We start from the raw sequence: 55,366 nt of genomic DNA, 5'->3' as shown, positions 1-55,366 counted from the left end.
GGGGCCGAACTCGTCGTGGAGTTCGAGCGCCGTGCGGCGGCGCTCGTCGTCCTGCGCGGTCAGAAGTTGGCGGTTGAGGCGGCCATTGGCAGCCCGCGCCTCGGCGAGCGCCCCGGCGACGCGGTTGAAGCGGCCGGCGATGACGGCGAGCTCCCGCGAGGCCGGCGGGTCGATATGCGCGGTGTAATCGTGGCGCTCCAGCCGGGTGAGGCCGGCGGCGAGCTGGTCGAGGGGCCGCAGGATGCGCCCCAGCGCCACGATCAAAGCGGCCAGAACCGCGAGGTTGAGGACGAGGCTCGCCAGAGCCAGCGAGAGGGCATAGCCCCACACTTCCTCGATCTCGTCGAGGGGCTCGGTGGTGATCGCGGCGGTGCCGATGCGCTCACCCCGGACCTGGATCGGCAGATCGTGCTGGCGCGGGGTCGGGGCGATCAGCCAGACGAACCATTCGGGCACGTCGTGCACGTCCCGCTCCCGGTCCGCCGGACTGAACACGACCCGCTCCCCCGCGGCATCGAGGACCGTGACACGGACGTGCCGCAGGGACTGGAAGCGCAGGTCGAGGGCGTGGAGCACGCTGTCGGGACTGGGGCTGCGCAGGGAGCGGATGGTGTCGGCCACGAGGGGCTCCACCGTGGCGAGGCTCGCCTCCATCTCCACCTGCACGGCATGGCGGGCGTTGAGGACGATGAGGCCGCAGGAGAACAGGGCCGCCAGCCCATCGATGGCCAGCACGGTGAGGATCAGGCGCGTGCGCGTCGACCAGCCGGCCCAGAACGGCGCGTTCCGGATCGCGGGCGAAGCCTCGGGGGCGGGCGCCTGGCTCGGGGACATTTCGGCAGAGGCGGGGGCAGCGGAAGCGGAAGCGGGGTTCGGCACGGGGCCTCGCGATCGGTCAGGCCGCCGCCCGGGACCAGACACCCGGGATCATTCGGCAAGTCCGCATCGGTTAAAGGTCTCGAATTCCTGCGGTTTCGGCACGATCGGCACCGTGGCCGATCGGTGGACGAAAGTCTATGCCGCCCGGCGCCACGGCCACGGCCGGCGCACTGATCTTTCTCTTAGGAAAGCGGGGAGGCGTCCCACGGCGCATCAACGGACGGAAGCACAGCGTGCACGCTCCGTTAAACCAGCGAATCGTAAAAGTCCTAGACCCGATCGCGTCGTCGGGCCGCCAAGTGGGACTCGGCGAGCGTCTTGACGCCCGACTTGTCAAGATCAGCAAAGTCACGATCGATCCGGTGTTCTGAGCAGATTCGCACTCCCATTCCCTGGGAGGGCGGCGGCGCGAACACTGGATCGGCACCACAGGACATCTTGCCGCCGCATTGTCGAGGCGAAGTTGTTGCAGGGTTACAACGTGCAAGAGGCCAGCCGCATGTCGGTGGCGATCCACCCATCCGAGACTCGTCCGAACCCGGTGCCGCTGCGCTCCGGGCGGGCGCGGTCACGCCTGTTCCTCGCCGCCGGCATCCTGCTCGGCGGCACCGCGCTCGCCGGCTTCACCGCCGGGGCGTTCTCGTTCTTCTCCGGCCTCGCCGACCCGCGGGCCCGCCCCGCCCAGGTCGCGCCGGTGGCCTCGCAATGGCCCGACCTGAAGGACGGCGTACCCGCGCTGGCCGAGGGTCCGGGCACCGAGCCGACCCGCCTCTCCCTGCCGCCCGCCGAGCCGCCGGCCGCCCGCGCGAACGCGGCCCCCGCCGCGCCGATGCCGGCGCGCATCGTGGCGAAGGCCGAGCCGATCCCGTCCGCCACCCCCCAACCGTCGAGAGGCGAGCCGGCCGGAGCCGCGATCGCCAAGGCCGAGACTGCCAAGCCCGAGATCGCCAAATCCGAGATGTCGCAGCCGCTGGCCGAGCCTGCCCGCAGCAGCGCGGCCTCCGGGCGCACGAACCTGCCGATCGAGCCCGTGCAGGCGCTCGCTGCCCCCGCCCGCGCGGCGGCCCCCGTCGCCCCGCCCCGGATCGCCGCGACGCTGGCGCCCGCCCGCAGCGAGACGGTGCGGGCCAAGGCCGAGCAGCCGGCCCGCTTCGTCTCCCTGCCGGCATCGAAGGCCGACAGTGCCAAGGCGACCCCGAAGCCCGAGCCGAAGGCCGAAGCCTCCCGCAAGCCCGTCGCCCCCGCCCGCACCCGCGTGACGTCGGCCGATGCGGCGAGTCCGGCGGCGCCCGCCGCCGCGCCCGCGCCCGCCCCTGCGGTGGACGACGAGCCGGAGTTGCTCGGGGTGAAGATCCCCGGCGGCCGTCAGATCCGCGACGGCTGGAAAGCCACCGTCGGCGGGCTGATCGGCGACCAGGGGAACGGGGAGTAGAGGCTCCGGCGCCCTTCACCGGATAACCCGCGCCGCGGCGCACCGTTTCCCCTACGGGGAGAAGCGCTTCCTCCCGCTCGCCACGCGCGGCAACCGGGAGGGCGCATCGTGCCGGAGATCGGATTCGGCCGATGCATCTCGATCGATGCGCGGCATCGGCTTTTTCCGAAAGCCGGTTCGCGCCGTGACTCCGGATCACCGCGACCGGGCCGTGGCGCCCGGTCCGTCGTGACGGCCTGAGCCGGTCGCGGACGCACCCGCCGCAGCGGCTCGACGCGAACGATGGCCGCCCGCTGTCGAGAAAAGCCCAAGGCCTGCCGACAATCGAGCCGCGTGACGCCTCGAAGGCGTCAGCGGCGCTGCACCTTGCCGACCTCGCGGCGGTGCTTGGTGGCGCGGGGGCTCTTGGGCGCCTTGCCGGGGGCGGGGGCCTCGCCCTGCATCCGCTCGACGCGCAGTTCGGCCGAGCCGCGACGGGCGAAGGATTCGGCGAAGGCATCCGCCGCGCTGCCGCGGATCTCGAAGGTGGTTTCCCGGTCGAAGATGCGGATCGCGCCGATATCGCCGCGGCCGATGCCGCCGCGGCGGGTCAGCATCGGCAATAGGCGGCGGGGCTCGGCCCGGTCGCGGCGTCCCAGATTGAGGCGGAACCAGATGCCGGGCTCGTCGTCGCCCACGCGCGGGGCGCCGACCGGCGCGCCGACGCGGGGATCGGACCGCCGCGGCGGCTCGAAGCCCGGATCGGTCACGTCCTCCGGCACGGGGATACGCGAGCGGTAGAGCCGTGCGAGCGAGGCCGCGAGGCGCTCCGGGGGGAAGCGCTCCAGCAGCGCCTCGGCCCATTCCTTCTCCCAGTCGCGATCCTCTTCCGTGTCGCCTTCGGCGAGCAGCGGATCGGCCATCATCCGCTCGCGGTCGAGTTCGCGGATCTCGTCCGCCGTCGGCGGGCCGCTCCACTCAACGTTGACCTTGGCGATGGCGAACATCTGCTCGGCGCGCCGCCGCCGGGCGGCGGGCACCAGCACCACGCTCGTGCCCTTTCGCCCGGCGCGACCGGTGCGGCCGGAGCGGTGCTGCATCACCTCGGCGTCGTGGGGAAGGTCGGCATGGATGACGAGGTCGAGGCCCGGCAGGTCGATGCCGCGGGCGGCCACGTCGGTGGCGACGCAGACGCGGGCGCGGCCGTCCCGCAGCGCCTGAAGGGCGGCGTTGCGCTCGCCCTGGCCGAGCTCGCCCGAGAGCGCCACGGCGGAGAAGCCGCGCTCGGTCAGCGAGGCCTGGAGGTGGCGCACCCCGTCGCGGGTGTTGCAGAACACGATCGACACCGGCGCATCGATGAAGCGCAGCACGTTGACGACGGCGTGCTCGACCTCCCGCGGCATCACCCGCACGGCGCGATAGGCGATGTCGGCGTGCCCCCGGGTCTCGCCGGCGACCGCGAGGCGCACCGCGTCGCGCTGGTAACGCTCGGCCAGGGCCACGATCGCCTTCGGCAGCGTGGCCGAGAACAGCAGCGTGCGCCGCGCCGCGGGGGTCGCCGCCAGGATGAATTCGAGATCCTCGCGGAAGCCCATGTCGAGCATCTCGTCGGCCTCGTCGAGGACGACGGCGCGGAGATTCTCGGTGACGAGCCGGCCGCGCTCCAGGTGGTCGCGCAGACGTCCCGGCGTGCCGACGACGATGTGGGTGCCGGCCTCCAGCGCGCGGGATTCCCGGCGCGGATCCATGCCGCCGACATTGGCGATCACCCGCGCGCCGGTCTCGGCATAGAGCCAGGTCAGCTCGCGCTGGACCTGGAGCGCGAGCTCGCGGGTCGGCGCGATGGCGAGGGCCAGCGGCGCGCCGGGGGCGGGCAGGGTCTCGGCCTCGTCGAGCAGCGAGCCCGCGATGGCGAGACCGAAGGCGACGGTCTTGCCCGAGCCGGTCTGGGCCGAGACGAGCAGGTCGCGCCCGCTCTCGGCATCGAGCACGGCCTGCTGGACGGGGGTCGGCTCGGCGTAGCTGCGCGCGTCGAGCGCCCGGGCGAGGGGAGTGGGTAGCGGCGGAAAGGGCAAGGGGTCGCCTTCACGGCCTAAAGGGCCGGATCGGGAATCGGTGGCCGCTTCTAGCGTCTCCAACGGCCGCCGACCACTACGCGGGCCGCGCGGCGGCCTTGCGCCCGGTCGGCGGCTCGACCCCTCAATCGTTATCGTCGTCCGCGTCGCGCTTTTGCTTGTCCGAGTCCTTCGACGTCTTCGCGGCTTTGGCGGTTTTCTCGGTGACGGCTCCGCTATGCGGATCCACCTTCACCTTGACGCTCCGGCCGTCCTTCACGGCCTTGCCCTCCCAGACGCCGTCATCGGCCTCGAGGCCGCGCACATCGGCGTAACCGGCCTGTTCGAGGGCGCGCACCGCCCCCTCGATCGGCATCCAATCGGCCCCCGGTCGGTCATCGGCGCGCGCCGGCGCGCTCAGCAGGCCGGCGGCGAGCAGGCCGCCGGCGAAGAGGCCTCCGAGGGTTCTGGTCATGGACAGTCGGGTCATCGAAAGCTCCTGAAGGGTCGGAACGACACCGCCTCGATAGGCCTGCGCGCCCCCCACGAGCCTGACGGCGGATGTCAGGCAAATGTCAGCGACGGACGGGCCGGCCCCGGCCTTCGCGCCCGGCCCACGATCGGCTACACCGCCCCGGTCTTGGGGCGGCCGATGAGGCCCCCAGCAAGGCCAGCGACGGAGGACCGATCGGATGAGCGCGGATCACGGCACGGCGGGGGGCGGCTTCACCGCGGTGGTGCTCGCCGCCGGGAAGGGCACGCGGATGCGCTCCGATCGGCCCAAGGTGCTGCACGCTCTGGCGAACCGCTCGATGCTGGGCCACGTGCTCGCCGCCGTGCAGGAGGCGGGCGCCGCCCGCCTCGCCGTGGTGGTCGAGCCCGGTCGCGCCGACGTGGCGGACGAGGTCGCCCGCATGGCGCCCGGCGCCAGCACCCATCCCCAGGCCGAGCGCCTCGGCACGGCCCATGCCGTGCTCGCCGCCCGCGACGCGCTGGAGGGTGAGGGGGCCCGCGAGAGAGCGGACGTGCTGGTGGCCTTCGGGGACACGCCGCTGATCACGGCCGAGACCTATGCCCGGCTGCGCGCGCCCCTGCGCGCGGGCGCGGCGGTGGCGGTGCTGGCCTTCGAGGCCGCCGACCCGACGGGCTACGGGCGGGTGCTGACCGAGAACGGCCGCGTCGTGGCGATCCGCGAGGAGAAGGATGCGAGCGAGGCCGAGCGGGCGGTGCGCCTGTCCAATGCCGGGCTGATGGCGCTGTCGGGCACGCACGCGCTGTCGCTGCTCGGGCGCATCGGCAACGACAACGCCAACCGCGAATACTACCTCACCGACGCCGTCGCGCTGGCTGTGGCCGACGGGCTCTCCGTCGCCGTGGTGAACGTGTCCGAGGACGAGGCGCTCGGCGTCAACGACCGGGTTCAGCTCTCCGTGGCCGAGGCCACGATCCAGGCCCGCCTGCGCCGCGCGGCCCAGCTCGGCGGCGCGACGCTCGTCGCCCCCGAGACGGTGTTCCTGAGTGCCGATACGGTGATCGGCCGCGACGTGACGGTGGAGCCGCATTGCGTGTTCGGCCCCGGCGTCGTCGTCGGCGACGGCTGCGTCATCCGCGCCTTCTCGCACCTGCACGACGCCCGGTTGATGGAGGGCGCCGATATCGGCCCCCATGTGCGCCTGCGCGGCGGCGCGGTGCTGGAGGCGGGCGTCCATCTCGGCAATTTCGTCGAGGTCAAGAACGCGACCCTGCGGGCGGGGGCCAAGGCCTCGCACCTGACCTATCTCGGCGATGCCGAGGTGGGGGCGGGCGCCAATATCGGCGCCGGCACCATCACCTGCAATTACGACGGCGTGTCGAAGCACCGGACGGTGATCGGCGCGGGCGCCTTCATCGGCTCGAACTCCGCCCTGGTCGCGCCCGTCACCATCGGCGACGGCGCGCTGGTCGGCGCCGGTTCGGTCATCACCCGCAGCGTGCCCGCCGAGGCCCTGGCCCTGGCCCGCGGCCGCCAGACCACCCGCGAGGGCGCGGCCCGCGTCCTGCGCGAGACATTGAAGGCGGCCAAGGCGTCCAAGGACGGGAAGCGGGGCTGAGCGCACGGGGTCAGCGCCCGGATCCGGCGGGGGCGCCGTAGGGCCGGGTCCGAAACGCGCCACGGACAGGGGACCCGCGGCACCGTCCGGGGCGTCTCGTCGAGGGACGGCCGGGCCGCGAGGCCCCCAGGGCGGGACACGACCGCCGACCGGAAAGCAAGCGCTGGCCTTGTGCCGCCGCGATCCGATACAAGCCCGGTCGCGCGCTGTTCCCCGGCCCGTCCTTTGCTCTGCGGCAAGGCGGATGGGGCGACATCCCGTTTCGGGACGTCGGGCGCATTTCCGGCCGGACGGCGTAAGGATCGGGTCATGTGCGGAATCGTCGGCATCATCGGGCGCGAGGCGGTCGCGGACGCGATGATCGAGGCGCTGCGGCGGCTTGAGTATCGCGGCTACGATTCCGCCGGCGTCGCCACGCTGGAGCATGGCCGGCTGGAGCGTCGCCGCGCCGAGGGCAAGCTCGCGAACCTGCAGATCAAGCTGTCCCAGGCACCGCTCACGGGGGCCATCGGCATCGGCCATACCCGCTGGGCGACGCATGGCCGCCCCAACGAGACCAACGCCCACCCGCACGCCACCGAGCGCCTGGCGGTGGTCCATAACGGCATCATCGAGAATTTTCGCGAGTTGAAGAGCGAGCTCGAAGCCACGGGCGCGCGCTTCGAGACCGAGACCGACACCGAGGTCGTCGCGCAGCTCGTCAACCACCTGATGGCGCAGGGTCTCGGGCCGGTGGAGGCCGTCGCCGAGGCCCTGCCGCGCCTGCGCGGCGCCTTCGCGCTGGGCTTCCTGTTCGCGGGGCAGGAGGATTTCCTCATCGGCGCCCGCCACGGCGCGCCGCTCGCCATCGGCTTCGGGCGGGGCGAGACCTATCTCGGCTCCGACGCGCTGGCGCTCGCCCCCTTCACCGACGAGATCACCTATCTCGAAGAGGGCGACTGGGCGATCCTGACCCGCGACGGCGCCGAGATCCGCGACATCGAAGGGCAGGTCGTGAAGCGCCCGCGCCAGCGCATCGCGACGCAGGCCTTCCTCGTCGACAAGGGCAATCACCGCCACTTCATGGCGAAGGAGATCCACGAGCAGCCGGAGGTCGTCGGGCGCACGCTCGCCCACTACGTCGACATGGCGGGAGGCCGCATCGCGCTGCCCGGCGCCTTGCCCTTCGACTTCGCCAAGCTCTCGCGCCTGTCGATCACCGCCTGCGGCACCGCCTTCTATGCCGGGCTGGTGGCCAAGTACTGGTTCGAGACCCTGGCGCGCCTGCCGGTCGAGATCGACGTCGCCTCCGAGACCCGCTACCGCGAGCCGCCGCTGGAGGCGGGCGGGCTGACGCTCGTCATCTCGCAATCGGGCGAGACCGCCGACACGCTGGCCTCGCTGCGCTACGCCAAGGCCCAGGGCCAGCACACCCTCAGCGTCGTCAACGTGCCGACCTCGACCATCGCGCGGGAATCCTCCGCCGTGATGCCGACGCTTGCCGGCCCCGAGATCGGCGTGGCGTCCACAAAAGCCTTCTCCTGCCAGCTCACCGTGCTGCTCTGCCTCGCCATCGCGGCGGGCCGCGCCCGGGGGACCATCGACGCCGCCCGCGAGCGCGCGCTCGTCGATGCCCTGATCACCGTGCCGGGGCTGATGGCGGAATCGGTCACGCTGGAGCCGCAGGTCGAGACCCTCGCCCGCGAGATCGCCAAGGCCCGCGACGTGCTCTATCTCGGCCGCGGCACCAGCTACCCGATGGCGCTGGAGGGCGCGCTGAAGCTGAAGGAAATCAGCTACATCCACGCCGAAGGTTACGCGGCGGGCGAGCTCAAGCACGGCCCCATCGCGCTGATCGACGAGAGCGTGCCGGTGATCGTCATCGCCCCCCACGACGCGATCTTCGAGAAGACGGTGTCGAACATGCAGGAGGTCGCCGCCCGCGGCGGCCGGATCATCCTGGTGGGCGATGCCCGCGGCGCGGCGGCGGCGGGCCTCGACACGCTGGCGACGCTGACCATGCCGGACATGGACCCGGTGGTGGCGCCGATCGTCTACGCGGTGCCGGTGCAGCTGATCGCCTATCACACCGCCGTTTTCATGGGGAAAGACGTCGACCAGCCGCGCAACCTCGCGAAGTCCGTGACGGTCGAGTAGGTCCCCGCACGACGGCGCCGGACAGGCGCCGTCGCTCGCCTTTCCGGCGATCACGTCCGCCAGGGGTGATCCGGCAGTTCCGTGTCGCCGATCACCTGCGCACCGGCCAGGGCCACGGCGTCGTCGTTCTCCACCGAGGAGCCGCTGACGCCGATGGCCCCGGACATCTCGCCGTCGGAATCGACGATCGGGATGCCGCCGGGGAAGGTGATGAGGCCTTCATTCGAGTGCTCGATGCCGTAGAGCGAGCCGCCCGGCTGCGACAGCTGGCCGATGGCACCGGTCTTCATGCCGAAGAACACGGCGGTCTTGGCCTTCTTCTGCGCGATGTCGATGGAGCCGACCCAGGCGCCGTCCATGCGGTGGAAGGCCTTGAGGTTGCCGCCGGAATCGACGACCGCGATGCACATCTGCGTACCGAGTTCCACCGCCTTGGCGCGGGCGGCCGCGATCGCCTTCTCGGCCTGCTCGATGGTGACGTGCATGGCATTTCCTCCGTTTACTCAGGCCTCTCGGGCCCACGGCCGAGTTATGCGCCGGTCGGCCCCGATCAAGTCGCCTCGCGCGCCATCAACTCTCCCGCGATGATTTACGCCGGGCGGGCGCCGCCTTGACCGGGGCGTTTCAGCCTTGAGCCGTTCGATCCCAACGGCTACGTCTCTGCCCCGAGGCGGCGGGGAAAGCCCGTCGGTCTCAGGCTCCGTCGCCCGAGGTGCATGCGTGGCGCCCACCCTGTCGCCGATCCCCGAGGCCCCGGACGGCGCTCCTTCCAAGAAGCGCGTCAGCGCCCGCGGGCGCCTGCGGACCTACTTCCTCACCGGCATCATCGTCGCGGGCCCCCTCGCGATCACGATCTACATCACGTGGTGGTTCATCGCCCTCATCGACGGCTGGGTGAAGCCGCTGGTGCCGGCCAGCTACCTGCCGGACCATTACCTGCCGTTCTCGATCCCCGGGCTCGGCCTCGTTATCGCCTTCGTCGCGGTGACGCTGCTGGGCTTCCTCACCGCCAACCTCGTCGGGCGCTCGGTGGTGGAGTTCGGCGAGGTGCTGCTCGCCCGCACGCCGGTGATCTCCGGGCTCTACCGGGGCCTGCGGCAGATCTTCGAGACCCTGTTCTCGGCCAACGGCACGTCGTTCCGCACCGTCGGCCTCGTCGAGTTCCCGGTGAAGGGCACGTGGTCGGTGGTGTTCCTCTCCGCCCCGGCGGCGACCGAGGTGCGGGACGCGCTCCACGCGAAGGAGGGCGGCGCGCACGATTATGTCGGCGTGTTCCTGCCCTGCGCGCCGAATCCGACTACAGGGTTCTTCTTCTACCTGCCGCGCTCCGAGATCGTGGAGGTCGCCATCAGCGTGGACGACGCGGCCAAGCTGGTGATGTCGGCGGGCGTGATCCAGCCCGAGGATCCTCAGGCCCGGCTCAACGCCATGGCGGCGTCCCTGCGGCAGACGCAGGGGCCGGACATGGAAAAGGCGCGCCGGGAGCCGGCGCGCCAAGACGGGTGATCAGACGAGAGATCCGAACGAGCGTTCGTTCGGCCGGTCAGTGCTGCAGCGAGGCCTTCTCGACGGCCAGGGTCGGCGGCGACGCGTCGGCAACCTGGCCGGTGGCCGGACGGGCGACCGGGCTGTTCCAGTCGGTCGCGACCTGAGCCGTGAGCAACAGCGCCAGCACGGCGCAGAGGGCGTTGGCGGCGATCCAGAACCGACGTGAGGACTGCTTCACCGCGCTGATGAGCGCGTCCGTCGTCGTCTCGTCGCGCGTCGCGTGATCGCTGATCGGCATCAGCCAGGGTTCGACGGAGAGGGTATCGGCTCCCCAATTCTCGGAGGAACCCGGCAGGCGTTGGAACGGTGCGATCGACATGGCGACCCTCCTTCTTTCCAGTGGCACCCCGGTCTACGAGGCCGTTTGTTCATCTCCAGTTAAGGGGCAATTGGGGCAGATACAAGGTATCCTCCAATTTGCGGGTCACCGCCAAGCTTAGCCGGAGCATTGAGACGTCCGGATAAGTACTTGCAATCACTTAGCAAATACCAATTCACTCGCTGAGTTTGCGGCATTTTGCGGATCGCTCCGGTGGCGCGCATTTTTCTGAACGCGCCGTTCGATTTCGCTCCTTTCTGAACGAAACTGAACGGATCCGGACGGTTTCCTGAACGAGCCTGAACGCCTGCGAGCGACTCACCCGGCCCCGATCAACCGGATCGCCGCCTCGCGCTCGAACAGGTAGAGCAGCACCCGGAGGGCTTGGCCGCGCTCGCTCCGCAGGCGCGGATCCCGCTCGACGATCAGCCGGGCATCGTCGCGGGCCGCTTCCAATAGAGCGCCGTCGCTCTCGAGCCGGGCGAGGCGGAAGGCCGCCATGCCGGATTGGCGGGTGCCGAGAACCTCGCCCTCGCCGCGCAGGCGCAGATCCTCCTCGGCGATCCGAAAACCGTCCTCGCTCGCCCGCATCATCTCCAGGCGGGCCTTGGACACCTGCCCCAGCGGCCCGCGATAGAGCAGCAGGCAGGACGAGGCCTTCGACCCGCGCCCGACCCGGCCGCGCAGCTGGTGGAGCTGGGCGAGACCGAAGCGCTCCGCATGCTCGATCACCATGATGGTGGCCTCGGGCACGTCCACGCCGACCTCGACCACGGTGGTGGAGACCAGCACGCGGGTGCGCCCCGTCGCGAAGGCCTCCATCGCCGCGTCCTTCTCCGGCCCCGGCATCTTGCCGTGGATCAGGCCGACGCCCTCGCCGAAATGCTTCTTCAGGTCCTCGAACCGCTCCTCGGCCGCCGCGAGGTCGACGAATTCGGATTCCGCCACGAGCGGGCAGATCCAGTAGACCCGGTCGCCCGATTGCAGCGCCCGCTGAAGCCCCTCCACCACGTCGCCGATGCGCTCGACCGGGATCGTGATCGTCTTGATCGGCTGGCGCCCGGCGGGCTTCTCGTCGAGCACCGACACGTCCATGTCGCCGAAGAAGGTGAGGGCGAGGGTGCGCGGGATCGGGGTTGCCGTCATCACCAGGATGTCGACCGCCTCGCCCTTGGCCCCGAGGGCGAGGCGCTGGTGGACGCCGAAGCGATGCTGCTCGTCGACCACCGCGAGGCCGAGATCGCGGAAGGCCACCGCGTCCTGGAACAGGGCGTGGGTGCCGACCACGATGTCGATGTTACCCGCCGCCAGGTCCGCGAGCGTCGCCCGGCGCTCGGAGGCCCGGTCGCGCCCGGTGAGCAGCCGCAGGCGCAAGCCCTCCGCGAGCGGCACCAGACGCTCGAAATGCTGCCGCGCCAGGATCTCGGTCGGGGCCATCAGGGCGGCCTGCCGGCCGGCCTCGACGGCGGAGGCCATGGCGAGCAGGGCGACCGCGGTCTTGCCCGAGCCGACATCGCCCTGGAGCAGGCGCAGCATGCGCCGGTCGGCGGCCATGTCGCCGCGGATCTCTTCCACGGCGCGCGCCTGCGCGCCGGTCAGCGCGAAGGGCAGGGCGGCCTCGATCCGCGCCTTCAGATGCCCGTCGCCGGCATTGACCCGGCCGGGCTTGCGGCGCTGGCGGGCGCGCAGCAGGGCGAGGGCGAGCTGGGAGGCGAGCAGTTCGTCGTAGGCCAGCCGCCGCCGGGACGGGCTCGGCGGCACGGTCTCGCCCTCCCGCGGCGGCGGCGGTGCCTCCTCCGGGCGGTGCTCGATCCGGAGAGCCTCGGCGAAGGCCGGGAAGCGGTTGCGGGCGAGGAAGGCCGGATCCTGCCATTCCGGCAGCACCGGCAGCCGCTCCAGCGCGCCGTGGACGATCTTGCCGATCAACCGCGAAGTCAGACCCTCGGTCGCCCCGTAGATCGGCTCGACGGCGGGCAGGCTGGCCAGACCCGCCTCATCGAGGATGCGGGAGGGATGCACCATCTGCCGCGTGCCGTCCCACAGGTCGATCCGGCCGGAGACGTAGCGGTGGCTCCCGAGGGGCAGCATCTTGTCGATGCGCCCCTTCGGCATGCCGAAGAAGACGAGGCTGATGTCGCCGGTCCCGTCCTCGACCAGCACGCGGAAGGCGCGCTTGCCCAGACCCGGCGGGCGATGCGCCACCACCGTGACGCCGAGCGTCACCGGCTCGCCGGTCGGCGCGTCGCGGATCGAGCCGCAGAGCGGCCGGGCGACGCCGCTCTGGGGCAGGTGGAACAGGAGGTCGGCGACCCGGGCCGGGCGCTCCTCCGAGCCGAGCAGCTTCTCAATGAGCGGCGCGATCTTCGGGCCGACGCCGGGCAGGCCGCGGGCGGGGGCGAAGAGCGGATCGAGGATGCTCGGGCGCAAAGACGGGGCGTCGTCCCGCTGGGGCGGGGCGGGGCCCGGATCGAATGCGAGGGCCTGTTCGGATTCCGAGTTCATGGGCCTTTCGGGCGCGAGAGAACGACGGCAACGGCCCTCCCATCCAACCCCCTCATCCTGAGGTGCCGCGTAGCGGCCTCGAAGGAGGGCTCCGGTTCGCTCAGCGATTCCTGGAGCCCTCCTTCGAGGCCGCCGCTGTCGCGCCGGCACCTCAGGATGAGGGCGTGGGTGGGAGCGAGGCTTCTGGAACGGGCCGCGGGCGCCACGATACCGCGTTTCATCGGATCTGCGCAGATGGCATCATGCGCACGCACCGTTTGCCGGGCGGCGATCGGCCCTCTACATGCCTGTCATCACCACGAGAGCCATCTCGGAGGGAATCCTCTCCATGTCCGGCACCACACGCTCCAGCGCCGACCTCGACCCGCGCCGCCGCCGCACCCTGTTCCGGGCGTGGCACCGGGGCATCCGCGAGATGGATCTCATCATGGGCCGTTTCGCCGATGCCGAGATCGGCGATCTGTCGGACGAGGAATTGACGCAGTTCGAGGCGCTGATCGAAGTACCGGACCGCGACCTGTTCCGCTGGCTCACCGGCGAGGACGCGACGCCGGAGAATTACGACACGCCGGTCTATCGCCGCCTCCGGGCGTTTCATAAGCACGACGCGCCGATCCATAACTGAGGCGAGAGCCGAGTCTTCGTCCCATCCATCACCCTCATCCTGAGGTGCCCGCTTGAGCGGGCCTCGAAGGAGGGCTCCAGGGATCGCGCGGGTTCCGGAAACCTTCTTCGAGGCCGCTGCGCGGGACCTTGGGCCGAGGGGACTGGTTTGGGTCGAGAGCGATCCCCCCGGCGCCTGTCCCGATCCGTCTTCCTGAACTGTTCCCCCCGATGGCCAAGCCCCAGCCCAAGCCCCCCGCCGCAGCGCCGAAGCCGCAGACCGCCCGCTTCGCGCTGCCGAAATCGGCGCCGCTGACCAAGGCGCTCGACGCGATCAAACGCGGCGACAGCCCGACGCTCGCCTCCGTACCCGACGGGTTCGACGCGCTGGTCGTCGCCGATCTCGCCCGCGCGCTCTCGGGGAGTTTCGAAGGCCCGGCGGTGCTGGTGCATGTCGCCCGCGATTCCGGCCGGTCCAACGCGTTCCAGACCGCGTTGAAATTCGTCGCCCCCGAGATCGAGGCGATGAGTTTCCCGGCCTGGGATTGCCAGCCCTACGACCGCGTCTCCCCGAACGGCGCCATTGCGGCCCAGCGGATGACGGCTCTGTCGCGGCTGACCCGCTCGCGCTCCTCGGAGGAGAAGCCGCGCATCCTCTGCACCACCGTCAACGCCCTGGTGCAGCGGGTGCCGCCGCGGGCCCGGGTCGCGGTCGAGACCTTCTCGGCGGCGATCGGCAACGTGGTGCCGATGGACAAGGTCGTGGCCTGGGTCGAGGCCAACGGGTTTCTGCGCACGGGGACGGTGCGCGACACCGGCGAATACGCCGTGCGCGGCGGCATTCTCGACCTGTCGCCGCCCGGCCTGCCGAACCCGATCCGCCTCGACTTCTTCGGGGATACCCTCGAATCGATCCGCGCGTTCGATCCCGAGACGCAGCGGACCGTGGGCTCCTTGCGCTCCCTCGACCTCGTGCCGATGAGCGAGGTGCAGCTTACCACCGAGACGATCCGGCGCTTCCGGCAAGGCTATCTCACGAGCTTCGGCGCGGCGAACCGCGACGACCGGCTCTACGAGACCGTGAGCGAGGGCCGCCGCTATGCCGGCCTCGAACACTGGATGCCGCTCTTCTACGACGGGCTCGACACGCTGTTCGACTATCTCGGCGACGTGCCGATGGTGTTCGACGCGCAGGTCGAGGAGGCGGCGTCCGAGCGGCTCGCCCTGATCCAGGACTATTTCCTGGCCCGGGAATCCGCCCTCAAGACCCCGCAGGCGGGCGTCGCCCCCTACAAGCCGCTGCCGCCCCGCGCCCTCTACCTCACGCCGAACGAGTGGAAGGCCAAGGTCGAGGCCGGCACGGTCATGCGCCTGACCCCCTTCGCCCAGCCCGACTCGGACGCGCGCGCGGTGATCGATTGTGGCGCCAAAGCCGGACGAAGCTTCGCGCCCGAGCGGGCGGAGGAGGCCACGAGCGTGTTCGACGCCGTCGTCGCGCATGTCCGCGAGCTGCAGGCGTCCGGGCATCACGTGATCCTGGGATCCTGGTCCGACGGCTCGCGCGACCGGCTCTGCGGCGTGCTGACCGACCACGGCCTGAAGAAGCCGATCGAGATCAACACGCTGACGGCGGTCAACGCGCTCAAGCGTGGCACCGACGTGGCGGTGGCGGTCTGGGGGCTGGAATCCGGCTTCGTCATCGACCGGCTCGCGGTGATCGCCGAGGGCGACATCCTCGGCGACCGGCTGGTGCGCCAGAAGCGCAAGGCGAAGCGGCCCCAGGACATCATCCTCGAAGTCCAGGCGCTGCAGCCCGGCGATCTCGTGGTCCATTCCGATCACGGCATCGGCCGCTTCGTCGGCCTCAAGACCGTGACGGCGGCGGGCGCCCCGCACGATTGCCTGGAGCTGCAATATACCGGCGGCCTGCTGCTCCTGCCGGTGGAGAACATCGAACTCCTGACCCGCTACGGCTCGGAGGATTCGGAGGTCGCGCTCGACCGCCTCGGCGGCGGGGCGTGGCAGGCCCGCAAGGCCAAGATGAAGCGCCGCATCCTCGAGATGGCGGGCGAGCTCATCAAGGTCGCCGCCGCCCGCTTCGTGAAGCCCGCGCCGAGCCTCAGGGCGCCGGAGGGCCTCTACGAGGAATTCGCCGCCCGCTTCGCCTTCCAGGAGACCGAGGATCAGGCCAACGCCATCGACGCGGTGCTGGACGACCTCAATGCCGGCCGCCCGATGGACCGCCTCGTCTGCGGCGATGTCGGCTTCGGCAAGACCGAGGTGGCGCTCCGCGCGGCCTTCGCCGCCGCGATCTCCGGCAAGCAGGTGGCGGTGGTGGTGCCGACCACGCTGCTCGCCCGCCAGCATTTTCGTACGTTTGTCGAGCGCTTCAAAGGCCTGCCGATCAACATCGCGCAACTCTCGCGCTTCGTCTCGGCGGGGGATCAGCGCCAGAACCGGGCGGGACTCGCCGAGGGCAAGATCGACATCGTGGTCGGCACCCACGCGCTGCTCGCCAAGAACGTCGCCTTCAAGGATCTCGGCCTGATCATCGTCGACGAGGAGCAGCATTTCGGCGTGGCCCACAAGGAGCGGCTCAAGGCGCTCCAGGCGGACGTGCACGTTCTGACGCTCTCGGCGACGCCGATCCCGCGCACGCTCCAGCTCGCCATGACTGGGGTCCGCGAACTCTCGATCATCGCGACGCCCCCGGTGGACCGCTTGGCGGTGCGCACCTTCGTGACGCCGTTCGATCCGCTGCTGATCCGCGAAGCGCTGCTGCGCGAGCGCTATCGCGGCGGCCAGTCCTTCTACGTCGTGCCGCGCATCGAGGACTTGGCGGAGGTCAAGCGCTTCCTCGATACCGAGATGCCCGAGACCACGGTGGCGGTCGCCCACGGCCAGATGGCCGCCGGGCAGCTCGAGGACGTGATGACCGCCTTCTACGAGGGCAAGTACGACGTGCTGCTCTCGACGACCATCGTCGAATCCGGCCTCGACATCCCGACCGCCAACACGCTGATCGTCCACCGGGCCGACATGTTCGGATTGGCCGCGCTCTATCAGCTGCGCGGGCGCGTCGGCCGCTCCAAGGCGCGGGCCTACGCCCTGTTCACGACCCCGGCCAACCGCCAGCTCACCGCCCAGGCCGAGCAGCGCCTCAAGGTGCTTCAGAGCCTCGATACGCTCGGTGCCGGCTTCCAGCTGGCGTCCCACGATCTCGACATCCGCGGCGCCGGCAATCTTCTGGGCGACGCCCAGTCCGGCCATATCAAGGAGGTCGGCTACGAACTCTACCAGCAGATGCTGGAGGACGCCGTCACGGCGCTCAAGGCCGGCATCGAGGAGCCGCAGGAAGAGGCATGGTCGCCGACCATCGCGCTCGGCGCGCCGGTCACCATCCCCGAGGATTACGTCGAGGACCTGACGGTGCGGCTGGGCCTCTACCGGCGTCTCTCGACCATCGAGAACGACGCCGAGATGGAGAGCTTCGGCGCCGAACTGATCGACCGCTTCGGCCCGTTGCCGCCGGAGGTGGAGCAGCTCCTCAAGATCGTGACCATCAAGATCCTGTGCCGCGACGCGAATGTCGAGAAGGTGGAGGCCGGCCCGAAGGGCGTGGTGGTCCATTTCCGCGGCAAATCCTTCGCCAACCCGCAGGGTCTCGCCGCCATGGTCGTGGAGCAGGGCTCCTTCGCCAAGGTCCGGCCCGATATGAGCGTGGTGTTCATCCGCGAACTCGACACCATCCCCGAACGTCTGAAGGTGACGACGCAGATCATGCGCGGGCTCGTGACCATCGCGGGCCGGGTGAAGAAGAAGGCGGCGTGAGGCGCCTCACGCTGTTTTAGCTGAATTCTCCTCCTTCGAGCCCGCTTCGCGGCACCTCAAGGTGAGGGGTTCGGGTTGGACGAGCTGGCCGAACAGGCTTCCGGACGAGGCACGGGGGCTCCCACGGGTCCGTCGAGGCGCGCGGGCGCCTTGTCAGCGTTCAGCCGCGATGTACGTTGAGGGCGTGGTCGCCAGGAGGGGACGCACATGACACGCGAAGCGTTCTACCATTTCCGGCAAGCCGCGCCGCTCGACACCTTCCGCGATCTCGACCGCGTGCAGTTGACGGCCGACGCTGCGACCGATGACGGGGCGACGATGCCGGCAGGCAGCGAGGGCATCGTGCTCAGCGTCTACCGGGACGGCGTGGCCTACGTGGTCGAGTTTGCCGAACCGCTCGGCTCACTGGCGACCGTGCACGGCGCCTCCCTCCGCCTCATCGAGCGCGCCACCGCTTGAGTGCACATCCCTGGCCAAGCCTCTGGCAGGTCGCGGAAGACAAGCTCGTCAAATACTTGCTGGACATCAATCACCCGGTGGGTGGGCCCAAGGCGAAGTTCTTTCTGAATTTCGGCTTCTCTCCGTCGGCGCCGGAAGCGTTCGCCGCCGCCCTCGCTGCGCATCCCTGGCTCAACACGCAAGGCCGGCTCATGACGCCGCCGATCGGCCTCCCCCGACTCACGTTCGAAGGTCCGCTCGCGGCCCCCGACGGGCGTGAGCCACGGGTGCGCACGGTGTGGGAAATAGTATCGGACGATACGGCCCGCTTCCTCACGGCTTATCCGTGTCGCTGAAACGGATTTCTCTCAAAAATCATCCAATAAAAATCGCGCCTTGCTAAATTTTCATTCGGGGCGCATGGTCCTTTTTATCGATACGAGGCCGGATTCTCTGGGCCGTGACGCCTCCGCAGGGCGGTTCTCTTTTTCCTTCGTCATCGATCGATTGTATGAGCCCGGCGCCTCACGGCGCATGGGGTTCTCTGCCTGCATCCTGCGGAGTCAAGGAACGTTCATGAATACCGGCACTGTCAAGTGGTTCAACGATCAGAAGGGCTTCGGCTTCATTCAGCCTGAGGACGGCTCGAAGGACGTCTTCGTCCACATCTCCGCCGTCGAGCGCGCCGGTCTGCGCGGCCTCGCCGAAGGCCAGAAGGTCTCCTACGTGATGGAGACGGATCGCCGCTCCGGCAAGCAGTCGGCGGGCCAGCTTCAGGTCGCGTGATCCGCGCCCCAGACGCCTGATATCGAAGCCGCTCCACCCCGGGGCGGCTTCTCGCATTCTCCACCCGTTTTCGCCGCGGCCCTCATCGGGAGCCCGGCCGATCAAGGACGCTACGTGAGCTTCACCAAACAGAATTCCTTCGACGACCGTCGTCAGACTGCGGCCTCCGCCCGCGAGGCGATGCTGGCCCGCTTCCGCGCCCGCCCGACCCAGGACGACCCGGTCGTGCAGGCCCGTCAGGCCGAGCGCCGCGCCATTGCCGCCGCCCGCGAGGAGCGGATCCAGGAGCGCGAGACGCAACGGCGGCTCGAAGCCGAGCGGCAGGCTGCGGCGGTGGCCGCCGAGCGCGCGGCGGAAGTCGCCCGCAAGGCCGCCGAGATCGAGGCCGCGGCCGAGCGCGCCCGTCTCGCCCAGGCCAAACAGAAGGAAGAGCGCGACGCGCGCTACGCCGCCCGCAAGGCGAAGATCAAGCTGCGTCGCTGAACCGGCCCCTCCTCCCGTGGACCGATCTTCGGTCCACGGACATCCCGTTCCAGCGACCTAATCCGGAGAGACCGATGGCGCACAAATTCAAGCTCGGCCAACGCGTCCGCCGCACCCGCACGCACCAGACCGACGAACGGTTCGGGTTCGGCGAGGTCGGCGAGATCGTCCGCCTGATGCCCGACGATACGACCGGCGAGCCGTCCTACCGGATGCGCTCCGGCTCGGCCGAGAGGGCCGTCCGCGAAAGCGAGATCAGCCTGGCTTCGTGACAGGGGTCTGACGATACAAAAAAGGCGGACCTCCCGGCCCGCCCCGTCACCATCCCGTAATGGGACGCGCCTACAACTCCGCCTCGTTAAGCACGTAGGGACCGATCCGGCTCTTGAGATCGACCGGCGCGCCGGGGCGGGGCCCCGCATCGTCCATGTCGATCACCGGGATGCCGCCGGCCCGCATCTGCTCGCGCAGGCGTGCGGCGAGCGCCGCGATCTCCGGGCTGGCCTGTCGGGAGAGATGAAACAGGATCGCGGCCGGGCGGGCGATCACAGCGAGAACGTCGTCGGCGGCCTCGATCGAGGCTGTGACGCTCGCGTAACCGAGCCCCGCAAGGTCGGCCGAGAGAGAACGATCGACGGCGCGATGGCCATCGTCGACGACGAGCACTTGTTGCAGCGCACCCATAAGATGAAGCGTTACCCCATGTCGCACCCCGTGTGAAGGGGCACCCCGGATAACCCACATGGCCACGATTGGTTCGCCGGCCATGCAGACGGGAGAACCATGAAACCGATGCGTTGAAGGCGTGATGAACGGCGCCGCACCATCTGACGACAGCGTTAAAGCATCGTCGATACGCTCATATAAATGATTGATAATTCATATCTTTCGCTGGGATTACGCAGGCTCCCGCCGCCCTGTTCGTAGTCTCAGCCTGCGGTCGTCACGCGGGTGCAAAAAAAGTTGTTTCCAGAGCATCGGCCTCCGCTCGAAGAGCCGCCACGTCGAGCCCCGTGGCCAGTCCCGCGAACAAATTCGCGGCGTAGGGGGTCTCGCGCCAATCCATGGGGTTTGCAGTGCGGAGGGATCCCCGCTGCAGTGCCGTGACGGTGGAGGCCTGACCGCGGAAGGTGATTCGCCCGCCCGCGTCGTGGCGAATCTCCAGAAGGCCGGCGGGGAGGCTGAGCCGGTCGGGCCGGCCGAGGATGGCGGCGACGTCGCCGGGGCCGCCGCGGCGGCCGGACAGCAGCGCCGTCTCGTCGAACACGACCGTATCGATCACGGCGTCGAGGCGCAGGGCCTGGACCCCGCCCGGCGCCCGATTGCGCGCGGGCAAGCGCGTCGGCGCCCGGTGGACGAAGGTGGCCGAGCGCAGATTCGGCGGCAGGTCGCGGCCGGCGAGATTGTCTTCCAGGAAGGCCGGAGCGACAAGATGCGTCGGGCCGGGCCGGCGCAAGGCCGTGGCGAAGGCGGCACCGTCGAACACCGGCAGGACCTCGAGCGTGGCCCCGGCCACGATGGCGGCGGCGAGCCCGGTGGCGAGTCCGCGCAGGTCGTGCGGGGCGATCAGGCTGAGGATGCGCTCGCCCGGCGCGACCCGTGCGACGACGAGATGGGCCGCCGCCGCCGCGACCAAGGCCTCGGCGCTGCGGAAGATCGGCCGGTCGGGATCGCCGCCCGCGAAGCTGACGAATCCCGCCGGGGCGGGCGGGCGGTCCGGGGCCGGTCCGGCCGGCCCATCGAGCACGAAGCGGTCGAGATTGATCACCCCGTCGGGCACATCGGGGCCGAAGGCGGCAAGGTAGCGCAGGCCGAAATAGCGGGCCGCGACCGCGCAGAGCCGCTCGGCCGGGGCAGCTTCGCCCAGGCGGGCCTGGGTCAGCACCGCGCTCAAGCCGACGCCCTGGGCGGCAGCGAGCAGGCGCTCCTCGTCCCAGGAGACGGGCAGCAGCACGGCGACGTGGCCCGCCGCCTCGACCGCGAGGATCGCCAGCACGCTCTCGGCCGAGCCCGGCAGGCACAGGCCGATCCGGCTGCCCGGGGGCAGGCGCCAGCCGCGCAGGCCCCGAGCGAGGCGCTCGACGATCTCGGCGGCGGCGGCGTAGGTCCAAGTGATGGCCGGGCGGTCGCTCCAAGCCGGCTTGTCGGCGGGGTCGACCACCGCGATGCGATCGGGATGATGCCGGGCGGTCGCCGCCAGCAGGGGGCCGAGGCCGAGCCGCCGAAGCGGCGTGCCGACAGGCGTCGCCGGGAGGGCGCCCCCTCCGGATCGTGTCTCTCGCGTGATCGCCCGATGCGCCGACACCGCGCTGTCCCTCGATTCGCAGTCCGGTTTGGGGCCGGCATGGTTAAGCAAGGCTTAATCGACGCCAGAGGCCGTTTCCCGCCGCGACAGGGCCGCCACGGGGTGGAAATGGTCCCGAAACGCCGTCAAAGGCATCGTGGCGGCCACCAAAGCCGCAAAAATGCCGGGACGGACGCGTCAAGCCCTCCGCCGAAGGGGTGGAATCGGTCGGGATTGCCAACCGTGCCGGAGCGCGGCACCAATGACCGGCGCGGTTCCTATCGGGGAAGGGGTCGATGCTCGACAGTCTGCGGCGCCTCTGGGAGGTCGAGAATCTCTCACCGCACGGCATCTGCCTACTGTGGCGACCGGAGCTGATCTGGACGCACATCATCTCCGACACGGTGATCGCGCTCGCCTATTTCTCGATTCCCGTTGCGCTCGCGACCTTCGTCTCCCGCCGCCGGGACGTGGTGTTCGGCTGGGTGTTCTGGTCGTTCGCGGTGTTCATCACCGCCTGCGGCGCCACGCATCTGATGGCGATCTGGACCCTCTACGTGCCCGATTACGGGCTGGAGGCGATGGTCAAGATCCTCACCGCCGCAGCTTCCATCGGCACGGCAGTGGCATTGTGGTATCTGATGCCGCGGGCGCTCAGCCTGCCTTCACCGACGCAGCTGCGAAGCGCCAACGAGGAGCTGCTGGCCCGCATCGCGGAGCGCGATCACGCGCTCGCGGCGCTGAAGGAGGCCAATGCCGAGCGCCAGCGCACCGAGGCATTGCTGCGCCAGTCGCAGAAGATGGAGGCGGTGGGCCAGCTCACCGGCGGCGTCGCCCACGACTTCAACAACCTCCTCAACGTGGTGCTGATCAATCTCGACCGGGTGGAGCGCAGCCTGCCCGCCGACAGTCCGCTGCTGGCGCCCCTGCGCGATGCCATGCAGGGCGCGGAGCGGGGGGCCGCCGTCACCCACAAGCTGCTGGCCTTCGCCCGCAAGCACCCGCTCTCGCCGGTCAGGACCGACGTGAACGCCCGGATTGGCTCCTTCGCCGAGCTCCTGCGCGGATCGATCGGTGCCAAGATCCGGCTGGAAACCGATTTCGCGCCCGGCCTCGCCCCGCTCGTCATCGATCCGAACCAGCTCGAGAACGCGATCCTCAACCTCGCGGTCAACGCCCGCGACGCGATGCCGGAGGGCGGCACCCTCACGATCCGCACCCGCCCGCTGCCGGAGGGGGGACTGGCGCAGGGCCAGACGGGCGTCTGCGTCGAGGTCTCGGATACCGGCACCGGCATGCCGCCGGAGGTGGAGGCGCGGGCCTTCGAGCCGTTCTTCACCACCAAGCCGCTGGGGCAGGGCACGGGCCTGGGCCTTTCCCAGGTGTTCGGCTTCGCCCAGCAATCGGGCGGGTCGGCCGCCATCGTGCCGGGGAGCGAGCGGGGGACGACGGTGCGCCTGTGCTTTCCCGCCGAGCCCCGGCCCGCGCCCGCTCCCGACAGGGCTGAAGCCCCGGGCCTCGGCTTCGCGCCGGGCTTCGCGGTGGCGGGTTGAGCCCTGCCGGAGCGGGGGATCGGCGAACGATCAGCGGCGGAGCCGATTCGGGCATCAACGAGACAGGCCGGCACCAGCTTCCGGGACGATGGTCCGGGGGCCGCTCCGCCCGGCGGAGCATCGCAGGAAGACAGGGCCGCGCACGGCCGGGGGGAGCGTGAGACATGTCCGACAAGCGGACCGTGCTGGTCGTTGAGGACGAGGAGATGCTCCTCAGCGCCGTCTCCATGGAGTTCGAGGATGCGGGCTACGACGTGCTCTGCGCCGGCACCGCGGAACAGGCCTACGACCTGCTGCGCGCCCGGCCCCGGGTCGATCTCCTGTTCACCGACATCCGCCTGCCGGGCCAGCTCGACGGCTGGGATCTCGCCGAGCGCGCCCGCGCGTTACAGCCCGACCTGCCGGTGATCTACGTGACCGGATACAGCAACGAGCAGCCGCGGCAGGTGGCCGAGAGCGTGCTGGTGATGAAGCCCTATCGCATGTCCGCGATCATCGACGTGGCCCGCCGCCTCGGGGTGGGCTGACGCCGGCCGCGCACCATCGAGGCAGAGATCGAACTGGGGCCGTAATCTACGGCTTGCCCGCGGTTTAATGAGTTACGGTCTCACAGATACCCGGCAGAGGAACCAGCGCGCCGCATCAATCACTAAGCGACGCGTTCCCGGGATACAGCTCGTTCCAGGTTGTTCATGTCGGCCGAGCCGCAGATCCACATTACTCCGCCCGCCGCAGGGTCGTCACTTTCGGATAGAGCTGGGCGAAGCACTCTGCGAGGAGCTAGAGAGTGATGGCTGCGTTCTCATCATGATCAATTACGCCTGATCCGAAGTCTGGGCCTGTGCTGGCGGGGCGAGGACGAAGCCGAGCACGGCTGCAAAGGCAAGAAACGTGTAAGTATACGTCGGTCTGCGGGAGCCGCACCGATGGCCGATAAGCGACCACCGAAGGAAAGCGCCATCCTACCGGCTCGCGCTGGAGCTATCAGATGAACCCACGCCAAGCCCCAACTTGACACAACCATTTTGTTGTGTACCCTGAAACTATGATCAACATGGACGTGGTACTCAACGAACGCGAAGCTAGGGCAGCCCGTACGGCAGTGGCCGAATTTGATCGGCTCCTCTCCTCAGAAAAAACATTTGAGCCCATCAAAGCAGGCCTCCCTCCCCAAGTTGTCAACGCATTATACAAATCCTATAGTAGGCAGAGACAGGACCTAGTCTCTTTAATCAATGCCTACGAGACTGCAAAGCAAGGTGATTATAAAGACTTACAGAAGCGCGCCGGACGCGATCCTGGACTCTCACTAATTGTTGCAAGAATAGCCCGTGATCTGACGCAAAAAGATCTCGCACGTAAACTCGGTCTCAAAGAACAGCAAATCCAACGTTACGAGGCCGATCGGTATCGCTCGATAAGTCTTGGAAACTTTCAGCGCGTTGCAGCAGTATTAGGCTTACAGTGGCAACTCGACTTATCAAGCTGGATTTTAAGCGGATGGAATGTTGCCGAAAGCATTTCGGCGGTTGATGTGAAAAAAATACTTAAACACGCGAGAGAACACCAATGGCTAGACGACACTCTAAAAAATTCGAGCGATGAGGAGAGCTTTACATATCTTCATCGAGACGTAACAGACCATATCTTAAAATTTGGCACCCCAACCCTATTGCGCACAGGTTTAAATACAGAGTCACGCACCGATGATTTGCTGTTAGTTGCCTGGAAATCGCGCGTAGCGAGAATTGCTTCTCGCATAATCAGTGATAAAACAGTTAAGTACTGTATGGGAGACGCAACTTGGCTAATTGATCTCGTACATCTCAGCAACCTGCCTGACGGACCTATTCAAGCGCGTGAAATGCTGCTCACCAAAGGTATTGTCCTTGTCGCCGAACGGCAGATCCCAGGTATGCGAGTCGATGGAGCTGCTTTTCTTGTGGATGGCATCCCAGTTATCGGCTTAACGCTAAGAAGGGATACGATAGATAATTTTTGGTTTACACTTCTCCATGAAGTTGGGCATGCACTGCTGCATTACCGTTCTGGACTAAATGTTGGCTTTTTTGATGATGTGGAGCGCCCAAGCTTAGAAGAAGTAGAACTTGAAGCAAACGAGTTTGCATCAAATTTGCTGATACCCGAAGAAAAATGGAAGAGATCTCCCGCGCGCATATCAAAATCTACTGGTCCGATTGAAAAATTTGCTCGAGAAATGAACATAAATTCAGCAATAGTCTTTGGGAGGATTCAAAAAGAACGAAACAATTATACAATCTTTTCAGATCTGCTCGGAAAGGGCACAGTAAGAAACCAGCTGATCCAAAACAAGTGAGGTAGACTGTGTCTAATTCAAAAAATCTTTTATATGTACCTGCACTCCGCGCCAAAGCAGGCGAGATAAGAGGGATACAGCGCCTAGCGCCTGACATTATAGACAAAATCATACCACACTTTATCGTCCCGCCACCCAAGGATATCGACCCCGAGAAGCAACGGCAGCTTACTCAGGAGGAGATAATTTATGGTACAGGCCGAAAAATTGCTGAACATTGGCCTCTCCGTGATGCATTCCTCGATACGAGATTCTTATTTAGTGAATTTGGCGAAGAAACTTCTCTGGAATGGCTTCCTCGCATATTTCAAGTCGCGAAGCATGCTGGAGCAAAGCTGATTCCTGTTCTTACTCCAAGCGATGCGCTAAGTAATCGCTCAGCAAGCTTTCGAAAAGTTTTATCTGATGGGCCAATCAAGGCAGTACTACGGATCAAATTTGATGAAGTAGATGCCGATACAGCAGCATATATCGCAAAATCCCTATCGCTTATGGGCATATCGGAGCAGGAATGCGTTATAATATCGGACTTCTCTGAGGCTGATTTTTCATCCCCAAAAATTGTCGGCCAGATCGCACAAAGTGTTCTGGAGGATCTACAGGAAATTGGCCGCTGGCAATCCATAGTTTTTCAGGGAAGCAACTATCCTACAACGAATCCAGCGAGCGATAATAATTCTTTCGTAGTGCCTCGCAATGAATGGCTAGCTTGGCAAGAGGCGGTCAAGCTCGACGGGCGCTCGACAGACAGACTTGTCTTCGGAGATTTTGGAGCAGACTGCTCAAAGATCAAATTTCAAAAAAATGGCGGCGGTATTCCAATACGTCACTATAGATATGCCTTAATTTCAAGCTGGCTTGTAGTACGCGGATCACCGACAGGTACTGCAAAAGATGCAATGCGACAAGTTTGCATGCGAATAATTAATAGCGGCCAATTTGCTGGCCGAGAATTTTCGTCAGCGGACGATTTTATTTATCGATGTGCGCAGGGCTGGGAAGGCCCCGGTAATGGTACTACTTGGCGAGAAATCAACACAACTCATCACGTCACTCGTGCCGTGCGCGACATAGGCGCAATCAAGGGGCTCACTTTCAAAAGTATACCAACAAGATCGCCGACAGAGCAAGCCTCTCTGTTCGAAACAATAAACAATTAACTTGCATTACATGATATAAATATGTGTCAACTTATGTGCTCAGTTGGGAGCCTCATTTATTGCTTCGCCGACATGGCACGTACTTCTTCGTCAGTGCGCGGTCGCCGCGCGCCGCCTCGGCATCGGCATCGGATTTGACTAGCTCGCCTCCTCGTCCGAGGTAAGTTGGTAAATTAAGGGGGATCGTCGCCAATGAAGGCGAGCAACAGCGTTGCATCGTATTGCACCTTCAGGGTAGGCCCCGCGCGGTCGCAAGCGCCCGTTCGAGAAACTCCATTATAGTACGTCGCTACACGGCCTCTGCGGGGGTAAAGCGGCCTCAGCCCTCCCGCGCCTTCTCCCGCAGGATGAATTTCTGCACCTTCCCCGTCGAGGTCTTGGGCAGTTCCCCGAACACCACGTGGCGCGGCAGCTTGTAGGGGGCGAGCCGCTCGCGGCACCACGCGATCAGGTCCTCGGGCGAGACGTCCTTGCCCTCCTTCAGCTCGACGAAGGCGCAGGGTGTCTCGCCCCATTTCTCGTCGGGCTTGGCGACGACGGCGGCGGCGGCCACCGCCGGGTGCTTGAACAGGGCGTCCTCGACCTCGATGGAGGAGATGTTCTCGCCGCCCGAGATGATGATGTCCTTCGAGCGGTCCTTCAGCTGGATGTAGCCGTCCGGGTGCTTCACCCCAAGATCGCCGGAGCGGAACCAACCGCCCGCGAAGGCCGCCTGGGTGGATTTGGGATTCTTCAGGTAGCCGCGCATCACCACGTTGCCGCGGAACATCACCTCGCCGAGGGTCTGGCCGTCGGCCGGCAGGGATTCCATGCTCTCGGGATCGCGCACGTCGAGCCCCTCCAGCACGGGATAGCGCACACCCTGGCGGGCCTTCTTCCGCGCGCGCTCGTCGGAGGGGAGGTCGGTCCATTCCTCGTGCCACGCATTGACCACCGCGGGACCGTAGGTCTCGGTGAGGCCGTAGAGATGGGTCACGTCGAAGCCGGCATCCCCCATGGCGGCGAGCACCGCCTCGGGCGGCGGCGCGGCGGCAGTCAGGAAGTGAACGCGCTGGGGGAGGGGCCGCTTCTGGTCGTCGGGGGCGTTGAGCAGCGTCGACATCACGATCGGCGCGCCGGAGAGATGCGTCACGCCGTGCTCGGCGAGCGCCGCGTACATTGCGCCCGCCCGCACCTGCCGCAGGCAGACATGGGTGCCGGCCACCACCGAGAGCGACCACGGGAAGCACCAGCCGTTGCAGTGGAACATCGGCAGGGTCCAGAGATAGACCGCGTGCTGGCCCATGCCGGCCGTGATGACGTTGCCGAGCGCGAGCAGGGCCGCGCCGCGGTGATGGTAGACCACTCCCTTCGGATCGCCCGTGGTGCCGGAGGTGTAGTTGAGCGAGATCGCGTCCCACTCGTCGTCCGGCATCGCCCAGTCGTGGTCGGGATCGCCGGCAGCCAGGAAGGCCTCGTAATCGGTCCCGCCGAGGGCGGAGCCGTCGCCGGTGAATTCCGGATCGTCGTAATCGATGACGAACGGCGTCACCTCGGCCTTCTCGAGCGCGCCGCGGGCGAGCTTCGAGAATTCACGATCGACGATGAGGATTTTGGCCTCGCCGTGGTCGAGACAGAAGCCGAGGGCCTCGGCATCGAGGCGGGTGTTGAGCGTGTTGAGCACCGCGCCCGTCATCGGCACGCCGTAATGGCACTCGATCATCGCGGGCGTGTTGGCGAGCAGCACCGCCACGGTGTCGCCCCGGCCGATGCCGCGGGCCTTGAGCGCCGCCGCGAGGCGCCGGCAGCGCGCGTAGAGATCGGAATAGGAACGGCGCAGCGTCCCGTGGACCACCGCAACGCGGTCCGGAAAGGTCCGGGCGGCCCGGTCGAGATAGGTCAGCGGCGTCAGCGGCTGGTAATTGGCCGGATTCCGATCGAGATCCCGGTCATAGATCGTCTCGCGCGCCATCGGCGTCGCCTCCCTTTTCAGGAGACCTTAGCCGAGCCCTCCGCACGATCAACGACGGAAAAGGCCCCGCGGGGGTTGGACCCGGGAGCCTTTCACGGTTCGTCGTGGATTGTCGGGTGGAGCGCGGTGGGCCGCTCGGGCGGCCCGCCCGATCAGCGCTCGCGGCCGCTCAGAAGCTTTTCCAGAGCGGCGAGGCCGCTGCGCTCGGCCGCCTCTTCCGTGGTCTGCACGCGGTCAGCGCGCTGAAAGAGCTTGCCGTTTCGCCGGATCGCCCAGGTGAAGTGTCCCGCCGGGCGCTCGCAGGCTTCGATCTCGAGGGTGTAAGGGTTTGCGCTGTTATTTGCCATGAGCGGGATATAGGGTCGGCCTTCCGTGCCGGCTACCCGCCCAGCGCATGTTTGCCCTGCCCAGGCCGGAGACTTGTGTGCGGGCGCACGGAACGCTCTTCGCCGGCGGGCATGGCCGGTTCGTCGGACGAGGGCGATCGGAACGGCGGGCGCCAAGCGACAGGGGAACAAGCGACAGGGGAATTTGACAATCCCTGCGGGATCACCGACACGGCGCCCGGCCGGGGCGGGGCCATCCGTCGGCCTCGACGCAGGTCCGCTCCCGAGCCGTCGATGCCGCTTCCCCCCCGCCCGACCCGGACGCCCCCGTTTCTCGGCGCGGGCGCCTCGCATCCATGACACGCGCAGGAATGACGGCGGGCGCCGGATCCGACCGGACGGAGGCGTCGGGCCCCCTCGCAGGCCTGCTGCGGGCCGCCGACGGGCTGATCGCCCTCGGTGCGGCGAGCCACGGGCGCGCCTGCGCGCTGCTGCTCCTGCTCGGCCTCGTCTGCTTCCTCCCCGGAATCGCCTCCCTCCAGCCGATGGACCGGGACGAGCCGCGCTTCGCCCAAGCCTCGAAGCAGATGCTGGAGACGGGCGATTTCGTCGATATCCGCTTCCAGGCGGAGGCGCGCCACAAGAAGCCGGTGGGCATCTACTGGGCGCAGGCCGCCACCGTCGCCGCCGCCGAGGCCCTCGGCGTCCCGGACGCGCGCACCACCATCGGCCTCTATCGGATCCCCTCGCTGGTCGGGGCCCTCGCTGCCGTCCTGCTGACCTACTGGGCCGCGCTCGCGCTCCTGCCGCGGCGCGGGGCGTTCCTCGCCGCCGCCCTGTTCGGGGCCTGCCTGATGCTCTCGGCCGAAGCCCGGCTCGCCAAGACCGACGCGTTGCTCACCGCCTGCGCGGTCGCCAGCTTCGGTGCGCTCGCCCGCAGCTGGCTCGGCCGCGCCCGGCTGGAGCGGCGCCGCGGCCCCGCCACGCCGGCCACGGCCGCGATCTTCTGGGGCGGCCTCGCCCTCGGCATCCTGATCAAGGGGCCGATGGTGCCGTTCTTCGTGGGGCTCGCTGCCCTGGTCCTGTGCCTGCGCGAGGGCTCGGCCCGCTGGCTCCTCGACCTGCGCCCGCGGCTCGGCCTCGCCCTGATCCTCGTCGTCGTGGCGCCGTGGTTCCTGGCCATCGCCTGGAAGAGCGGCGGCGCCTTCTTCGGCGAAGCGGTCGGGAAGGACATGCTGGGCAAGGTCGGCGGCGCGGCGGAAAAGCACTGGGGCCCGCCCGGCGCCTACGCGATCGCCTTCTTCGCGACCTTCTGGCCGGGCGCCGCCTTCGCGTGTCTGGCCATTCCCTTCGCCTGGGCGAAGCGGGGGGAGGACGCGGTCGCCCTGCTCCTCGCCTGGATCGTGCCCGCTTGGCTGATCTTCGAGGCTCTGCCGACGAAGCTTCCCCATTACGTCCTGCCGCTGATGCCGGCCGTGGCGATCCTCACGGTGCTGGCGCTCCACCGCAACGCCCTCGATCCACGCCGGCCCGGCGCGCTCTGGACCGCAGGCCTCGTCGTGCTGATCCCGGTGGGACTGACCCTGGGCCTCAGCGCCGCCGCGTGGCGGCTCGACGGCGCGCTGCCGCTCGTCGCCCTGCCGCTGCTCGTCGTGGCCTGCGCGCTGGCCGGCCTCGCGCTCGCCGCCTTCCGCCGCGGCGCGGGGGAGGGCGCGCTGGTGCTCGCCATCCTCGCCTCCCTCGCCGTCTCGCCCGCCGTGTTCGGCCTGACCCAGCCGGTGCTGCAGAGCCTCAAGCTCGCCCCGCGCTTGGCCGCGATCCGCGACGGCCTGCCCTGCGCGGCGCCGCGCACGGCTTCGCTCGGCCTGCGCGAGCCGAGCCTCGTCTTCACGCTCGGGACCGACCTTGCCATGCTGAATTCGGCCGAGGAGGCGCGCGACTTCCTCAACGGTGGCGGCTGCCGCCTCGTCCTGGTCGAGGACCGGTCCGCCGACGGCTTCGCACCGGCGGGGGGCGGCCCCGCGGCACGACCGGTCGGGCGCGTTACCGGTTTCAACATCAACGGCGGCAAGCTGGTCGGGGTCTCGGCCTGGGCCGTTCTGCCGGATGCGGCCCCATGAGCACGACGCCGTCCCCCTTGCGTCTCTCGGTCGTGGTGCCGGTCAAGAACGAGGCCGGCAACATCGCGGCCCTGGTCGCCGAGATCGGCAGTGCCTGCGGGCCCTTGAGCCCGTTCGAGGTGGTCTACGTCGATGACGGCTCGACCGACGACACCCATGAGGCCCTCGTTCGGGCGCAGCACAGCCATCCCTGGCTGCGGATCGTGCGGCACGATCGCAGCGGCGGACAGAGCGCGGCGGTGCGCAGCGGCGTGCTGCGCGCCCGCGCCCCCGTGATCGCGACGCTCGACGGCGACGGCCAGAACGATCCGTCCTTCATCCCGGCGCTCTACGCCGCCCTCGATCAGGGCGGTCCGGGCATCGGCCTCGCTCAGGGGCAGCGGGTGGGGCGCAAGGGACGCTGGAAGCGGTTCCAGTCCAAGATCGCCAACGGCGTGCGCGGCAAGATCCTGAAGGACGCGACCCGCGACACCGGCTGCGGGCTCAAGGTGTTTCGCCGCGACGTCTATCTAAGCCTGCCCTATTTCGACGCGCTGCACCGCTTCATGCCGGCCCTCGTCACCCGCGAGGGATTCGGCGTCGTCCATCGCGACGTGATCGACCGGCCGCGCTTCACCGGCCGCTCGAAATACGGGATGTTCGACCGGCTCTGGGTCGGGCTGCTCGACATGGCCGGCGTGTGGTGGCTGATCCGGCGGCGGCGCCCGGCACCGTCCGCGACGGAAGCGGCGCGCGACGGAAGCGGAGGTCCGTGAGTCCATGCTGATCCAGCTCGCCGAGGATCTCCCGGCCTATTTCTACGAGGTCTTCGTCACCCGCTTCGATTTCTGGCTGGTGTTCGGCGTCGCGGCGCAGCTCGTCTTCGGCTCGCGCTTCATCCTGCAATGGCTGGCGAGCGAGCGGGCGGGCAAGAGCGTCATGCCGCTCTCGTTCTGGTTCCTGTCGATCCTCGGCGGGCTGATGACCCTGGTCTACGGTTTCGTGCGCAAGGAGCCCGTCATCATCATCGGCCAGGGTCTCTCGACCGTCATCTACGTCCGCAACCTCGTCCTGATCTCCCGCGAGCGGCGGCGCGCGCGGAGCGCCCGGGCCTGAGGCCGATGCTGTCCACGATGTCCGGGGCGGGCGATCCGGAGAGCATCGCCCACATCATCCAGGTGGCGCTCGCCCCCGCCTTCCTGCTCTCGGGGCTCGCCACCCTCCTCAACGTGTTCTCGACGCGGCTCGGCCGCGTCGCCGACAAGGTCGACACGCTGTCGAGCGACCTGATCGGCGCCGGCCCGGACGAGGCGGCGGCGTTGGCGCGACGCCTCGCCTATCTGCGGCGGCGCTCCCTCCTGCTCGATCTCGCCGTGGTTCTGGCGAGCTTCGGCGGCATGCTGACCGGGATCGCGGTTCTGACGCTGTTCGTGGGCGCCCTGCGCGACGCCTCCGCAGCCTCGGTGCTGTTCGTCTGCTTCGGACTGGCGCTGGTTTGCACGATCCTGGCGATCCTCGCCTTCCTGACGGAGATTTTGCTGGCCGGGCGGGGCGTACGGATCGCGGCAGCACCGAATGGGCGGCGAACAGAGTAGGCGGCCGGCGCGCGGATGGCTGCGCGTCATGCCGTGTCGCGGCCATCCTGCGGCCCATGCGAGTAGTCGGCACTTCTATCTGGCGAAGAACCCTGCCGATACAGTCAACGCAGGATCACCACGCTCACAGGATCGTGACAGCCGAGCTGCCACGCCCGTATCGTGGAGTGTACTCACTTTGCCTAAGGTGAATGCATACATGCGAAGCAGATCTTAGGTTTCTCCAGCATCACAACCTTTACGCGAGAAGATATGGATTCCTATAGCAAGTTGGATGGCGAGTTGCTGTTTTATCTCGCCGATGCAACCTGGCGGTCGGAAGCCATGAAGGTGTTGGGCCAAACGGACGAAACGGCAGACCTGGCGGAGCGCCCAGAAGCCCAGGGTGAGCCCGCGACCTTGCTGCGCATCGCCTACGAGGCGCGCCAGAGGGCTCTCGTCAGATGGAAAGTCGAGAAGGACAAAGTCTGATCTACTGCTTCTTCAGCGATGCATTCGCCGCATCGATCTGAGCTTTCTGTGCCGTCTTCGCCTCGTTGAGCGCCCGTTCGATGGCATCGGCCACGGCCGGCGCGTGATGCTCCGACAAGATTTTTGCGTGGATGAGGTAATCGGCAATGATGTCGAGCTTCGTCGGCGATGACGCGCCGAGCGAGGCCTGCCACGGCTTGAAAGAGCCGAGCTCGGCCTTGGCGGTCAGCGGGATGTTCGGATCGTCGTAGCAGCTGACAGTGCCGAGAAAGCCCAGGAAATCATGCGTCAGCGGCGTGAAGGATGGCGACGCCGCACCCAGGGCCCAAACATAGATGCCGTCATGCCGACGAAGGCGGTAATGGAGAATGAACTCGGTCTGGCAGCGGCAGGCTTCCAGAAACCCCATCACGACGACATTCCGATCGTCGGGATGGACGGCGTCCGCCCATCCGCGGTCCGATGCTTCGCCGAGCGTCTGTCCCGTGAAGGCGCGCCATTCCTCGCTCACGTAGGTACAGAATCCGTCCCGATCGGCTACCCAGAGCATGCCTATCCCGCTCGACCGCGACTAAATTATATTGTGACGACAGTGTAGAATTTTGATTTATCGCCGAATATAACAAACACATCTTTCATGAAGTAAATCTCTCACTGCCCGACATCAAGCAGAATTTTTCCCACAACTGCTAATACAGCCGGAATAGACCCGTCCGGCGACAGGTACCGCCCGATGAGGAAAAAGCAATTCGGTCTGAGCGGTTGCGGTAGGCGAAGGACGCGATTTTCCTGAGAAATAGTTATCCACGAGACGCGTGTTTCTGCGATCGAAATTTGGAGTCGCTGGGGAACTTTCGTTCAGGCCCAGACCACTACGCGACGCGGGCCATGCGCGCGGCGCAGGAACGCGAGGTACGTGCCCGTGACGACAGCGGATGTCATGCGAAAACCCGATGAAACGGCGCGTCGGTTCCAGACTCCGGCGCGTCGACCCAGGCATCGGATCCGGGACGAAGCGCGCGGCTCCTCTGCCGCATCGGCCTCACCCGGCGGCAAGTCCGCGTTTGGCGGACCCACGCCCTAGCCCGCGTCGATCATCTCCTTGATGCGCGCGGCCAGCGTCTCCATCACGAAGGGCTTGGTGATCACCGCCATGCCGGGCTCCAGATGGCCGTTGCCGACCACGGCGTTCTCGGCATAGCCGGTGATGAACAGGACCCGCAGGCCCGGTCGCAGGGCCCGGCCGGCATCGGCCACCTGCCGCCCGTTCATCCCGCCGGGAAGCCCCACATCGGTGACGAGCAGGTCGATCCGCACGTCCGATTGCAGCACCTTGAGACCGGCAGGTCCGTCCGCGGCCTCGATGGCGGTGTAGCCGAGATCCTCCAGAACCTCGGTCACCAGCATGCGCACGGTGGGCTCGTCGTCGACGATCAGCACCGTCTCGCCCTGCTCGGCCCGCGGCGCGGCGGCGAGATCGGGGAAGCTGCCCGCTTCCTCCGCCGAACCGTAATGGCGCGGCAGGTAGAGGCTCATGGTCGTGCCCTGGCCGAGCTCGGAATAGATCCGCACCTGCCCGCCGGACTGGCGCACGAAGCCGTAGATCATGGAGAGGCCCAGGCCCGTGCCCTGGCCGAGCGGCTTCGTCGTGAAGAACGGATCGAATGCCTTGGCGATCACCTCCGGGCTCATGCCGGTGCCGGTATCGGTCACGCACAGCGACAGGTACTGGCCCGGATCGAGGTCGCGCTCGCGGGCGGCGTGCTCGTCGAGCCACCGGTTGGCGGTCTCGATGGTGATGCGCCCGCCCCCCGGCATGGCGTCGCGGGCGTTGATGCAGAGGTTGAGCAGCGCGTTCTCGAGCTGGCCCGGATCGATCAGCGCCGACCACAGGCCGCCCGCCGTCACCACCTCCAGGGTGGTCGCCGGTCCGATGGTCCGCCGGATCAGCTCCTCCATGCCGGCGACCAGACGATTCACGTCGGTGGGCTTGGGATCGAGCGTCTGGCGGCGGGAGAAGGCGAGCAGGCGGTGCGTCAGCGCGGCGGCGCGCTTGGCCGCCCCCTGCGCGGCGTTGACGTAGCGGTCGATCTCGCCGAGCCGCCCCTGGGCCAGGCGCGTCTGCAGAAGTTCGAGGCTGCCGGTGATGCCGGTCAGGAGGTTGTTGAAGTCGTGGGCGAGGCCGCCGGTCAGCTGGCCCACCGCCTCCATCTTCTGCGACTGGCGCAACGCCTCCTCGGCCTGCATCAGCTCGGCGGTGCGCGCGGCGACCTGCTGCTCCAGGCTGGCGTTGAAGGCCTCGAGCTGTGCCTTGGCGCGCAGCTCCGCCTCGATGTTGCGCGCCTCGATCACGGTGCCGACGGGAATGCCCCGCTCGTCGCGGATCGGGCTCGCGGTGAAGGCCACGGGATAGAACGAGCCGTCGCGGTGAACGAAGATCTCCTCGCCCTGCTCCTGATTGTTCTCCGGGAAGGCCTGATCGATCGGGCATTCGTGCAGCGGGTAGGGGCTGCCGTCGGGCCGGGTGTGGTGGACGACGTCATGGAGCGGCTGCCCGCGCGTCTCCTCCAGGGAATACCCCGTCAGCCGCTCGGCGGCGCGGTTCATGTAGGCGCAGTGCTGGCGCTCATCCATCATGAAGACGGCCTGGGTCGCGTTGTTCAGCACGGCGTCGAGCCGGCGCGTCGTTTCGACGAGCCGCGCCTCGGTGCCTTTGCGGTCGGTGATGTCCACCGCCGTGCCGAGGACGCGCAGGCAGCGGCCGTTCCCGCCGGGGCCGCCGTCGAACACGCCGCGCCCCTTGGCGGCCACCCAGCGGACGAGGCCGTCCTCCCGGCCGATGGTCCGGTACTCGACATCGTAGAGGGCACGCCGGGCCGGATCGATGGCGGCGGCGAAGGCGAGGCTCGCCCGCTCGCGGTCCTCCGGATGGAGACCGGCATAGAAGTCGTCGATCGAGACCGGGCGATCCGACGCGATGCCGAACATCGCCCTGATCCGTGCCGGCCAGAACAGGCTGCCGGTCACCGGATCGTAGTCCCACAAGCCGACCTCGGCATTCTCCACCGCGAGGCGGACCCGCTCCTCGCTCTCGGCCAGGGCCATCTCGGTGGCGCGGCGCTCCTGGATGTCGACGACCGAACCGACATAGCCGAGAAAGGTGCCGTCGGCGGCGAAGCGCGGGCTCGCGGAATCGATCGCCCAGCGATAGCCGCCATCGGCGTGGCGCAGGCGGTATTCCAGGCGGAAGGCCTCCTGGCGGGCATTGGCCGCGAGGAACGTCTCGCCGGACCAGCCGCGATCGTCGGGATGCACGGCCTCGAGCCAGCCCAAGCCGAGCGCCTGGGCCTCGACCTGCCCGGTGAACTCGTACCAACGCCGGTTGAGGTAGAGGCAGGCGCCGGCGGCATCGGTCACCCACATCATGACGGGCGCGTCGTCCGCCATGGCCCGGAAACGCGTCTCGCTCTCGGCGAGGGCGGCGTGGCCGCGGACGCGCTCGGTGACGTCGGAGCCCTCGACGAACAGGCCGCTGACGGTGCCGGTCGCGTCCCGCATCGGCTGGAAGACGAAATCGAGATAGCGTTGCTCGGGCTTGCCGCCGGGCTCGCGCAGGAGCGCCACCGGCGCGGCATGGGCCCGGTAGCTCTCGCCCGAGCGATAGACCTCGTCGAGCAGTTCGAAGAATCCCTGGCCCTCGATCTCGGGCAGGGCCTCGCGCACCGGCCAACCGACCACGTCGCGGTGGGCCACCAATTGGCGATAGGCTGGGTTGGCGAAGGCGAAGACGTGGTTCGGCCCGGTCACCACCGCCACGAAGCTCGGCGATTGCTCGAACAGGCGGGTCAGGCGCTCCCGCTCGGCCTCGGTCTGGCGTCCGAACTTCACCGCCGCCGTGGTCTCGGTGCAGGTGCAGAACATGCCGGCCACCGCACCGTCCTCGCCCGGCACGGGGGTATAGCCGAAGGAGAAATGCGTCTCCTCGGGGAAACCGTTGCGGTGCATGACGAAGGCGATGTCGTCCATATACGTCGCCTCGCCGGCAAAGGCGCGCGACAGGATCGGCTCCACCCGGTCCCAGATGTCGTGCCATAGAGCCCCGAACGGGCGGCCCATCGCCTGCGGATGGCGGCCGCCGCACATTGCCGCGTAGCCGTCGTTGTAGAGCGTGGTGTGGGCCTCGCCCCAGACGATCAGCATCGGCTGACGCGAGCCGAGCATCACGCCGACGAGGGTCTTGAGCGAGGGCGCCCAATGCTCCGGGGCGCCGAGCGGGGTCGCGGCCCAGTCGAGCCGACGCATGAGCGCTCCGGTCTCGCCGCCGCCCGAGAGGAAGGTCGCCGACTCAGCCAAAGCGGCGGTTCCTGGAAAATGACGGAACGGTGCGGGGCGACGGGGGGGCGATGGAGGAGGGGGCCAAGGGAGCGACGATGCCTGACGCGAAGCGCGGAGGGGATGAGGATGCGAGCGTGACGGCCACGCTCGGGTTCTTCAACGCATGAGGGCCGCCGCTGTGCCCTGCTCCGGGCGCATCCTCACATCCGATCTCCTGCGCGATGGACCCGTGATTGTCCAATGACTTGATGACCGATGACGCGATGCCTCACACCTCTGCCGATCGGGCCCGTTCAGGCGAGAAGAACCGCTCGGGCATCGCGTGACGGGGAGGTCGGCGCATCGTCGTTCGGGCTTGCCTACCGCCGCCGGAGCGCAGAGCATCCCGCCGCCCTCACGCCCGGAGCCCCGTTTGGACCCGCTGCCCCCGTTCTACGACGATCTCGATGCCTTTCGCGCGGAGGCGTGGCGGCAGCTCGGGGAGGGCGCCGAGCGGGGCCGCAGCCCGTTCCACGTGCCGGCGCTGGCCACCGTCGACGGGCAGGGGCGCCCGCGGCTGCGCACGGTGGTGCTGCGCGCCGCCGATGCGGGGGCGGGGACGCTGCGCTTCCACTGCGACGCCCGCTCCGACAAGGCGCGCGCGATCGCGGGCGGATCGGGCGCGGCGCTGCACGTCTACGACGCGCAGACCAAGCTGCAGGTCCGGATCGAGGGAAGCGCCCGCCTCCACCACGGCGACGCCGTCGCCGCGGCGGCCTGGGCGGGGTCGCGGGCGATGAGCCGGGTCTGCTACGGCATTGCCCCCGCGCCCGGCACGCCCCTGGAGGAGGGCGGTGCCTACCTCATGCCGGAGGAGGATCCGGACGGCCGCATCGGCCGCGAGAACTTCTGCGCGGTGGTGGTGCGGGCCGCCTTCCTCGACCTGCTCTATCTCGACCGGCGCGGCCATCGCCGGGCGGAGTATCGACGCGACGGCGACGCCTGGACGGGGCGGTGGGTGGTGCCGTGAGCGCCCGGCCTGTCGGAATCATGTCCGGTTCGGGCGCCGCCCGGGATCGGATGTTTTGTCGGGTCTTCTAAGCCGCCGCCATCCGGGCGAACCCCGCCTCCAGATCCGCCTTCAGATCCTCCGGATCCTCCAGCCCGATATGGAAGCGCAGGGCCGGACCGCCCGGCTGCCAGCGCGTGGCGGTGCGGTAGACCGTCGGATCGAAGGGAATGACGAGGCTCTCGAAGCCGCCCCAGGAAAATCCCATCCCGAACAGTTCGAGCCCGTCGAGGAAAGCCGCGAGGGCCGCCTCCGAGACCGGCTTCAGGATCACCCCGAACAGGCCCGAGGCCCCCGAGAAGTCGCGCTTCCAGATCGCGTGGCCGGGATCGTCCGGCAGGCCGGGATGGAGCACCCGCAGGACCTCCGGCCGACCTTGAAACCACGCCGCCATGTCGAGCCCGCGCGCGCCGTGCTCGCGCAGCCGCAGCCCCATCGTCCGCAGGCCCCGCAATCCCAGGAAGATGTCCTCGGGGCCGGGGCAATTGGCGAAATGCTCGTAGGTGCGCTTCAGCGCCGGGTAGTGCCGGGCATTCGCCGAGACGAGGCCGAGCAGCAGGTCGGAGCCGCCGCTCAGATACTTGGTGCCGGCCTCCACCGCGAGGTCGACCCCCCTCTCGTGCGGCGGAAACAGGAGCGGCGTCGCCCAGGTGTTGTCCATCACGACGGTGCCGCCGCGGGCATGCATCGCCGCGGCGATGGCCGGCACGTCCTGCATCTCGAAGGTCTGCGAGCCCGGCGCCTCGACCAGCACCGCCCGTGTGTTGTCGCGCATCAGGGCCGAAATGCCCGCGCCGATCACGGGATCGTAGTATTCCACCGTGACGCCGTAGCGCGTGAGCACCCCGTCGCAGAAGATGCGGGTCGGGCGGTAGGCGGAATCGGTCACCAGCAGATGGTCGCCGGCGCTGACGCAGGTCATCAGCGCCAGCGTCAGCGCCGAGAGGCCGGAGGGCGCCAGCACCGTGCCGGCGGCCCCCGCGACGTCGCTCCAAGCCTCGCACAGGGCATCCATCGTCGGCGTGCCCGACGTGCCGTAATTGTAGCGCCCGCGCCGATGCTTGATGTCGTCGTAGGTCGGGTAGAGGACCGTGGAGCCGCGATAGATCGGCGTGTTGACGAAGCCGTGCTGGGCCGACGGGTCGCGCCCGGCAAGGACGAGGCGGGTGTCGGCACCGAAGCGGGCGCGGTCGTGGGGCGGGGATTTTGTCATTGGCCTCGGGGCATGGCGAGAGGGCGGCGCTGCCGCCCTTTCAGCCTCCCGGGGCGGGGAGCGTCAAGCGCATCACCACCGGATCGAATCCAGGTTGTCGCTCATCGCGCGCACCATGCCATCGTAAGTGAAGAATCGCACCGTCACGCCGCTCAGAGAGAGGCGTGATCGCCGGAAGTCGAAGCGGCGCTCCTCCAGGCTTCCGGCGACAGGATCGCGACCGCAAATCACGATGTAACTGTCATCGACCACCTTGCCCCCGAAGGCGTTCGTGAAAGCGGCGTCGTACGGATGATCGTGCTTGGCCCAGCCCCAATCGACGACCTGGCCGAAGCCGTGTTCGATCTGGCGCGACCAATGACGGTATTGTCGCGTCCCGCCGCTAAACAAGCTCGCTTCCTCGCCGCCTTCGAACTCGATCAGGACGAAGCTGCGGGAACCGTCGTTGCCGATGGCGAGATCGGCCCGGAACAGTCCCTTCACGCCGAACTCGAATCGGATCAAGTTCGGCGTCGGCACGAAGCCGTAGGCCAGCAGGCACGCGATGTGCGGCCGCGCCCGGATTTCCGTCAGCGCCGCCCGCTCCTTGAACGTCGCGCGGGCGGAGAGCCAGTCCTTGAACGAGGACAACTCGTGCTCCGCCCGGCGCGGGTCGAAGGCGATCCGCCCGAGGGGCAAACGTCAAAGTCCGACGCGATCGACGACGCTGAGAATACGGGCGCGTCCGTCTTCGGATCGGGTCCAGAGAACGCGTTTCGTCCGACCGATGCGCGTCAGGACCCTGTCGGCGGCGACCTGCCGGTGGAGTTCGGGGCATACCGTTTGATTGCCGAGTCGATCGGCCACCTCGGCCTTTTCACTATCGCTGAGCCGGTCGTAACCGGGCTCAGCTTGATAGCTCACATCGATCGGCTGGATATCCATCGAGAAGGTCCGGAACAGTCCGATGCAACCCTAGCACGTTTTTCGGTCGATGGCAGAGCTTGCACCGTGGTTCGATGGATGGGCGCTCAGCCCTTCTCCCCCTCCGGATCGTCGGCGGCGGCCTCCTCGTAGGCCTGGATCCAGGCCGCGCGGTCCTGCGAATCCTCCGGGTAGGGGCAGGATTCGATGCTCTTGCCGTAGAGCCTCGCGTTGCGACCCTGGATGAAGGGGCTGTCGCTCGCGGTCGCCTGCATGTTCACGGCGGATCCTCCTCGAATGTCCTGAAAGGGGTCGGCGCGGCGCCGACCGGATCGTGCGGTTCGTTAACGAGGCCGGACCTATTGTGTTTCCAGTTGCCTGTGCTGCGTATTCGGGAAGTATCCGCCGTGAGTCTGTCGCGCGTCATCGCCTTCGGGACGATCACCAGCCTCGGCAGCCTGAGCGTCGTCTTCGTCGCGGCCGATCGCCTCGCCCATCCGGCCATCGCCGCCGTCGCGCCGCCGGTGATGGTGCGGGCCGCCCCCGCCGTACCGGCCCCCATCACCACGGGCACCGTGACCCAGGGGCCGGCGGTCGAGCCGCCCAAGGCGCGGGCGATGACGGGCTTCGACACCGAGCGCCTCAACGCCCTGATGCGGGGCGAGACCCTGCCCGGCGCCCGGAAGCGCTGATTTCTCCGTTTCGGCCACGAATGCCGGCGGCCGCGGCCCGAGGCGCCTCGCTCCGCGCCCGGCGGTACGGTGATGCCGCGCGACCACGCTGACCGGCGGGTTCGATCACGCTACAAGCGGCACCCGCCACTGCCGAGACGTGACCGTTGGGCCTTCTCTACGCGCTCGCCGCCTATTTCAGCTGGGGCCTCGTCGTCCCGGTGCATTTCCGGCTGCTCGCCGGCATCCCCGCCGAGACGATCCTGGCGCAGCGCATCGGCTGGTCGGCCCTGTTCGTGACCGGACTGATCGCGCTGCTGCGCCGCCGCCTGGCCAACCCGTTCCCGCTGCGTCCCCGCCATGCCCTGCTGGTGGTCTCGGCGGGACTGATCGCCTTCAACTGGCTGCTCTACCTGCGCGCGGTCGAGACCGGGCACATGCTCGATGCGAGCCTCGGCTACTACATCAATCCGCTGGTCTCGGTGGCGCTGGGCGCCCTCGTGCTCGGCGAGCGGCTGCGCCCCCTTCAGGGCGTGGCGGTCGCCATCGCGGTCCTGGGCGTCGTGATCGCGGTCCTGATGGCCGGACGCCTGCCGCTGCTGTCGCTGGGTCTCGCGGTCAGCTTCGCGCTCTACGGGCTGACCCGGAAGATCGTCGGTGTCGACGGAACGGTCGGCTTCTGCGCCGAGACCTTCCTGCTGCTGCCCGCGGCGCTAGCCTACCTGCTGCTCGCCGCGCCGCCGGTGCCGAGCGATGCGCGCACATGGTCGCTGCTGGCGCTCACCGGCGTGACGACGGCCCTGCCGCTGATCTGGTTCGCTGCCGCCGCCACCCGCCTGACGCTCGCGACGCTCGGGTTGTTGCAATATCTGGCGCCCACCTGCCTCATGCTGCTCAGCACGCTGGCTTACGGCGAGACCCTGAGCGACGATCGGATCGTTCTGTTCGCCCTGATCTGGATCGCCCTGATCCTCTACGCCACCGACGCGCTCCGGCACAGCAAGCGGGAGAGGACGATGCGGAGGACGATGCGATGACCCGGCTCAACCGCATCACCGACATCGCAGGACTTCGCGTCGGTCACGCCGAAGACGCCGCGGTGGCGAGCGGCGTCACCGCCCTGATCTTCGATCGGCCCTTCGTCACGGCGGTCGATGTGCGCGGCGGCGGGCCGGGCACCCGGGAGACCGACCTGCTCGACCCGGCCGCGACCGTGCCGGCGGTCGACGGGCTGGTGCTGTCGGGCGGCTCCGCCTTCGGGCTCGACGCGGCGGCGGGCGCGGTGGCGTGGCTCGCCGAGCAGGGCCGCGGCTTCGCGGTGGGCGACGTGCGGGTGCCGATCGTGCCGGGCGCGATCCTGTTCGACCTCCTCAACGGCGGCGACAAGGCCTGGGGCCGGTATCCGCCCTATCGCGATCTCGGCTACGCGGCCGCCCAGGCGGCGGGAGACGGTGCGTTCGCGCTGGGGTCGGTCGGCGCCGGATTCGGCGCACGCACCGCCAACCTCAAGGGCGGCCTCGGCTCGGCCTCCTCCCCGGTCGCCGGCCTCGACGGCGTGCAGGTCGGCGCCCTGGTCGCCGTCAACGCCTTCGGACGGGTGACGATGGGGCGGGGACCGCATTTCTGGGCCGCGCCGTTCGAGCAGAACGGGGAATTCGGCGGCCTCGGCCTGCCCGGCACGCTGCCGCCGGACACTCTCACCTGGCCGCGGGAAGCGCCGCCCGGGGCGAGCACGACGCTCGCCGTCGTCGCCACCGACGCCGCCCTCACCAAGGCGCAGGCGAAGCGCCTCGCCCTGGCCGCCCACGATGGCTTGGCCCGGGCGATCCACCCGGTCCACACGCCTTTGGACGGCGACGTGGTGTTCGCGGTCTCGACCGGTCGGACGCCGCTGGCCGACCCCGTGGCCGGGATGGCCCGCCTCGCGGCGGCCGCCGCCGACACCCTGGCCCGCGCCGTGGCGATCGGGGTCTACGCGGCCACGCGCATCCCGAGCCTGGACCTGCCGGCTTGGAAAGAACTCAAAGTCTGAGTTTCCAAAGGCATCATCCCTTTGGTGGGGTACCGGGGCAGAGCCCCGGTCTCCATCCAAGCCAGGGCTCTGCCCTGGACCCGCGAAAGGACGCGTCCTTTCGAAACCCGAATTACAGGTTCGTGTAGTTCGGGCCGCCGGGGCCTTCCGGTGTGACCCAGTTGATGTTCTGGTTCGGGTCCTTGATATCGCACGTCTTGCAGTGAACGCAGTTCTGCGCGTTGATCTGGAAGCGGATGCCGTCGCTGGCGGCCTTGTCCTCGACCCACTCGTAGACGCCCGCCGGGCAGTAGCGGCCGGAGGGGCCGCCATAGACGTCGTGTTCGGACGTCTTCTGCAGCTCCATGTTCTTCACCTTGAGGTGGGGCGGCTGGTCCTCCTCGTGGTTGGTGTTCGACAGGTAGACCGAGGAGAGGCGGTCGAAGGTCAGCTTGCCGTCCGGCTTCGGGTAGGTGATCGGCGTCACCTCCGAGAGCGGCTTGAGGCAGGCGTGATCCGGCTTGCCGTGGGAGAGGGTGCCGAACAGCGAGGCGTTGGCGATCGTGTTGACCCACATGTCGAGGCCGCCGAGGCCGACGCCGACCAGGGTGCCGTATTTCGACCAGAGCGGCTTGACGTTGCGCACCGGCTTCAGGTCGCGCCCGATCGGGCTGTCGCGCCAACCCTCCTCGTAGGCGGTGAGTTCGTCGCCCTGACGCCCTTGGGCCAGCGCGTCGAAGATTGCCTCGGCCGCCTGGATGCCGGACAGGATCGCGTTGTGCGAGCCCTTGATGCGCGGAACGTTCACGAAGCCGGCGGAATCGCCGACGAGGCAGCCGCCGGGGAAGACCAGCTTCGGCACGGATTGCCAGCCGCCCTCCATGATCGCCCGTGCCCCGTAGCCGATGCGCTTGGCCCCCTCGAAGGTCTCGCGGATCATCGGATGGGTCTTGAAGCGCTGGAACTCCTCGAACGGCGACAGGGTCGGGTTCTCGTAGTTCAGGTGCGTGACGAAGCCGACCGAGAGCAGGTTGTCGTCGAAGTGATAGAGCCACGAGCCGCCGCCGGCCTTGTTCGGCAGCGGCCAGCCCATGGTGTGCTGGACGAGGCCCGGCTGGAACTTGTCAGGGGCGAGCTGCCAGAGCTCCTTCACGCCGAGACCGTATTTCTGATGGTCGCTGTTCTTGTTGAGCTGAAACCGCTCGATCAGCGTCTTGGTCAGGGAGCCGCGCGCGCCCTCGCCGAACACCGTGTACTTGGCCCGCAACTCCATGCCGCGGGTGAAGTCGTCGCGGGGCTCGCCGGTCCGGGAGATGCCGAGATCGCCGGTCGCCACGCCCGTCACGGTGCCGCGCGGGTCGGTGAGCACCTCCGAGGCCGGGAAGCCCGGATAGATCTCGACGCCGAGCGCCTCCGCCTTCGCACCGAGCCACTTCACGGTGTTGGAGAGCGAGCCGACGAAGTTGCCGTGGTTCGACAGAAGCTTGGGGAAGAACACGTTCGGCAGCGTCAGGCCGCTGTTCTTGGTCAGGAACAGGAACTCGTCGCGCTCCACCGCGGTCTTGAGCGGCCGGTCGGGATCGTCGCGCCATTCCGGCAGCAGCGTGTCGAGGCCGAGGGGATCGACCACGGCGCCCGACAGGATATGGGCGCCGACTTCGCTCCCCTTCTCGACGACGACGACGGAGACCTCTTCGCCCTTCTCCGCGGAGAGCTGTTTGAGGCGGATCGCGGCGGCGAGGCCCGCGGGCCCGGCGCCCACGATCACCACGTCGAAATCCATGCCTTCGCGTTCGGGCAACGCCATCCTGTTTCCTCCTGCGGCCGTCGGCGCGCGATGCGCTCTTCGACCCGCTTCCCTGTCAAGATTTCTCTCAATCGATTCCAAGGTAGGAAGGCAAGGGCATCCGGGTAGCGGCAGCTCTGCGCATGAGAGAAGCATCGCCATAAAGCAGGATTGACCGCAGCCGCAACGAAGCAAGACCAGCGGTCGGACGCTTCTTCCTGAATACGATATACAGGGTCGACATCGTCCTGCGGCGTTCCGGGAGGCACCGCGACGTTGCCCCTCGGGCGACGACGCGCCACATGAGATCCATGACTTCGCGCGACGCCGGACACGATCCTGGTCAGGATGCCAGGGCCGACCTGATCTCGTATCTCGACTTTCACGTCGAGGCGGGCGTCGATGCCGCCTTGGACGAGGCGCCGCATGATCGGTTCGGCGAGGCCGAGGCCGCTGCCCCGCAGCCGGAACCGTCGCCCCGCCGCACCCCGCCGCCGGCGCCGGCGCCGCGTGCTCCGGCCCAGGCCCGGAGCGAGGCACGGGACGAGCCTCCCGCGGACGACCCATTCCGACGCGAGTTGCCGAGCCGCGATCCGCCGCCGAGGGAGGCGCCGCGGACCTACGGCAACGCGGCCTCCGCCAAGCCCGGCGAGGCGGCCGACGACGCCCGGGCGCGGGCTGCGCAGATGGAGAGCCTCGACGATCTCGAAGCCCTGCTCCGGGGCTTCGAGGGCTGCGGCCTGCGCTTCACGGCGAAGAACCTCGTCTTCGCCGACGGCAATCCGCAGGCGCGGGTGATGTTCGTGGGCGAGGCCCCCGGCGCCGACGAGGACCGGATCGGCAAGCCGTTCATGGGCCGCTCGGGCCAGCTCCTCGACCGGATGATGGCGGCGATCGGCCTCGATCGCACCGGCGCCTATATCGCCAACATCGTGCCCTGGCGCCCGCCGGGCAACCGCAACCCGACCCCGCAGGAGGTCGCGATCTGCCGGCCCTTCATCGAGCGGCAGATCGAACTGGCCAATCCCGAACTCCTGGTCTGCCTCGGCGCGCCCGCGACGCAGACCCTGACCGGAACCAAGGACGGCATCCTGAAGGCGCGCGGGCGCTTCTATCCCTACCGCCTGAGCGACGGACGCGAGATCAAGGCGCTCGCGACCCTCCATCCGGCCTACCTGCTGCGCCAGCCGGTGCAGAAGCGGCTGGCCTGGCGCGACTTCCGAATGCTGAAGGCGGCCCTCGACGCCGGCCGCTAGAGGCGTTTAAGCGGAACCGTATCGATCGCGGGCTCATTCTACAGGATTGCCTCGCCCGCGGGCGGAAAGGGTAGGGAGCGCCATGCGCTGGGATGACTTTCGCGCCTCCGAGAATGTCGAGGACCGGCGCGGCGAGGGTGGTGGGGGCGGCGGCTTCGGCTTTCCCGGCGGCGGCGCGGGGGGCCTGGGCATCGGCGCGATCGTGATCGTGCTGCTGATCTCCTGGGTCACCGGCATCAACCCGGCGATCCTGATGGGCGGCGCCGAGCAGATCACCGGCGGGCGCCAGCGCGAGGAGCGGGTCGATCCCGAGACGCAGGCCAAGCGGCGTCAGGCTCCGACCGATCAGACCGGTCAATTCGCGGCCAAGATCCTCGGCAACACCGAAGACGTCTGGAAGGAGATCCTGCCCAACCAGACCGGGCGGCAATACACGCCGACCACCATGGTGCTCTATCAGGGCGGCACCCGCTCGGGCTGCGGCCAGGCCCAGGCCGCGATGGGGCCGTTCTACTGCCCGCTCGACAAGAAGGTCTATCTCGACACCGGCTTCTTCCAGGAGATGCGGACGAAGTTCGGCGTGAAGGGTGACTTCGCCTACGCTTACGTCATCGCCCACGAGGTCGGCCACCACGTCCAGGACGTGCTCGGCATCCTCGGCAAGGTCGACAGCCGCAAGCAATCGGCGGACAGCGAGCGCGAGGCCAACCAGCTCTCCGTGCGTGTCGAGCTCATGGCCGATTGCCTCGCCGGCGTCTGGGCCAAGAACTCCAACGACCGCTGGAATTCCCTCGACCAGAGCGACATCCAGGAAGCCCTGAACGCGGCGAGCGCCATCGGTGACGACAAGCTGCAGGAGAAGGCGCAGGGCTATGCCGTGCCGGATTCCTTCACCCACGGCTCGTCCGAGCAGCGGATGCGCTGGTTCCTGACCGGCTACAAGAGCGGGCAGACGAAGTCCTGCGACACCTTCCGGGCTGCGCGGAACTGAACTTTTTGCACTTGCCGTCGCAGCTCAGCGCGCGACGGCGACATGCTGACATCGTCGTGCCCGGCGAGGCACCGGTCGATCGGGCAATCGATCAGGAACGCGATTCGAGCGTGTCTTCGACTAAACGCGGGTTTCGATCGAGAAGCGTCAGCAGCACCAGGGCGGCCCCCCGCGGCTGTCGCCGCCGCGTCTCCCACTGCCGCAACGTATCGACCGGCACGCCGATGCTTTGTGCGAAATCAGGTCGGCTCTTGCCCGTACGCTTGCGGATCGCCGTCACATCCACCGGAGGCGGTGCATGGAGGACGAGACCGGGCACGGCCTCGCCTCGGGCGTGGGCAGCGGCCTGTCCAAGCCCCGCGACGATATCGGCGAAGATGTCGTCGGTCACATCCTTCACGGGCCGTCTCCTGTCTTGAGCCGCTCGCCCCAGTACCGCTTCAGTGCCTTCGTCAGATCATACATCGTGGCGATCTGCGAAGCGGTGAAATTCGCCTGCTGTCCTTTGGCCAGGATCGAAAGGAGATAGACTGGTACGGTGCCTCCAAGATAGGCCACCATGATGCGGTGACCGCCCGAACCGCCATACCGCACCTTTCTGACGCCCCCCGAACCGCGTACGAGATCGCCCGCAGATGGATCGGCAGCGACTTGATCGACGATGCCGACCCGCATCGCGTCAGTGAGCGCAAGATTCCGGCATCGCGTCAGGTAGGCTTCGGTCTCGACGACCGTATGAAGCGGTCGGTCCTTCACGGGACGGATGCAATGGCATGAACCATCGCCGCGCCCCTACTCCACCCGCACCCATCCCTGCGGCATCAGCCGCTCCTGCGGCTTGAACTTGGCCTTGTAGTCCATCTTCCGGGAGCCATCGACCCAGTAGCCGAGATAGAGATACGGCAGGCCGAGCGCCCGGGCGCGGCGGATGTGGTCGAGGATCATGAAGGTGCCCAGCGACCGTTCGGCGGCCTGGGGATCGTAGAACGAGTAGACCATCGACAGGCCGTCGGCGAGCACGTCGGTCAGGCAGACGGCGACCGGCGCGCCGACCCCGCGGCCGTGGATCGCGGTGTCGGGTCCACGCTCGCGATAGACCACGAGATGGGTGTCCACGTGGCTGTCCTCGATCATCATGGCGTAGTCGAGCACGGTCATGTCGACCATGCCGCCGTCGCCGTGGCGGGCATCGAGGTAGCGGCGGAACAGGGCGTATTGCTCCGAGGCCGGGCGGTTCGGCTCCGGCGTGCCGATCAAGCCGGCATTGCGCTGCAGCACCCGGCGCTGGCTGCCGGTGCTGCGGAAATCCTCCACCACCACCCGCACGGAGACGCAGGCGCGGCAGGTCTCGCAGGCGGGGCGATAGGCGATGGTCTGCGAGCGCCGGAAGCCGCCCTGGGTCAGGATCTCGTTGAGGTCGCGGGCGCGGCGTCCGACCAGATGGGTGAACACCTTCCGCTCCTCCTGGCCCGGCAGGTAGGGGCAGGGGGAGGGCGCCGTGAGATAGAATTGCGGTGTGTCGCGGGGGTGGCTGGTCACGCTGCTAAAGGCTCGCCCTCGGGGCCGGCGGCACGAGCGGCCGCACCGCCGAAATCCAATGTAGCGGGATCGCGGCCGCGCTCAACCGCGATGATGCCGATGGAGGCGGACAATCGTTCGAATCGGGCGGTTGCGTCGCATCATCGAGGACGGCCGGCGCGTGCCGCGCCGGCCGTCCGGAGGTCAGATCCGCACCACCGCCAGGCCGAGCAGGACGTCGTGGCCGAGGCGCCGGTCGGACCGCACGAGGCCGAACAGGATGTCGAAACACCAGAGCAGGAAGGTCGAGACCGCCACGTAGAACAGCAGCGCGTGCACCGCCGCCGTCAGCATGTCGACCGGGCGTCCGCTCTCGGGTGCCACGACGCGCAGGCCCATCATCCGCATGCCGAGGGTGCTCTGCTTCGCCCCGCCGACGGTGATGGCGCTGTAGAGGATCCCGCTGACGCCGAGGATCGGGAACAGAGCCCAGCCGAGGCCGAAGGTGACGACGCCGACGAGGAAGATCGCCGTGCCGAGAACCGCCGTGAAACCGAGAATGAACAGCAGGTCGAGCAGATAGGCGACCGAGCGCCCGCCGAGGCTCGCGCGGATATAGGGCACCGGCACGGCGCCGTAGCCGGGCATGATGCTCGGATCATGGGTGTAACCGGGGCGGTAGTCCGGCTCGAAATTCGTCATGGCCGGCGCTCCGTCGACCGGTGAAGGTTCACCCTGAAGTGGTGAGGGCGCCGCGTCCTGCCAAGGGAGTGGGCGGAGGCAGCTGGTGAAGGGAGCGCCCCCCGGTGGAGTGACGCCGCAGCGGAGCCTTTGCGCGTCGCCAGCTCACCGCAAGATCGCCGAGGCATCAGACGGCGCTTCGCAGTCGATCCGGAGGCGTTCCGCCGAAGGGTTCGGCGCCTCTCGACCGTGCCTGCGCGATGACGTCCGTCAGCCCTGTCACCGGCCACGCATCACCCGGGGGACCGGGCCCGCGTCGGCCTCTTCACCGGTTTCTCTTCGGGTTGGGCCTCGGCCTGCTCGCCGTCACCGTCCCCGGTGACCGCGTCCCCGTTCGCAGGCTCGACCGGGCCTTTGCGGCCCATGCGGCGGCGCGCCACCCGGTCGTCGCCGCGGCGCTCGCACAGGTCAGCCCGGACGCGGTTCTGATCATGGGCAATTCCCACGCGGAGCTCGCCGGCGCCGGCGCGCTTGCCTGCGGCCCCCTCGTCAATGCCGGCCTGGCCGGCGCGCAGGCCGCCGAGATCACCGCCTTCCTCGCCGGATTGCCGGTCACCCGCCCCGCCCGGCTCGGCATCCTCATCGTCGGCACCAACGACATCCTGCGCACCGCCACGCCGCTCTCTAGCGCGGCGCGGGCGCGCTTCTCGGCGGAGGTGGCCGCGAGCCTCGCACGGCTCGGGGGCCAAACCCGCTCGCTCAGAGTCGCGGCGGTGCCGCCGATCGGGCGGGATGCGGTGGGCAAGCGCGACCCTGCGGCGGTGGCGGTCTATTCGGAGATCCTGCGCGGGCTGTGCCGCGCGCCGACCTGCCGGTTCGTCGATCCGTTCGCGGTGCTGCGCGCGGACGAACCGGGTCTCGCCCGGCCCGGCGCCCTGTCGGACACGGTTCACCTCGCCGATTATCCCGCGATGCTGAATGCGCTCGATCTCTGCCCGGCCGAGCGTCAGCGGCCGCCAGGATCGGAAGCCTCGGCCTCGGGGGTCTCCAGGTAGTAGTGCCGGAGAAGGTAGAGCGAGGCGCCGTTGACCGGGCCGCGCTCGGTGGTCAGGGCCGTCAGTTCGGTGCCGGGACCGAAGGTGCAGACGAGGAAGCGCACGCGCGCCTCCTCACCCTTGAGCGGGGCACCGTCGGCGCCCGCCAGCCGGTAATCGACGCGCACGCTGCCGCGCCCGGAGCCGGGGCCGACCCGCAGCAGGCGCAACGCCGCCCCCTCCGGCGAGAGGGCGGGCAGGGCGCGGCGGCACAGGGTCTCCCGGCGCATATCGGTGGCGGTGTCGCAGCCGAAGCCGGCGGCGAGCCAGCCGAGGGCGAGGGCGCCGGCCAGGGCCGCCCGCGGGGCCGGGCGCGCCACAGGGCTTCTCCGGGGCGTCTTCCGTCAGGCGCCCGCGCGCAGGCGCTCGGCGACGCGGGGCGCGTAGTAGGTCAGCACCCCGTCCGCGCCCGCCCGCTTGAAGGCGAGGAGGCTCTCGGTCATGGCGCGGTCGCCGTCCAGCCAGCCGTTGCGGGCCGCCGCCTCGATCATCGCGTATTCGCCGGACACCTGATAGGCGAAGGTCGGCACGCCGAACTCGGTCTTCACCCGGCTGATGATGTCGAGATAGGGCAGGCCGGGCTTCACCATCACCGAATCGGCCCCTTCCGCCAGGTCGAGGGCGACCTCGCGCAGGGCTTCCGCCCCGTTGCCGGGGTCCATCTGGTAGGTGCGCTTGTCGCCGACCAGGGCCGCCTTGGTGCCGATGGCGTCGCGGAACGGCCCGTAGAAGGCGCTCGCATACTTCGCCGCGTAGGCCATGATCTGCACGTCGCGGAAGCCCGCCCGGTCGAGGCCCGTACGAATCGCGCCGACGCGCCCGTCCATCATGTCGGAGGGGGCGATGATATCGGTGCCGGCCTCGGCCTGGATCAAACTCTGTTCGACCAGCACCGCAACGGTCTCGTCGTTGAGGATGGCACCGTCCTCGATCAGTCCGTCATGGCCGTGACTGGTATAGGGATCGAGCGCGACATCCGTCATCACGCCGATCTCGGGCACGGCCCGCTTCACCGCCCGCACCGCCCGGCAGACGAGGTTTTCGCGATTAAGGGCCTCAGAACCGGTCGGATCGCGCAGCGACGGCTCGGTATAGGGGAAGAACGAGATCGCCGGGATGCCGAGCTTGGCGGCCCGCTCGGCCTCGCGCACGGCCTCGTCGATGCTGAGCCGCTCGACGCCCGGCATCGAGGCGATCGGCTCGCGGCGGCCGCTGCCCTCGATCACGAAGAGCGGCCAGATCAGGTCGTCGACGGTGAGCGTATGCTCGCGCACGAGCCGGCGCGACCAATCGGCCTTGCGGTTGCGGCGTGGGCGCTGGGTGAGGCTCAGGGGGCCCGCGCCGGGCGCGGCCTCCCGCGCGGTCTCGATGGCGAGCGGGCGCGGTTCGTTCGGCAAAGCGGGCGGACTGGCGGGCGGCATAGCGGGCTCCGGCCTTCGGATGAGCGGGTAGGGGCCTAGCACATCCCGAATCACCCCCGATAGCCGTCGTTGCCGCAGGCCGGGGACGCCGTCCCCTGTCAGGCAAGCCGCGCATTGACGCGTTCACCCGGACTTCGTCTAAGAGCCCCTCACACGGGACCCGATCGCCTCCCGCAGGAGACTCGCGGGGATCGGGCGCTTCCCCGAGCCCTCCTTCGAAGCCGCTTCGCGGCACCTCAGGACGCGGGGAGAGGCCGGGACGTTCGAAGCCGGGCAGGCGAGGCGGGAAAGAGGCGGCATGGCGGACGCGGCGGAGCCTGAGATTACGTTCGAGCGGCGCGGGGCGGTGGGCATCGCCACCCTCGTGCGGACGAAGGCGCTCAACGCTCTCACCCTGCCGATGGTCACGGCCCTGCACCGGCAGCTCCGGGCCTGGGCGGACGACCCGGCCGTCTCCCGCGTCGCGGTGCGGGGCTCGGGCGGGCGCGCCTTCTGCGCGGGCGGCGACATCCGCCGCATCCATGCCCTGGGCCAAGCCGGGCGCCTTGCCGAGGTCATGGAGTTCTGGCGCGAGGAATACCTGCTCGACGCCTTCGTGAAGACGTTTCCGAAGCCCTATGTCGCGCTGATCGAGGGCATCGTGATGGGCGGCGGCGTCGGCATCTCCCTGCACGGCGACGTACGGGTCGCCGCCGAGAGCTACAGCTTCGCCATGCCCGAGACCGGTATCGGCTTCTTTCCCGATATCGGCGCGACCTACGCCCTGCCGCGCCTGCCCGGTCGCACCGGTGCCTATCTCGCCCTCACGGGCAGCCGGATCGGGGCCGGCGACGCGCTCCAGGTCGGGCTCGCGACCCACGCGGTCCGGGCCGCCGATTTCGAGGCCGTGCTCGACGGGTTCGCCCGGGGCGGCGACATCGCGGCAACCCTCGCCGACTTCGCCGCCGCGCCGTCGGACAGCGGCCCCTTGGTGGCCGAGCGCACGACCATCGACGCCTGCTTCTGTGCCGACACCGTCACCGCCATCCTGGAACGGCTCGACGCGGCGGCCCGGGACGGATCCGATTTCGCGGCGCGAACGGCGGCGACGATCCGCACCCGCTCGCCCACCAGTCTCACCATCGCCCTGGCGCAGATGCGCCGGGGGCCGTCGCTGAGCTTCGCCCAGGCCATGCGGGCCGAGTTCCGGCTCTGCGCGCGGGTGATGCGGGGACGAGACTTCTACGAGGGCGTGCGCGCCGTGATCGTCGACAAGGACAACCGGCCCGCCTGGCAGCCGGCCACGCTGGAGGCCGTCGATGCGGCGGCGATCGAGGCCGCCTTCGTGGACGCGGACGACGCGACGCCCCGCTTCGACGGCAGCGAGGGACCACGGCCATGAAGGCGCTCGCCAAGGTCGGCACGACCCGGGACGGACGCGGACGTCCGAGCGCGGGGTCGGGGGCGGTCGACCGCATCGAGGAGGCCACGCCGCGCCAGCAGACCCGCTGGGACGTGGTGCTGGTCTGGTTCATGCGCATCGCCGCCCTGGCCTGGGTCGCCAAGGGGCTCACCACCTGGGCCCAGATCCTCGACCTGTTACCGGGCGCGAGCCCGTTCGCCGACCTCTCCCCCGGGCGGCAGGCGACGATCGTGTTCTTCGCGGTGATCGATTTCGTGGCGGCGGTCGGATTGTGGCTGACGAGCGCCTGGGGCGGGGTGGTCTGGCTGCTCGCCGCGACCTCGGCGCTGACGCTCGCCGTGCTGACGCCGCAGCTTCTGCCGATCTCCACTCCGCTGATCGCAGTGCAGGCAAGCATCGTCGCAATTTACTTCGTGTTATCCTGGCTTGCGGCGCGCGATGTTGGCTGAACAAAACGTCAAAGCGAACGTTTCATTTTGCATTTACCGACAGAAGTAAATCGGAAGTTCATCCTGTCGCTTAAATCGGCTTTCATTCGAGGCACCTAGGTTCAGCCTATAAGCGATGCCGGACGAAGCAGCCGGCACGACCCGACAGAGAGGCTCGACCGATGTCCACGAAGGCCGCCAACACCGCCCGCAAGCCCGCCGAGACCGCCGAGGCCCTCGGCGCCGCCGGCTCCTACCTCGAGGCCCTGCACCTCGTGGAGCGCCTGCACCGCCGCCTTCTCGACGTGATCAAGGACGAGTTCGACCGCCGCGGCCGCGAGGACGTCAACAGCGTCCAGGCGCTCCTGCTCTACAATATCGGCGACAAGGAACTGACCGCGAGCGAGCTGCGCTCCAAGGGCTACTATCTCGGCTCGAACGTCTCCTACAACGTCAAGAAGCTGGTCGAGGCGGGCTTCCTCCACCACGCCCGCTCCAAGACCGACCGCCGCTCGGTGCGCATCAGCCTGACGAGCAAGGGCCGCGAGATCCACGACGTGATCCAGGGCCTCTACGACAAGCATTCCCGCACGATCCAGCCGATCGGCGGCATCTCCGAGGATGATTTCGGCCGCCTCAACCAGGCGCTGACCCGCCTCGAGCGCTTCTGGACCGACCAGATCCGCTACCGTCTCTGAGGGCGGATTCTCATTCCCGAAGGAGACGCAAGTCCGAAACACCGGATCGGGGCATGTCTGGATCGATCCGATCCACGCCTCGAGCCCGAGCGTGATTCGCGATTACCGAAACGACAAGACCCGGGCGGCTGAAAGCCGTCCGGGTCTTGTCGTTTCATGAGCAGGAGAAGGTCGGCAAGAGAAAGGGGCGCCGCCCTTTCGGACGACGCCCCTGATCACCGGTCAAGTCCGGCGACACCTTCTTAGTTGAAGGTGTCGATCTCGGCGGACTCGTAGGAGGTGACTTCCATGCCGACGCAGATCTCGGCAACGACGGGAGCGGACCACTTCATGACGTTTCTCCAAAGCTGGCGATTGGTGTGAGTGAGACCGGCCCAAGGGCCGGGACGACCTTCTTAGTTGAAGGTGTCGATCTCAGCGGACTCGTAGGAGGTGACTTCCATGCCGACACAGATCTCGGCAACGACGGGAGCGGACCACTTCATGACGTTTCTCCAAAGCTGGCGATTGGTGTGAGCGAGACCGGCCCGAGGGCCGGGACGACCTTCTTAGTTGAAGGTGTCGATCTCAGCGGACTCGTAGGAGGTGACTTCCATGCCGACGCAGATCTCGGCAACGACGGGAGCGGACCACTTCATGGCGTGTCTCCAAGTAGCAATTTGAATACGAGGGTCGGTCTCATGACCGGCCCTACCTCGAACGGAGGCGGTGCCGTTTCAGTGCTCGGCCCCTCGTGTTCGACGCCCTTGATATAGACTTTCCATTGGGCACAATTCAAGCGGGCCCGTTACTTATATTTCTCACAAATACCCACCTCGAAGGCCAAGCGCTTGAGGAAACACCGGAAAAATCCTGCAGAACCGGAGATATGATGCTGCCAAGCCGAGTCTGCAAGCTGGACGCTCGTTGAGGATCGCACCGCGCCCCGCTCGGATGGGCATCGAATCGGGCTCTGGATTCATCTCTGCGCGGAGCGATTCTCCCAGCGTTTTTGCCAGATTCTCCCGAATTTGATTGCCGCAGCGCAACATTTCTCTTAGCGTATGTGAAGGC

Annotated in this window: 56 protein-coding genes (1 of these 56 running past the window's edge); 30 read left to right on the top strand and 26 right to left on the bottom strand. The window is 68.4% G+C overall.

What is annotated here, in order from left to right:
- A protein-coding gene (locus MFF26_RS06735; RefSeq protein WP_137831501.1) for an ATP-binding protein crosses the window boundary here: on the bottom strand, positions 1-834 show its 5' portion. The gene continues 621 nt to the left of window position 1, outside the view; the window shows 834 of its 1,455 coding nt (coding positions 1-834); its start codon is at positions 832-834; the stop codon falls past the left edge of the window.
- A gap of 511 nt (positions 835-1,345) precedes the next feature.
- Between MFF26_RS06735 and MFF26_RS06730 the strand changes: the two genes are divergently transcribed.
- A complete protein-coding gene (locus MFF26_RS06730; RefSeq protein WP_238307777.1) occupies positions 1,346-2,311 on the top strand; it encodes a hypothetical protein in 966 nt (321 codons plus the stop codon).
- A gap of 350 nt (positions 2,312-2,661) precedes the next feature.
- On the opposite strand, the gene MFF26_RS06725 is transcribed toward MFF26_RS06730, so the two are convergent.
- Both MFF26_RS06725 and MFF26_RS06720 read right to left on the bottom strand, forming a co-directional pair.
- Complete coding sequence (locus tag MFF26_RS06725; protein ID WP_238307776.1) at positions 2,662-4,365, bottom strand: DEAD/DEAH box helicase; 1,704 nt, start codon at positions 4,363-4,365, stop codon at positions 2,662-2,664.
- Positions 4,366-4,489: 124 nt separating this feature from the next.
- Positions 4,490-4,834 (bottom strand): PepSY domain-containing protein, encoded by a 345-nt coding sequence (locus MFF26_RS06720; protein ID WP_137831720.1) that lies wholly within the window; start codon positions 4,832-4,834, stop codon positions 4,490-4,492.
- 202 nt (positions 4,835-5,036) lie between these two features.
- Here MFF26_RS06720 and glmU point away from each other — a divergent pair, with 202 nt between their 5' ends.
- Entirely contained in the window at positions 5,037-6,434 is a 1,398-nt protein-coding gene (gene glmU / locus MFF26_RS06715) for a bifunctional UDP-N-acetylglucosamine diphosphorylase/glucosamine-1-phosphate N-acetyltransferase GlmU (protein WP_137831719.1), read from the top strand.
- Positions 6,435-6,743: 309 nt separating this feature from the next.
- Complete coding sequence (gene glmS, locus MFF26_RS06710) at positions 6,744-8,570, top strand: glutamine--fructose-6-phosphate transaminase (isomerizing) (protein WP_137831718.1); 1,827 nt, start codon at positions 6,744-6,746, stop codon at positions 8,568-8,570.
- 50 nt (positions 8,571-8,620) lie between these two features.
- On the opposite strand, the gene MFF26_RS06705 is transcribed toward glmS, so the two are convergent.
- Positions 8,621-9,055: a GlcG/HbpS family heme-binding protein gene (locus tag MFF26_RS06705; protein ID WP_238307775.1), complete on the bottom strand. Its 435-nt coding sequence runs from the start codon at positions 9,053-9,055 to the stop codon at positions 8,621-8,623.
- Between the two features lie 235 nt (positions 9,056-9,290).
- Between MFF26_RS06705 and MFF26_RS06700 the strand changes: the two genes are divergently transcribed.
- Positions 9,291-10,076 carry a DUF502 domain-containing protein gene (locus MFF26_RS06700; protein WP_171015615.1) on the top strand — a complete coding sequence of 262 codons (786 nt, stop codon included), beginning with the start codon at positions 9,291-9,293 and terminating at the stop codon, positions 10,074-10,076.
- 37 nt (positions 10,077-10,113) lie between these two features.
- Here the strand turns inward: MFF26_RS06700 and MFF26_RS06695 are convergent, their stop codons facing one another.
- On the bottom strand, positions 10,114-10,437 hold the full coding sequence (locus MFF26_RS06695) for a hypothetical protein (RefSeq protein WP_137831716.1): 324 nt from the start codon (positions 10,435-10,437) through the stop codon (positions 10,114-10,116).
- A 318-nt stretch (positions 10,438-10,755) separates the two neighbouring features.
- A complete protein-coding gene (gene recG / locus MFF26_RS06690) occupies positions 10,756-12,939 on the bottom strand; it encodes an ATP-dependent DNA helicase RecG (protein WP_137831715.1) in 2,184 nt (727 codons plus the stop codon).
- Positions 12,940-13,267: 328 nt separating this feature from the next.
- Between recG and MFF26_RS06685 the strand changes: the two genes are divergently transcribed.
- From MFF26_RS06685 to MFF26_RS06655, 7 genes are all read left to right on the top strand, one after another.
- Positions 13,268-13,564 (top strand): FAD assembly factor SdhE, encoded by a 297-nt coding sequence (locus MFF26_RS06685; RefSeq protein ID WP_137831714.1) that lies wholly within the window; start codon positions 13,268-13,270, stop codon positions 13,562-13,564.
- Positions 13,565-13,773: 209 nt separating this feature from the next.
- Entirely contained in the window at positions 13,774-17,373 is a 3,600-nt protein-coding gene (gene mfd, locus MFF26_RS06680) for a transcription-repair coupling factor (RefSeq protein ID WP_238307774.1), read from the top strand.
- A 207-nt stretch (positions 17,374-17,580) separates the two neighbouring features.
- Positions 17,581-17,832, top strand: a complete 252-nt coding sequence (locus MFF26_RS06675) for a DUF4926 domain-containing protein (protein WP_137831602.1) — start codon at positions 17,581-17,583, stop codon at positions 17,830-17,832.
- Positions 17,829-18,167 carry a DUF6883 domain-containing protein gene (locus MFF26_RS06670; protein ID WP_238307773.1) on the top strand — a complete coding sequence of 113 codons (339 nt, stop codon included), beginning with the start codon at positions 17,829-17,831 and terminating at the stop codon, positions 18,165-18,167. Before MFF26_RS06675 ends, MFF26_RS06670 begins: the two co-directional genes overlap by 4 nt.
- Before the next feature lie 220 nt (positions 18,168-18,387).
- Positions 18,388-18,597, top strand: coding sequence for a cold-shock protein (locus tag MFF26_RS06665; protein ID WP_137831600.1), 210 nt, complete (start codon positions 18,388-18,390; stop codon positions 18,595-18,597).
- Positions 18,598-18,711: 114 nt separating this feature from the next.
- Positions 18,712-19,080, top strand: coding sequence for a DUF6481 family protein (locus tag MFF26_RS06660; RefSeq protein ID WP_137831599.1), 369 nt, complete (start codon positions 18,712-18,714; stop codon positions 19,078-19,080).
- A gap of 74 nt (positions 19,081-19,154) precedes the next feature.
- Positions 19,155-19,352 (top strand): hypothetical protein, encoded by a 198-nt coding sequence (locus tag MFF26_RS06655; protein WP_137831598.1) that lies wholly within the window; start codon positions 19,155-19,157, stop codon positions 19,350-19,352.
- A gap of 70 nt (positions 19,353-19,422) precedes the next feature.
- On the opposite strand, the gene MFF26_RS06650 is transcribed toward MFF26_RS06655, so the two are convergent.
- Positions 19,423-19,764, bottom strand: a complete 342-nt coding sequence (locus MFF26_RS06650) for a hypothetical protein (protein WP_137831597.1) — start codon at positions 19,762-19,764, stop codon at positions 19,423-19,425.
- Positions 19,765-20,023: 259 nt separating this feature from the next.
- A complete protein-coding gene (locus MFF26_RS06645) occupies positions 20,024-21,385 on the bottom strand; it encodes an AMP-binding protein (RefSeq protein WP_137831596.1) in 1,362 nt (453 codons plus the stop codon).
- A 275-nt stretch (positions 21,386-21,660) separates the two neighbouring features.
- On the opposite strand from MFF26_RS06645, the gene MFF26_RS06640 reads away from it, so the two are divergent.
- From MFF26_RS06640 to MFF26_RS06625, 4 genes are all read left to right on the top strand, one after another.
- Positions 21,661-22,917, top strand: coding sequence for a sensor histidine kinase (locus MFF26_RS06640; protein WP_137831595.1), 1,257 nt, complete (start codon positions 21,661-21,663; stop codon positions 22,915-22,917).
- A gap of 164 nt (positions 22,918-23,081) precedes the next feature.
- On the top strand, positions 23,082-23,444 hold the full coding sequence (locus tag MFF26_RS06635) for a response regulator (protein WP_137831594.1): 363 nt from the start codon (positions 23,082-23,084) through the stop codon (positions 23,442-23,444).
- Positions 23,445-23,971: 527 nt separating this feature from the next.
- Positions 23,972-25,255 carry an XRE family transcriptional regulator gene (locus MFF26_RS06630; protein WP_238307772.1) on the top strand — a complete coding sequence of 428 codons (1,284 nt, stop codon included), beginning with the start codon at positions 23,972-23,974 and terminating at the stop codon, positions 25,253-25,255.
- An 8-nt stretch (positions 25,256-25,263) separates the two neighbouring features.
- On the top strand, positions 25,264-26,415 hold the full coding sequence (locus tag MFF26_RS06625; RefSeq protein ID WP_238307771.1) for a beta family protein: 1,152 nt from the start codon (positions 25,264-25,266) through the stop codon (positions 26,413-26,415).
- A 319-nt stretch (positions 26,416-26,734) separates the two neighbouring features.
- Here MFF26_RS06625 and MFF26_RS06620 read toward each other — a convergent pair whose 3' ends face one another.
- Together MFF26_RS06620 and MFF26_RS06615 are read right to left on the bottom strand one after the other, a co-directional pair.
- Positions 26,735-28,366 carry an acyl-CoA synthetase gene (locus tag MFF26_RS06620; RefSeq protein ID WP_137831592.1) on the bottom strand — a complete coding sequence of 544 codons (1,632 nt, stop codon included), beginning with the start codon at positions 28,364-28,366 and terminating at the stop codon, positions 26,735-26,737.
- Positions 28,367-28,518: 152 nt separating this feature from the next.
- A complete protein-coding gene (locus MFF26_RS06615; RefSeq protein ID WP_003599068.1) occupies positions 28,519-28,713 on the bottom strand; it encodes a hypothetical protein in 195 nt (64 codons plus the stop codon).
- Between the two features lie 335 nt (positions 28,714-29,048).
- Here MFF26_RS06615 and MFF26_RS06610 point away from each other — a divergent pair, with 335 nt between their 5' ends.
- From MFF26_RS06610 to MFF26_RS06590, 5 genes are all read left to right on the top strand, one after another.
- Positions 29,049-30,812 carry an ArnT family glycosyltransferase gene (locus tag MFF26_RS06610; RefSeq protein ID WP_137831546.1) on the top strand — a complete coding sequence of 588 codons (1,764 nt, stop codon included), beginning with the start codon at positions 29,049-29,051 and terminating at the stop codon, positions 30,810-30,812.
- Positions 30,809-31,567 carry a glycosyltransferase family 2 protein gene (locus tag MFF26_RS06605; protein WP_137831545.1) on the top strand — a complete coding sequence of 253 codons (759 nt, stop codon included), beginning with the start codon at positions 30,809-30,811 and terminating at the stop codon, positions 31,565-31,567. The genes MFF26_RS06610 and MFF26_RS06605 overlap by 4 nt, the downstream gene beginning before the upstream one ends.
- A 4-nt stretch (positions 31,568-31,571) precedes the next feature.
- The gene (locus tag MFF26_RS06600; RefSeq protein ID WP_137831544.1) at positions 31,572-31,907 is read left to right on the top strand and encodes a lipid-A-disaccharide synthase N-terminal domain-containing protein; all 336 of its coding nucleotides are present in this window, start codon (positions 31,572-31,574) and stop codon (positions 31,905-31,907) included.
- A 5-nt stretch (positions 31,908-31,912) separates the two neighbouring features.
- On the top strand, positions 31,913-32,386 hold the full coding sequence (locus MFF26_RS06595) for a DUF2721 domain-containing protein (RefSeq protein ID WP_238307770.1): 474 nt from the start codon (positions 31,913-31,915) through the stop codon (positions 32,384-32,386).
- Positions 32,387-32,638: 252 nt separating this feature from the next.
- Positions 32,639-32,857 (top strand): hypothetical protein, encoded by a 219-nt coding sequence (locus MFF26_RS06590; protein WP_137831543.1) that lies wholly within the window; start codon positions 32,639-32,641, stop codon positions 32,855-32,857.
- Between the two features lies 1 nt (position 32,858).
- Here the strand turns inward: MFF26_RS06590 and MFF26_RS06585 are convergent, their stop codons facing one another.
- Both MFF26_RS06585 and MFF26_RS06580 read right to left on the bottom strand, forming a co-directional pair.
- A complete protein-coding gene (locus MFF26_RS06585) occupies positions 32,859-33,407 on the bottom strand; it encodes a PAS domain-containing protein (protein ID WP_238307769.1) in 549 nt (182 codons plus the stop codon).
- A gap of 530 nt (positions 33,408-33,937) precedes the next feature.
- On the bottom strand, positions 33,938-37,159 hold the full coding sequence (locus MFF26_RS06580; protein WP_171015597.1) for a PAS domain S-box protein: 3,222 nt from the start codon (positions 37,157-37,159) through the stop codon (positions 33,938-33,940).
- Between the two features lie 445 nt (positions 37,160-37,604).
- Here MFF26_RS06580 and MFF26_RS06575 point away from each other — a divergent pair, with 445 nt between their 5' ends.
- Positions 37,605-38,201, top strand: coding sequence for a pyridoxamine 5'-phosphate oxidase family protein (locus MFF26_RS06575; protein WP_137831540.1), 597 nt, complete (start codon positions 37,605-37,607; stop codon positions 38,199-38,201).
- A 67-nt stretch (positions 38,202-38,268) separates the two neighbouring features.
- On the opposite strand, the gene metC is transcribed toward MFF26_RS06575, so the two are convergent.
- The 4 genes from metC to MFF26_RS06555 form a co-directional block, all read right to left on the bottom strand.
- Entirely contained in the window at positions 38,269-39,453 is a 1,185-nt protein-coding gene (gene metC / locus MFF26_RS06570) for a cystathionine beta-lyase (RefSeq protein ID WP_137831539.1), read from the bottom strand.
- 72 nt (positions 39,454-39,525) lie between these two features.
- A complete protein-coding gene (locus tag MFF26_RS06565) occupies positions 39,526-40,131 on the bottom strand; it encodes a Shedu anti-phage system protein SduA domain-containing protein (protein ID WP_137831538.1) in 606 nt (201 codons plus the stop codon).
- A gap of 3 nt (positions 40,132-40,134) precedes the next feature.
- Positions 40,135-40,377 (bottom strand): hypothetical protein, encoded by a 243-nt coding sequence (locus tag MFF26_RS06560; protein WP_137831537.1) that lies wholly within the window; start codon positions 40,375-40,377, stop codon positions 40,135-40,137.
- A gap of 86 nt (positions 40,378-40,463) precedes the next feature.
- The gene (locus tag MFF26_RS06555) at positions 40,464-40,637 is read right to left on the bottom strand and encodes a ribosome modulation factor (RefSeq protein ID WP_171015596.1); all 174 of its coding nucleotides are present in this window, start codon (positions 40,635-40,637) and stop codon (positions 40,464-40,466) included.
- Positions 40,638-40,763: 126 nt separating this feature from the next.
- On the opposite strand from MFF26_RS06555, the gene MFF26_RS06550 reads away from it, so the two are divergent.
- From MFF26_RS06550 to MFF26_RS06540, 3 genes are all read left to right on the top strand, one after another.
- Positions 40,764-41,048, top strand: coding sequence for a hypothetical protein (locus MFF26_RS06550; RefSeq protein ID WP_137831536.1), 285 nt, complete (start codon positions 40,764-40,766; stop codon positions 41,046-41,048).
- Between the two features lie 146 nt (positions 41,049-41,194).
- On the top strand, positions 41,195-42,064 hold the full coding sequence (gene rarD / locus MFF26_RS06545; RefSeq protein WP_137831535.1) for an EamA family transporter RarD: 870 nt from the start codon (positions 41,195-41,197) through the stop codon (positions 42,062-42,064).
- Positions 42,061-43,059, top strand: coding sequence for a P1 family peptidase (locus tag MFF26_RS06540; RefSeq protein ID WP_137831534.1), 999 nt, complete (start codon positions 42,061-42,063; stop codon positions 43,057-43,059). Before rarD ends, MFF26_RS06540 begins: the two co-directional genes overlap by 4 nt.
- Before the next feature lie 112 nt (positions 43,060-43,171).
- Here the strand turns inward: MFF26_RS06540 and MFF26_RS06535 are convergent, their stop codons facing one another.
- Positions 43,172-44,845 carry an electron transfer flavoprotein-ubiquinone oxidoreductase gene (locus tag MFF26_RS06535; RefSeq protein ID WP_137831533.1) on the bottom strand — a complete coding sequence of 558 codons (1,674 nt, stop codon included), beginning with the start codon at positions 44,843-44,845 and terminating at the stop codon, positions 43,172-43,174.
- Positions 44,846-45,126: 281 nt separating this feature from the next.
- On the opposite strand from MFF26_RS06535, the gene MFF26_RS06530 reads away from it, so the two are divergent.
- Both MFF26_RS06530 and ypfJ read left to right on the top strand, forming a co-directional pair.
- Positions 45,127-46,080: a uracil-DNA glycosylase gene (locus tag MFF26_RS06530; RefSeq protein WP_137831532.1), complete on the top strand. Its 954-nt coding sequence runs from the start codon at positions 45,127-45,129 to the stop codon at positions 46,078-46,080.
- An 82-nt stretch (positions 46,081-46,162) separates the two neighbouring features.
- A complete protein-coding gene (gene ypfJ, locus MFF26_RS06525; protein ID WP_238307768.1) occupies positions 46,163-47,071 on the top strand; it encodes a KPN_02809 family neutral zinc metallopeptidase in 909 nt (302 codons plus the stop codon).
- Positions 47,072-47,162: 91 nt separating this feature from the next.
- Here the strand turns inward: ypfJ and MFF26_RS06520 are convergent, their stop codons facing one another.
- From MFF26_RS06520 to MFF26_RS06505, 4 genes are all read right to left on the bottom strand, one after another.
- Positions 47,163-47,462, bottom strand: a complete 300-nt coding sequence (locus MFF26_RS06520; RefSeq protein WP_137831756.1) for a helix-turn-helix domain-containing protein — start codon at positions 47,460-47,462, stop codon at positions 47,163-47,165.
- A gap of 5 nt (positions 47,463-47,467) precedes the next feature.
- Positions 47,468-47,746: a hypothetical protein gene (locus tag MFF26_RS06515; protein ID WP_238307767.1), complete on the bottom strand. Its 279-nt coding sequence runs from the start codon at positions 47,744-47,746 to the stop codon at positions 47,468-47,470.
- A 117-nt stretch (positions 47,747-47,863) separates the two neighbouring features.
- Positions 47,864-48,610 (bottom strand): arginyltransferase, encoded by a 747-nt coding sequence (locus tag MFF26_RS06510; protein ID WP_137831755.1) that lies wholly within the window; start codon positions 48,608-48,610, stop codon positions 47,864-47,866.
- Between the two features lie 183 nt (positions 48,611-48,793).
- Positions 48,794-49,291, bottom strand: coding sequence for an RDD family protein (locus MFF26_RS06505; protein ID WP_137831754.1), 498 nt, complete (start codon positions 49,289-49,291; stop codon positions 48,794-48,796).
- Positions 49,292-49,614: 323 nt separating this feature from the next.
- Here MFF26_RS06505 and MFF26_RS06500 point away from each other — a divergent pair, with 323 nt between their 5' ends.
- On the top strand, positions 49,615-50,325 hold the full coding sequence (locus MFF26_RS06500; RefSeq protein WP_137831753.1) for a GDSL-type esterase/lipase family protein: 711 nt from the start codon (positions 49,615-49,617) through the stop codon (positions 50,323-50,325).
- On the opposite strand, the gene MFF26_RS06495 is transcribed toward MFF26_RS06500, so the two are convergent.
- Entirely contained in the window at positions 50,277-50,684 is a 408-nt protein-coding gene (locus tag MFF26_RS06495) for a hypothetical protein (RefSeq protein ID WP_137831752.1), read from the bottom strand. The two genes, MFF26_RS06500 and MFF26_RS06495, sit on opposite strands and share 49 nt — an antisense overlap.
- Before the next feature lie 24 nt (positions 50,685-50,708).
- Positions 50,709-51,785: a porphobilinogen synthase gene (gene hemB / locus MFF26_RS06490; RefSeq protein WP_137831751.1), complete on the bottom strand. Its 1,077-nt coding sequence runs from the start codon at positions 51,783-51,785 to the stop codon at positions 50,709-50,711.
- A gap of 298 nt (positions 51,786-52,083) precedes the next feature.
- Between hemB and MFF26_RS06485 the strand changes: the two genes are divergently transcribed.
- From MFF26_RS06485 to ldtR, 3 genes are all read left to right on the top strand, one after another.
- A complete protein-coding gene (locus MFF26_RS06485) occupies positions 52,084-53,166 on the top strand; it encodes an enoyl-CoA hydratase/isomerase family protein (RefSeq protein WP_137831750.1) in 1,083 nt (360 codons plus the stop codon).
- Complete coding sequence (locus MFF26_RS06480) at positions 53,163-53,636, top strand: DUF6163 family protein (RefSeq protein WP_137831749.1); 474 nt, start codon at positions 53,163-53,165, stop codon at positions 53,634-53,636. The genes MFF26_RS06485 and MFF26_RS06480 overlap by 4 nt, the downstream gene beginning before the upstream one ends.
- Positions 53,637-53,797: 161 nt before the next feature.
- Positions 53,798-54,313, top strand: coding sequence for a transcriptional regulator LdtR (gene ldtR / locus MFF26_RS06475; RefSeq protein ID WP_137831748.1), 516 nt, complete (start codon positions 53,798-53,800; stop codon positions 54,311-54,313).
- A 242-nt stretch (positions 54,314-54,555) separates the two neighbouring features.
- Here ldtR and pqqA (MFF26_RS06470) read toward each other — a convergent pair whose 3' ends face one another.
- The 3 genes from pqqA (MFF26_RS06470) to pqqA (MFF26_RS06460) all read right to left on the bottom strand — a co-directional run bounded on the left by pqqA (MFF26_RS06470) (position 54,556) and on the right by pqqA (MFF26_RS06460) (position 54,951).
- Positions 54,556-54,645 carry a pyrroloquinoline quinone precursor peptide PqqA gene (gene pqqA, locus MFF26_RS06470; RefSeq protein ID WP_015857429.1) on the bottom strand — a complete coding sequence of 30 codons (90 nt, stop codon included), beginning with the start codon at positions 54,643-54,645 and terminating at the stop codon, positions 54,556-54,558.
- A gap of 63 nt (positions 54,646-54,708) precedes the next feature.
- Positions 54,709-54,798: a pyrroloquinoline quinone precursor peptide PqqA gene (pqqA, locus tag MFF26_RS06465; RefSeq protein ID WP_015857429.1), complete on the bottom strand. Its 90-nt coding sequence runs from the start codon at positions 54,796-54,798 to the stop codon at positions 54,709-54,711.
- Between the two features lie 63 nt (positions 54,799-54,861).
- Positions 54,862-54,951, bottom strand: coding sequence for a pyrroloquinoline quinone precursor peptide PqqA (gene pqqA / locus MFF26_RS06460; protein ID WP_015857429.1), 90 nt, complete (start codon positions 54,949-54,951; stop codon positions 54,862-54,864).
- Positions 54,952-55,366: the final 415 nt, after the last annotated feature.

This window comes from Methylorubrum suomiense, assembly GCF_022179765.1.
Lineage (GTDB): Bacteria > Pseudomonadota > Alphaproteobacteria > Rhizobiales > Beijerinckiaceae > Methylobacterium > Methylobacterium suomiense.
This window is presented reverse-complemented; position numbering and strand designations above follow the sequence as displayed.

Bases quoted from the DNA above. Each gene is read 5' to 3' on its own strand.
- MFF26_RS06580 (WP_171015597.1), bottom strand. From the start codon at position 37,159: ATGCGTCGGCTCGACTGGGCCGCGACCCCGCTCGGCGCCCCGGAGCAT.
- MFF26_RS06615 (WP_003599068.1), bottom strand. From the start codon at position 28,713: ATGGCAAATAACAGCGCAAACCCTTACACCCTCGAGATCGAAGCCTGC.
- MFF26_RS06585 (WP_238307769.1), bottom strand. From the start codon at position 33,407: ATGCTCTGGGTAGCCGATCGGGACGGATTCTGTACCTACGTGAGCGAG.
- MFF26_RS06620 (WP_137831592.1), bottom strand. From the start codon at position 28,366: ATGGCGCGCGAGACGATCTATGACCGGGATCTCGATCGGAATCCGGCC.
- MFF26_RS06695 (WP_137831716.1), bottom strand. From the start codon at position 10,437: ATGTCGATCGCACCGTTCCAACGCCTGCCGGGTTCCTCCGAGAATTGG.
- ldtR (WP_137831748.1), top strand. From the start codon at position 53,798: ATGTCCACGAAGGCCGCCAACACCGCCCGCAAGCCCGCCGAGACCGCC.
- MFF26_RS06705 (WP_238307775.1), bottom strand. From the start codon at position 9,055: ATGCACGTCACCATCGAGCAGGCCGAGAAGGCGATCGCGGCCGCCCGC.
- MFF26_RS06605 (WP_137831545.1), top strand. From the start codon at position 30,809: ATGAGCACGACGCCGTCCCCCTTGCGTCTCTCGGTCGTGGTGCCGGTC.
- MFF26_RS06535 (WP_137831533.1), bottom strand. From the start codon at position 44,845: ATGGCGTTGCCCGAACGCGAAGGCATGGATTTCGACGTGGTGATCGTG.
- MFF26_RS06720 (WP_137831720.1), bottom strand. From the start codon at position 4,834: ATGACCCGACTGTCCATGACCAGAACCCTCGGAGGCCTCTTCGCCGGC.
- MFF26_RS06480 (WP_137831749.1), top strand. From the start codon at position 53,163: ATGAAGGCGCTCGCCAAGGTCGGCACGACCCGGGACGGACGCGGACGT.
- pqqA (WP_015857429.1), bottom strand. From the start codon at position 54,951: ATGAAGTGGTCCGCTCCCGTCGTTGCCGAGATCTGCGTCGGCATGGAA.
- MFF26_RS06650 (WP_137831597.1), bottom strand. From the start codon at position 19,764: ATGGGTGCGCTGCAACAAGTGCTCGTCGTCGACGATGGCCATCGCGCC.
- hemB (WP_137831751.1), bottom strand. From the start codon at position 51,785: ATGCCGCCCGCCAGTCCGCCCGCTTTGCCGAACGAACCGCGCCCGCTC.
- MFF26_RS06595 (WP_238307770.1), top strand. From the start codon at position 31,913: ATGCTGTCCACGATGTCCGGGGCGGGCGATCCGGAGAGCATCGCCCAC.
- MFF26_RS06515 (WP_238307767.1), bottom strand. From the start codon at position 47,746: ATGCGGGTCGGCATCGTCGATCAAGTCGCTGCCGATCCATCTGCGGGC.
- MFF26_RS06640 (WP_137831595.1), top strand. From the start codon at position 21,661: ATGCTCGACAGTCTGCGGCGCCTCTGGGAGGTCGAGAATCTCTCACCG.
- metC (WP_137831539.1), bottom strand. From the start codon at position 39,453: ATGACAAAATCCCCGCCCCACGACCGCGCCCGCTTCGGTGCCGACACC.
- MFF26_RS06610 (WP_137831546.1), top strand. From the start codon at position 29,049: ATGACACGCGCAGGAATGACGGCGGGCGCCGGATCCGACCGGACGGAG.
- MFF26_RS06655 (WP_137831598.1), top strand. From the start codon at position 19,155: ATGGCGCACAAATTCAAGCTCGGCCAACGCGTCCGCCGCACCCGCACG.
- glmU (WP_137831719.1), top strand. From the start codon at position 5,037: ATGAGCGCGGATCACGGCACGGCGGGGGGCGGCTTCACCGCGGTGGTG.
- MFF26_RS06600 (WP_137831544.1), top strand. From the start codon at position 31,572: ATGCTGATCCAGCTCGCCGAGGATCTCCCGGCCTATTTCTACGAGGTC.
- recG (WP_137831715.1), bottom strand. From the start codon at position 12,939: ATGAACTCGGAATCCGAACAGGCCCTCGCATTCGATCCGGGCCCCGCC.
- MFF26_RS06530 (WP_137831532.1), top strand. From the start codon at position 45,127: ATGAGATCCATGACTTCGCGCGACGCCGGACACGATCCTGGTCAGGAT.
- MFF26_RS06630 (WP_238307772.1), top strand. From the start codon at position 23,972: ATGGACGTGGTACTCAACGAACGCGAAGCTAGGGCAGCCCGTACGGCA.
- glmS (WP_137831718.1), top strand. From the start codon at position 6,744: ATGTGCGGAATCGTCGGCATCATCGGGCGCGAGGCGGTCGCGGACGCG.
- MFF26_RS06665 (WP_137831600.1), top strand. From the start codon at position 18,388: ATGAATACCGGCACTGTCAAGTGGTTCAACGATCAGAAGGGCTTCGGC.
- MFF26_RS06590 (WP_137831543.1), top strand. From the start codon at position 32,639: ATGGATTCCTATAGCAAGTTGGATGGCGAGTTGCTGTTTTATCTCGCC.
- MFF26_RS06540 (WP_137831534.1), top strand. From the start codon at position 42,061: ATGACCCGGCTCAACCGCATCACCGACATCGCAGGACTTCGCGTCGGT.
- pqqA (WP_015857429.1), bottom strand. From the start codon at position 54,798: ATGAAGTGGTCCGCTCCCGTCGTTGCCGAGATCTGTGTCGGCATGGAA.
- MFF26_RS06505 (WP_137831754.1), bottom strand. From the start codon at position 49,291: ATGACGAATTTCGAGCCGGACTACCGCCCCGGTTACACCCATGATCCG.
- MFF26_RS06685 (WP_137831714.1), top strand. From the start codon at position 13,268: ATGTCCGGCACCACACGCTCCAGCGCCGACCTCGACCCGCGCCGCCGC.
- MFF26_RS06485 (WP_137831750.1), top strand. From the start codon at position 52,084: ATGGCGGACGCGGCGGAGCCTGAGATTACGTTCGAGCGGCGCGGGGCG.
- MFF26_RS06635 (WP_137831594.1), top strand. From the start codon at position 23,082: ATGTCCGACAAGCGGACCGTGCTGGTCGTTGAGGACGAGGAGATGCTC.
- MFF26_RS06675 (WP_137831602.1), top strand. From the start codon at position 17,581: ATGACACGCGAAGCGTTCTACCATTTCCGGCAAGCCGCGCCGCTCGAC.
- pqqA (WP_015857429.1), bottom strand. From the start codon at position 54,645: ATGAAGTGGTCCGCTCCCGTCGTTGCCGAGATCTGCGTCGGCATGGAA.
- MFF26_RS06560 (WP_137831537.1), bottom strand. From the start codon at position 40,377: ATGGATATCCAGCCGATCGATGTGAGCTATCAAGCTGAGCCCGGTTAC.
- ypfJ (WP_238307768.1), top strand. From the start codon at position 46,163: ATGCGCTGGGATGACTTTCGCGCCTCCGAGAATGTCGAGGACCGGCGC.
- mfd (WP_238307774.1), top strand. From the start codon at position 13,774: ATGGCCAAGCCCCAGCCCAAGCCCCCCGCCGCAGCGCCGAAGCCGCAG.